We start from the raw sequence: 56,721 nt of genomic DNA, 5'->3' as shown, positions 1-56,721 counted from the left end.
CGTTGACCGGCTTGAGCTTGCTCAGGGTTTCCAGACGGGTGTCGGCACGCGGGTGCTCATCCTTGTCGACCACGGTTTCGCCTTTCTTGTGCGCTACACGCACCGGTACGATCTCTTCCTCGAAAAAGCCCGCAGCCTGGGCAACGGCGGTGCGTTGCTGGCTGCGCAGGGCGAAAGCGTCCTGATCGGCTCGAGAAATAGAGAAGTCGGCGGCCACGTTGTCGCCTGTCTCCGGCATGGAGTCCACGCCGTAGAGGGCTTTCATGGCCGGGTTGATGAAGCGCCAGCCGATGGTGGTGTCTTCCAGTTTCAGGTTGCGCGAGAACGCCGCGTCGGCCTTGCCCATGACGAAGGGCGCACGCGACATCGACTCGACGCCGCCTGCAATCGCCAACTCCATCTCACCGGTTGCAATGGCGCGGAATGCCGTACCGATGGCATCCATGCCCGAAGCGCACAGACGATTGAGCGTCACGCCTGGCACGGTCGTAGGCAGACCGGCCAGCAGCGCGGCCATGCGCGCCACGTTACGGTTGTCTTCACCGGCCTGGTTGGCGCAACCGAGGAACACTTCGTCGACTTCGGCCCAGTTGACGGTCGGGTTACGCTCCATCAGCGCTTTGATCGGGATGGCCGCCAGGTCGTCGGCTCGCACCGAGGACAGCCCGCCACCAAAGCGACCGATGGGGGTGCGAATCGCGTCGCAGATAAATACGTCACGCATCACGCTTCTCCTGCGACCTGACCGTGGGCGGCAGCGGTCCGGGCTTCCAGATCCCGCAAAGCGGTCAGTTCGACATCGGTTGGTTCTTCGGAATAGACCACGTTGTCAGCGAACCGTACTTCCCAGCCGGTCGCGGCGATGACTTGCTCGCGGGTAACGCCGGGGTGCAGCGTGGTCACCACGAATTCGTTGCTGCCCTCTTCCGGCTCCATGATGCACAGGTCGGTGATGATGCCCACCGGACCCGCGCCGGGCAGGCCCAGACGCTTGCGTGAATCGCCGCCTTCGCCATGACCGACCGAGGTGATGAAGTCGAGCTTGTTGACGAACGAACGTGCCGACTGCTTCAAGATGATCAGCACCGATTTGGCCGACCCGGCAATCTCCGGCGCGCCACCGGCACCCGGCAGGCGTACCTTCGGGTTGTGATAGTCACCCACGACTGTGGTGTTGATATTGCCGAAACGGTCGACTTGCGCGGCGCCGAGAAAGCCGACATCCACGCGTCCGCCCTGCAGCCAGTAGCGGAAAATCTCGCTGGTGGCGACCACGGTATCCGCCGTTTCAGCCAGCTCGCCATCGCCGATGGACAGTGGCAACACCGTCGGTTTGGCGCCGATCGGGCCGGACTCGTAAATCAGCACCACATCCGGCGCCGACGTCAGACGTGCCAGATTCGCCGCCTTGGAAGGCAAGCCGATCCCGACAAAGCAGACCGCTCCGTTACGCAGACGGCGGGCGGCGGCAACGGTCATCATTTCACTGGTGGTGTACGTCATTATTTTGCCTCCGAAGCGCGAGCCAGCTTGCTCTGGAATTCGCTGAAGTCCGCTGTGCCGTGGATGTATTCGTCGATCCAGGCCTTGAAGGTTTCTCGGTCTCGGGCAATCGGGTCCCAAGCCTGATAAAAGGGATTGTCACGCTCGTAGTAGCCGTGGGCGTAGGAAGGATGTGCGCCGCCCGGTACCAGACATACCGCGCTCAACGCCCAAGTGGGCAGTACGCAGGAGTTCATCGGCGCCTTGAGGTCATCGACAATCTCCTCGACCGTGACGATGCAACGCCTGGCCGCCAGTGCGGCTTCCTTCTGCGCCCCAAGAATGCCCCAGAGCAGCACGTTGCCCTTGCGATCGGCTTTCTGGGCGTGAATCACGGTCACGTCGGGGCGCACGGACGGCACGGCCGCCAGCACTTCACCAGTAAACGGACAGGTCACAGTCTTGATCAGCGGGTTGACCTTCGGCAGATCCGAACCGGCATAAGCGCGCAGTACGGCGAACGGCAAACCCGAGGCGCCGGCAACATACGCGTTGGCCAGATCGGCATGGCTGTGCTCTTCGATTTCCATCGCACGCGGCCACTGCTTTTCGACCGCATCCCGCAGGCGGTGCAGCGAGCCGACGCCAGGGTTGCCGCCCCACGAGAAAATCAGACGCTTGGCGCAACCGGCACCGATCAACTGGTCGTAGATCAGGTCGGGAGTCATGCGCACCAGCGTCAGGTCTTTTTTGCCCTGACGAATGATTTCATGGCCGGCGGCCGTAGGGATCAGGTGGGTGAAGCCTTCCAGCGCAACGGTGTCGCCATCGTTGATCAGTTGCTTCACCGCTTCGCGTAGAGAAAGAATGTCTGCCATGAGGTGCTCCGAACCCAACATCATGTTCAATGATCAGCGCGAAGACCTGCGCCGGAATGAAAATGAGGTTATGCCTGAGCCCTGCCGCAAACAATCCGATAATCGACTAACTGTTCGGTAATCGAACCCATTCGCTGATTATCAATAACCCGTGTCTCAGGTGAACAACTGGGTGCTCAGATCACGGCTGGCGTCGAGCATGATCGGCAGAAAGCGCTGCTCCAGCTCACTGCGGGCCACCCGTCCGGCACTGGTGCTGACATTGAGCGCAGCCAGTACCTGGCCTGATGCATCATAGACTGGCACGGCAATGGAACGAAGCCCCTGTTCCAGTTCCTGGTCGACAATGCACCACCCTTGCTGACGAACCTGTTGCAGACACTCGAGCAAGGCTTCTGGTGTACGAATGGTGCGACTGGTCTTGGGCTGCAGGTCCACGTGATCCAGATATTCCTGCAACGAGACGTCATCCAGCGCAGCCAGCAGGATGCGTCCCATCGACGTGCAATACGCCGGCAGTCGACCGCCCACCGAGAGATCCACCGATATCAGCCGCTGGGTCGTGGCCGACCGGGCTATATATAAGATGTCGTCGCCTTCAAGGGTGGCCATGTTGCACGCCTCGTGCAACTGATCGCTCATGCGGTCCAGATAAGGCTGTGAAGAAATCGCCAGCGGCGTGGACGACAAATAGGCATGGCCCAACGTCAGAACCTTGGGCAGCAAAGAATAGGTGCGGCCATCCGTGGTGGCGTACCCCAGTTTGATCAAGGTGTGCAGACAACGACGCACAGCCGCCCTGGGAATTTCCGTACGGTGGCTGATCTGCGCGATGGTCAGGTGCCGTTTGCGCTCCTGAAAGGCGTGAATCACTGCAAGCCCCCGCGCCAGCGAGGTCATGAAATCAGGATCGCCGGTCAACGCTTGAATGCGCTTGGCAGGCGAAGCCACGATCGGCGGAGCCAGTGAGGAAAAAGAATTACGCAGTTCGTCGTTCATTGCCGCAACCTCTGTACACCCTTTCAGGCCTTGTGAACCGGCGGTTTCAGACCCATGCAGCGCATCGATCCGCCTCGGCTTGTGCGATTATCGAACCAATGGCCGATAATCGCAATTGACCCGTAGGAAATATGCTTATACCTTTAGGTCTGCCACGAAGTGACTTCTTGGAAATTACTGGTCAGGTACCCACTGAGAAGTCCATGGCAGCGGCCTTGCCCTTTAAGCAAGGCCGTTTTCATTACAGCTCATCCTGTGTGGCGCCCACGCGGAAGCCGGAATATTTCCTGACCACACTCCCCTCGCCTCTAATCAAACAGTCGAACCATCTGACTTGCTGAATTCCGACGCCATTGTTTTGTCCTGACCTGTCAATTCTTCTTTATGAAAGTTCCGTCATAAACATGACTCACCTATACTTCGGAACATTCGTACAAAATGAGTAGGCTCTCTCATTATTCAAACCGCTATAGTTGACGCAGCCTAACTTCTTGGCGATAGTACCTTTCCATTGACGGGCTAAATCTTCAGCAGTGACTCGCGTTCTCCCGAGCCTTCGAGCTGCAGCCGCGTCAAAGCACCGGACCTGTACAACGTTGTAACGGGCCCTGTGCAACCGGCGGTCAACCCTGACCTCCGGCGTTTCAACCCTGAACCACATGTCGCTACGACAGTTGTTTTTCTCCGGTGCCCGTAGCCGCGAGGCGCAGCAAGGTGTTCAGACTTTTCCAGTCAATGTGCTGATGCATGATTCCCTGTCCTGTTTTTCGGGCAGCCACTGGAACGAACATGTTTGCCGTGCATTGCGTTTTCGCCGGAACTCATTTGACTCGATCAGGTAATAAAGTGACTAAAGAAGAACTGCGCGCAGAACTGGAGCGCCAGGAGCAACGTTTCAAGGATGTCTACGGTGGCGAAATCACCACTTACGCCGCGCAACCGGAGCCGGAACGCAAACCCTGGCGCAAACGGGCCAGCCTTCGGGATCAGGCTTTCAAAGAGGAATTGCAAAAAATGGAACAGGACCTGAAACAAGAGTCCTGATGATCAGGCTGGAACAGCCACGATGATCTGATCCGCATTACCGCGACCTGAAATTGAAGTGTCATTGCCTGTCTGCCTCACCATCGGGGCGGCGCTCATGCGTCTTTTTTTTGGTTTCAGGCGACACCGGTCGAGGCCGACAAGTCGATACGTATTTTTTCTGTCATAATCGCGCCCCCTTCAGACCGGGTCAGAAAATCTACATGATCGAATTATTCAGCGGGCTAGATGCTTGGGTGCTTGTGAGCCTGTTGCTTGCCCTGGCCTTTGTTCTTGCCTTCGAGTTCATCAATGGCTTTCATGACACTGCGAACGCGGTGGCGACAGTCATTTACACGAAAGCCATGCCGCCGCATCTGGCTGTGATCCTTTCCGGTGTGTTCAACTTTCTCGGCGTACTGCTGGGCGGCGTGGGCGTTGCGTACGCCATCGTTCACCTGCTGCCGGTCGAATTGCTGATCAACGTCAATACCGGCCACGGCCTGGCCATGGTGTTCTCGCTGCTGGCAGCGGCGATCACCTGGAACCTGGGCACCTGGTACTTCGGTATTCCGGCATCCAGCTCCCACACGTTGATCGGTTCGATCCTGGGTGTCGGTCTGGCCAACGCCCTGATCAACGACATACCGCTGGCCGATGGCGTCAACTGGCAGAAGGCAATCGATATCGGTGCCTCTCTGGTGTTCTCGCCACTGGCAGGCTTTCTGATCGCGGGTCTGGTCCTGATCGCACTGAAATGGTGGCGACCACTGTCCAAGATGCACAAGACCCCGGAACAGCGTCGCAAGCTGGATGACAAGAAGCATCCGCCATTCTGGAACCGTCTGGTACTGGTGATCTCCGCCATGGCCGTCAGCTTCGTGCATGGCTCCAACGATGGCCAGAAAGGCATCGGCCTGATCATGCTGGTGCTGATCGGTATCGTGCCGAGCCAGTTCGTACTGGACCTCAACAGCACGACCTATCAGATCGAGCGTACCCGCGACGCCACCCAGCACCTCAGCCAGTTCTACCAGCGCAACAGCAGCACGCTGGGCGAGTACCTGGCGATGGGCAAGGCGGAAAAAGGTGACCTGCCGTCCAGTTCCGCGTGCAACCCGGAACAGACCGAGCCGACCATCGACGCCCTACTGGATCGCTTGAAAGGTGTCTCCGACTACCATTCGATGCCGTCCGAAAGCCGTATCGAAGTACGTCGTTATCTGTTGTGCCTGGATGACACCGCCCGCAAGGTCGGCAAATTGCCGGGCCTGGAAGCACGTGAAAAATCCGATCTCGAGAAGCTGCGCAAGGACCTGACCGGCACCACTGAATACGCGCCGTTCTGGGTGATTCTGGCCGTTGCACTGGCGCTTGGTATCGGCACCATGGTCGGCTGGAAGCGTGTGGTGCTGACCATCGGCGAGAAGATCGGCAAGCAGGGCATGACCTACGCACAGGGCATGTCGGCACAGATCACCACCGCCTGTGCCATCGGCATGGCCAACGTGTTCAGCCTGCCGGTTTCTACCACGCACATTCTGTCTTCGGGCGTAGCCGGTACCATGGTTGCGAACAAGAGCGGACTGCAGGGTGGTACAGTTCGTACCATTCTTCTGGCTTGGGTGCTGACCCTGCCAGCAACAGTGGCGCTGTCTGCCGCCCTGTTCTGGGTTGCCTCCAAAGCGCTGTCCTGATCTGAAGTCGTTCGGGCGGTGCAAGCCCTGCACCGCCCGAGCGAGTCAGCTTTACCTGCGTTTCTTCGTTCCCAGCAACGACCCCATCAGCCCCCGCACCAACTCTCGGCCCAACTGGCTGGCCGCCTGACGCATGGCGTTCTTCATGGCCTGCCCGGCCATCCCGCCCAGAAAATCCCCCGCCTTGTCACTGAAGCTTGCTTCAGGTTTTTCATCGGTTTTCACAGCATCGGCCGTTTCAGGTTCGGACACCTTGCGCGCGGCCAGCATCTCATAGGCGGATTCACGGTCGACCGGCTTGTTGTAACGCCTGCCAAGGGATGAGATGGCAATCAGGTCCGCCCGCTCTTCTGCCGTCAACGGACCGATACGCGATTGAGGCACAGCGATGAGCACGCGCTGCACCATGGCGGGCGTGCCCTTGTCCTGCAACGTTCCGACCAGCGCCTCGCCGATACCCAATTCGGTCAATACACTCAAAGCATCGAAGTCAGGGTTGGGCCTGAAACCCTCGGCCACGGCTCGCAACGATTTCTGCTCCTTGGCCGTGAAAGCGCGCAGGCCGTGTTGAATCCGCAACCCCAACTGGGCCAGCACATCATCAGGCAGGTCGCCGGGTGACTGAGTAACGAAATACACGCCCACGCCTTTGGAACGAATCAGGCGCACAACTTGTTCAAGCCGTTCCTGCAAGGCTTTGGGTGTGTCCGCAAACAGCAGGTGCGCTTCATCAAAGAAAAGCGCCAGCAGCGGTTTTTCGGCATCGCCTCGCTCGGGCAACTGCTCGAAAAGCTCGGCCAGCAGCCACAACAGAAAGGTTGCGTAGACTTTGGGCGCTTCATGCACCAGTCTGCTGGCGTCCAGCAGATGGATGCGCCCTCGCCCATCGTTGTCAGGCTGAAGAATGTCTTCCAGTTGCAAGGCCGGCTCGCCGAACAGCGCCTCGGCACCCTGCTGCTCGAGGACCGCCAACCGTCGCTGCAACGCCTGACTGGAGCCGGACGTCATCAATGCGCTGTCCTCGCCCAGCAACTGCGGGTTTTCACGCAGGTGATTGAGCAGCGCCTTGAGGTCCTTTATGTCAAGCAACAACAGTCCTTCTCGATCAGCCACCTTAAAGGCTGCATATAACGCTGACTGCTGGCTGTCCGTCAGCTCCAGCAGGTTACCCAGCAAAAGCGGCCCCATTTCGCTCAGGGTCGTACGCAGCGGATGGCCGGATTTCCCATCGATATCCCATAAAGTGACCGGATAAGCCCGAGGCGTGTGTTCAAGCCAGGGCATACCGGCAATTCGCTCGGCAATTTTGCCCCGAGGGTCGCCTGCAGCACCCAGCCCGCACAGATCGCCCTTGATGTCAGCGGCAAAAACCGCGACCCCGGCGTCACTGAACGCCTCTGCCAGGCGTTGCAAGGTCACCGTTTTGCCTGTCCCGGTCGCACCAGCCACCAGTCCGTGACGATTGGCCAGGCGAAGCGCCTGGGAGATCGGCTGTCCGTCAGGAGCGGCGCCCAGAATCATTTCTCGATAATCGTGCATGTTTTATTTTCTCCGCAACATGAGACACGCTGGCATTGAGCCTGGTCATTGCCCCTGCGTTTTGTTCAGGCCCGATGACACATCATCCTCTCAACGGAACATTGCGTCTGCCGCCTGCTTGCCAAACGGTGAATCCCGGCCGAACAACTATCCTTCAAGGAGGTCAAGAAAGGACGACCTCAGATCGGAGGAATGTTGCCGTGCACATTGCCGACATGACGATGTTCTACGCCCCGGCCAGTGGCGGCGTACGCACCTATCTCGATGCCAAACACCCACGCCTGGGGCGCCGCCCCGGCGTGCGCCACAGCCTGCTTGTGCCAGGCGCGCGTGCGGATCACAAGGATGGCATCTACAGTGTTCCGGCCCCCGCCCTGCCGTTCAGCAACGGCTATCGGTTTCCGCTGCGGGTCGCGCCATGGCGCAAGATGCTGCACAACCTGCAACCCGACCTGATCGAAGCAGGCGACCCTTACCTGACCGCCTGGGCCGCACTTGACGCCAGACGGTATCTGGACGCGCCGGTAATCGGCTTCTACCACTCCGACCTTCCGCTGCTGGTGAGCAATCGCATGGGCAACTGGATGGGCATGAGCGCTCAGGCTTATATCGGCAAGCTGTACACCAACTTCGACAGGGTGCTTGCGCCCAGCCAGGTCATGGCCGACAAGCTGATCGGCATGGGGGTGGAAAACGTGCATGTGCAACCTCTTGGCGTGGACCTGCAGGTCTTCAACCCGCACCACAGGGACGAAAACCTGAAAACCGAACTGGGTCTGTGCGAGGACACCCACCTGCTGATCTTCGCCGGGCGCGGTTCCAGGGAGAAAAACCTGCCGGTGTTGCTTGAGTGCATGAAACAGCTGGGCCCGCGTTACCACCTTCTGCTGGTAGGCTCGCACATGCCTTTGAACGTGCCGGATAACGTGACGGTGATCAATCGTTTCTGCAAGGCCACCCATCTGGCACGCCTGCTGGCAAGCGCCGATGCACTGGTTCACGCGGGCGATCAGGAAACATTCGGGCTGGTCGTGCTTGAAGCCATGGCATGCGGCATTCCGGTTGTGGCGGTCGCCGCCGGAGCATTCACTGAAATCGTTCCCGGCCACTGTGGATTGCTATGCGAAGCAAACGACGCCAAGGCCATGACCGCCGCGGTGAAAGAGCTGTTCTGCAATGAGGTGCATGCAAAAGGTCGGGCTTCCAGACGCTACGTGGAAGAGCACTACAGCTGGGACGTGGTGGTGAATGGCCTGCTCGATCATTATCAGGCGGTACTGGGAACTCGCCTTTCAGGCGTTGCCCATGTTTGAGCGGCCCGGCACTGCGTCTGAGCGTAGCGTGCTGCTGGTGCTGCATGACGTCGCCCCTCACAGTTGGCCGATGTACGAACCCTTCGTGGCAGCTGTGGATCAACTGGGCGCTGTCAGAATGACCTGGCTGGTGGTACCGGATTTTCACCGACGCAGCCCGCTGGGCGACGACACCGTTTTTCAGCACCGGATGGGTAGACGCCTGGAACGCGGCGATGAGCTGGCGTTGCACGGTTATTACCATTGCGACGACAGCCCCGCGCCACGAAGCCTGCGCGACTACTTCATGCGACGTATTTACACTTGGGAAGGCGAGTTCTATGGCTTGAACTCCCGGCAGGCGCTGGCACGTCTGGAAGCGGGCATTGAAGTATTTCGCCGCCAGAACTGGCCGCTTCACGGTTTTGTCGCGCCCGCCTGGTTGATGAGTCAGGGCACGCGCGACGCGTTGCGCCAGCTGCCGCTCAGTTACACCAGCGATTCGCAGCACCTGTTCAGATTGCCCGACTTCACACCGATACAGGCGCCAGGCATTGTCTGGAGCGCACGCAGTGCGTGGCGCCGAACAGCGTCGAGGCTCTGCAGTGATTTCAGGGAAAACAGGCTGCGCGAGGCCTCGACCCTGCGCCTTGGCCTGCACCCTGTGGACATGCTGCACACATCTTCTCGCACCTATTGGTTTGAACTGCTCACGCGCCTGCTGGAAGACGGCAGGCAGCCCATGACCAAGGTCGGATGGCTGGAAAGCCTGGGCACGGCAGATGACGTGGCGCGCTAGGCTCTGTACGAAAAGTGGCTGCGCTCGGTGATGCTGCGTTAAAAACAGGCTCGTGCGCGAGTCCGATCGGAATGCTCATTTACAACACGTAGACTCCGCTTCCTCGCCTGTTTTTGCCTTGCCTGACCTTCGCTCGCCGACTTTTCGTACAAAACCTAGGGCGGGGTCGGCTTTTCGGCGTCTTGCTGCAATTCACGCCACAGCTCGGCCGCGCCTTCGAACTCAGTACCGTTTTCGGGCGTCAACGCATCGGGGTCGTAACGACTCAGACAGCCTTCGCCCAGAGTGGCCGGCGCTTTTGATGTGGCTTTGTCGCGGGGGTCGGTCATGAAGATGTCCGCCTTGAAGGTCGGCAGGATCGCCGCATGGGCGATCCTGCCACAACGAATCAGTCGAAGACGACTGTCTTGTTGTCGTGAACCAGTACACGGTCCTCGAGGTGCGCGCGCAGACCACGCGCCAGCACCATTTTTTCCACATCACGACCAAAGCGCACCATGTTTTCGATGCTGTCGCGGTGGCTGACGCGCACCACGTCCTGCTCGATAATAGGACCTGCATCCAGCTCTTCTGTCACGTAGTGACACGTCGCGCCTATCAACTTGACGCCGCGCAGCGAGGCCTGGTGATAAGGCTTGGCACCGACGAACGACGGCAGGAAGCTGTGATGAATGTTGATCACCTGATGGGCGTATTCGCGGCACAGCTGAGGCGGCAGGATTTGCATGTAGCGCGCCAGAACCACAACGTCGGCCTGATGCTGGCCAACCAGACGGGAGACTTCAGCGAACGCCGGCTCCTTGTCCTTGGGATCGACAGGCACGTGGTAATAAGGAATATCGTGCCACTCGACCATGCTGCGCAGGTCCTGGTGGTTGGAGATCACACACGCGATGTCGCAGTCGAGCTCATCGCTGTGCCAGCGGTGCAACAGGTCAGCCAGGCAGTGCGATTCGCGACTGGCCATGAGCACCACGCGCTTCTTCTGAGCCGAGTCGGTGATGCGCCAGTCCATCTCGAACTCTTGTGCGATCGGTGTGAACGCCTCGCGAAAACCATCCAGATCGAATGGCAATGTATCGGCACGAATCTCGTGACGCATGAAGAACCAGCCGCTGAGATTATCCGAATGATGGCTCGCTTCGGTGATCCAGCCGTTATGGGACGCCAGAAAGTTACTGACTTTGGCAACGATGCCGACGCGGTCCGGGCAAGCAATCACCAGACGAAAAGTGCGCATTAGGGGAAACTCCAGAACTTCGCAAAGGCGCTATTCTAGCGACTGCGCAGGAAAACTGCAGTATCTCTGTTGCCTGAATTCAGGTGCCGGTGCAGGCCGACGAAGGAAAAAGATTGCACCGTGCCAGTACCGGATTTCAACGGACGCCGCTATAAAAATCCGGTACTTAATGAGCGCGTTATAGCGGCCCTGTTTAGTCGGGTCCAGCGCACCGATCTAGTTCCCGCGTCTGTAGGACGTGTGTATATTTCTAAATAATTCAAATAAAACTTTTATTTAATGTTTACTTGCTCAGTGCCTCTGACTATTATTGCGTCACTGTATCCCTGCCACCCTTCACAACATAAGGTCCCCCTCATGTCCCTGATCAACGAATACCGTGCCACAGAAGAAGCAATCAAAGAACTGCAAGCCCGTTTGAACAACCTGTCGCAAGACGGCAAACTGCAAACCGAGCTGGAATTCGAAGGCAAACTGCGCACCCTGATGGGCGAATATCAAAAATCGCTGCGTGACATCATTGCTCTGCTGGATCCGGACTCCAAGGTCAACAAGGCACCTCGTGGCGGCGCAGTGAAAACTACCGGCACCAAGCGTGCTCGCAAGGTCAAGCAGTACAAGAACCCGCACAACGGTGAAGTCATCGAAACCAAAGGTGGCAATCACAAAACGCTGAAAGAGTGGAAAGCCAAGTGGGGCGGTGACGAGGTTGAAAGCTGGGCCACTCTGCTGGGCTAAGCGTCAACGGTCGTTTTATCCGCGACTTGAAAACGCCAGCTTGCTGGCGTTTTTTTATAGTTCACCGTCTACATTTTCTGCTCATATTTCCAGCCTGCCGCGCAGCAACTCGATGTGGTCCTGCCATTGCCTCAGTATCGCCAACTGCTCTGGCGTGGCACTAAGCGACAACTCCACCAGCGCCTTCGTAAAACCCTGCAAAGTATTGGGAGCCCCGTATTCCGGGCGGCTCAGGCGCGCCTGACAGAATTGATGCCAGCGCTGTTGTTCTTCGGCGGTGAGCGTTTCCGGAAAGTTACGGGCCCGGTAGCGAAATAACAGTTCAGGCAGGCGTGCGTCATCAAACGGCCAGGCATCACGTGCCAGTTGCTCTGGCTCGGAAACGCGTACTTGTTCACATAATCGGCGATCACGGTCACCGATAAATCCGTCATACAATTGCTGCTCAGGGTCTTCACTTGCGATGAAATGATCCTTGCCATAAAGAGCACGCAGTTTGTCCTGCCAAACTTCAAGGCTTTCTGTCACGGTCGCCACTTTCGCCTGATAACCCGTCATGTCGAGCTGCAAGCGTTCCTGATCCTGTCGGCGCAACACGCTCATGGGGGCAACCACCGGGCAGCGATTTATATGCAATAGTTTGAGCGGCACCGGCAGCTCGCCTTCGCCTAGCGCATCGTGGCGGGTATATAACCGCTGCTTGAGTGTTTCAACGTCCATCTCCAGTAACGGCGAAGGATCCTGATGCAGATCGTACACAATCAGTGCATTGCGATTATGAGGGTGCCAGGCCAGCGGTAAAACGACACCGAGATAATGACGGGCCGCTGAGAAGCGCCCTGAAATATGCACCAGCGGTTGCATCAGACGAATCTGATCCTGAACCTTTTGCTTACTGCGCAGTGCAAAAAGATAATCGTACAGCCGAGGCTGTTTCTCACGAATCAGACGCGCCAGTGCAATAGTCGCACGCACATCGGATAAGGCATCGTGGGCCTGACCGTGTTCAATACCGTTGGCAGCCGTCAGGCGCTCGAGTTTGAGTGTGACGCGACCTTCTTCTTCGGGCCATTCGATGCCGTCCGGGCGCAACGCGTAGGCCGCGCGTACTACATCGATCAGGTCCCAGCGACTGTTGCCCCCCTGCCATTCGCGGGCATAAGGGTCGAAAAAGTTGCGATACAGGCTGTAGCGAGTCACCTCGTCGTCAAAACGCAGCGTGTTATAGCCTGCGCCACAGGTGCCGGGAGCGGAAAGTTGCGCGTGCACACGGGTCATGAAATCCGCTTCGCACAGCCCTTTCTCGGCCAGCGTGGCCGGGGTGATTCCGGTAATCACGCACGCTGCCGGATGCGGCAGGATGTCGTCACTGGGCTGGCAGTAGAGGTTGACCGGCGGCTCGATTTCATTGAGTTCGGCATCGGTACGAATACCTGCCATCTGCAGTGCACGATCATTGCGCGGGTTGATACCGGTGGTTTCGTAGTCGTACCAGAAGATGCTGGAAGTCACGGGCTGATCCTGAACAAGAGACCCTGGAAGTGTAGGGTGCGAAGCGGACGATTGGCTAATCGGAACACGCTGCAAGCCTGCAACACTTTTTCTTACAGGCTCTGTTTAGAGACGCCGGTTGCTTAGCGCCGCGGTGGTAGCTAGCATCAGTTCTCGCCTTCAGGTAACGCCTCCCCATCATGCTATCTCCTCCCGCTTCGCAAGGGATTGCAGCGCAGCAGACGCCGCTGGATACCCGCATCGCCATCGAGACCCCGGAAGGCATCGACATGATCCTTCGGCCTGCGGGGCTGGTTGTGCGTGCGCTGGCGTTCAGTATCGACCTGGGCATTCGAGCCGTGGCCATCGGAGTACTGTTTCTCGTCCTTCAGTTATTCGACAAGTTCGGCATGGGGCTGGCTGCCATCGCGCTGTTTCTGGTCAACTGGGGGTACATGGTGCTGTTCGAGGTGCTCGATCAGGGGCGGACACCCGGCAAGCGCGCCATGGGCCTGCGCGTGGTCAATGATGACGGAACGCCGATCGGCTGGGCCTCCTCACTCACCCGCAACCTGCTGCGTTTCGTCGACATGCTGCCTCTGGCCTATAGCGTGGGCGCCATCAGTTGCCTGAATCATCCCCGGTTCAAACGCCTCGGTGATCTTGCAGCCGGAACCCTGGTGATTCATACCGATCTGCCCGTGAAGCGGCCGGTCCTGCCCTCGGTCGAACCTTACAGGGTGCCGGTCGCTCTGCACCTGGAAGAACAACGCGCATTGCTGAGTCTGGCCGAGCGCCAAGGTGACCTGTCCGAAGCGCGTAGGCAGGAACTGGCCGCGATTCTGGTCGAGCCGCTGCACCTGTCGGCCGACAAGGCCGTCATTCAGGTCAACGGCATCGCGCGCAGCCTGACGGGGGCGACATGAAACAGGCTCAGTTCGAAATCCGTCATCAATCCGAGTGGAAACACTTCGAGCAATGCCTGGAGGCACTGGAACGCGGCAAGCCCGACCCCAAGGCCAGCGAGTGCTTTCCTGCCGACTATCGACGCCTCTGCCATCAACTGGCGTTGGCTCAGGAACGCGGCTACAGCAGTCACCTCATCGATCCGCTTCATCAACTGGCCATGCGCGGGCACCAGCAGCTTTACCGACATCGCAGTGCTTTGGGTGCTCAATTCCTGACCTTCATCCTTGCGGGTTTCCCGAGAGCGGTTCGTGCCGAATGGCGTTTCGTGCTGGTCGCCAGCCTGCTGTTCTTCGGCAGCCTCGTGGGCATGGGGCTTCTGGTCTACGGCTTTCCCGACCTGATCTACAGCATCGTCAGCCCCGCCCGCCTCAGCGACATGCAAAGCATGTACGACCCGCAGGCCAGCCGCATCGGGCAGGCACTGGAACGTGCTTCGGACGATGACTGGATGATGTTCGGCTACTACATCATGAACAACATAGGCATTGCCTTTCAGACCTATGCCAGCGGTTTGTTGTTCGGGCTGGGCAGTCTGTTCTTTCTGCTCTTCAACGGCCTGATGATCGGTGCAGTGGCAGGCCATCTCACCGATATCGGCTATGGTCAGACCTTCTGGTCGTTCGTGGTCGGCCACGGAGCCTTCGAACTGACCGCCATTGCCCTGGCCGGGGCCGCCGGTCTGAAACTGGGCTGGGCATTGCTCGCCCCCGGTCGGCTCACACGCGGCGAAGCGTTGCGACAGGCTGCGCAAGGCAGCGTGCAATTGATTGGCGGCGTGATGCTGTTTCTGCTGATTGCCGCCTTCATCGAAGCCTACTGGTCGTCAATGACCTGGCCGACGCCGCTCATCAAGTACCTGGTGGGCGCAGCGCTCTGGATGCTGGTGGGTGCCTACCTGATATTCGCCGGGCGGGCTTCTCATGCGCCTGACTGAATCGAACGTCGCCATTCGCCCTCGCACCTCCTGGGAAGCCATTGATCTGGGTGTCCTGATGGTCCGAGAACATCGCCTGCTGCTGATGAGCAGTTGGGCGATTGTCACGTTGCCGCTGTTCGCCTTGCTCAGCTTGTTGCTCTGGGACTACCCTTCGATCGCACTGTTTCTGTTCTGGTGGCTCAAACCGGCCTTCGACCGTCTGCCGCTGATGATCCTGTCACAGGCATTGTTCGGGAACACGCCCACGCTCAAACAGGCGCTCAGAGCCTGGCCCGCCACGCTGAAAAACCAGTTGCTCCCCAGCCTGTTCTGGCGCCGCCTGAGCCTGACCCGCAGCTTTCAACTACCGGTGCAGCAACTGGAAAACCTCGACGGAGACGAGCGAGCACGTCGCCTCAGCCTGCTCAATCAGAACGGCCAGGGCGCCGCACGTCTGCTGACACTCGTAGGCGTCCACCTGGAATACTCGCTGTGGATCGGCCTGATGGTCCTGTTCTACCTGTTCATCCCGCAACAGATCGAAATCGACTGGCAATGGCTGAGTCTGGTCGACACCCAGAATGACTGGACCTGGCTGGAACACCTGACCAACCTGTTTTACGTGCTGGCGCTCGTGCTGTGGGAGCCCGTTTATGTCGCTTGCGGTTTTACCCTCTACCTCAATCGCCGAACCGTGCTTGAAGCGTGGGACATCGAGCTGATCTTCCGGCGACTGCGCCAGCGCCTGATGGGCACAGCCTATGTGTTGCTGATCGCTGCCGGACTGGCGTTTTCGGCGGTACCGCAGTCCGCCATGGCCGATTCAAGCCAATACAGTTGCCCGTCGCCTGAGGCCACGCAGAGGGAGCCGGTCATTGTCAGCGCAGCACCTGATACGCCACGCCTGACTCACCAGGAACTGACCAGCGAAGCTGCCCGCAACGAAATCAAAAGCGTCCTGCAGGCACCGCCGTTCAAGAATCCCAAAACCGTAAACGGCTGGCGCTTTCCCGAGCGGGACGAACAGGCAACCCACGCCGACGGGCGACCCGACGGCAGCGCGCTGGCCAAGTGGTTCAACCGTCTGTTGTCGGCTGCAAGCGCGCTGGCCAGGCTGCTGGAGGTTCTGCTCTGGGCTGTCGTCTTGACTCTGCTCGGCGTGTTGATCTGGCATTACCGCGCCTGGCTGGGCACATTCGTCGCTCGCACGCCGCACCAGACATCGCAACCCCGGGAAACGCCAGAACAGCTGTTCGGCCTGCAGGTCAATGCAGAAAGCCTGCCTGACGATGTGGCCGCCAGTGCAGAGCGGCTTTGGACCGACTCGCCACGCGAGGCATTGGGTCTGCTGTATCGCGCCCTGCTCAACCGTCTGCTTACCGACTACCGCCTGCCCTTGAAAAATGCCGACACCGAGGGCCAGGTGCTGGAGCGCGTCGCACTACTCGATCAACCCCAACTGGATGAATTCAGCCGGACGCTGACCCTTCATTGGCAGAACCTTGCTTACGGCCATCGGCTGCCGCCTGCGCGGTCGCAACAGGAATTGTGCGATGGCTGGCGTCGCCTGTTCGGTTCAGGAGCAAGAACGTGAGCCGTCGTCATCGGTGGTTCGCAGGGCTCGCATTGCTCCTGCTGCTCACTGTCGGCGTCTACGCGGCCAGTCATCTGCAGCGTTACGAAAAAACCGTCGATCAGGGTCCATCTCCGGAAGCCCGGGCCAACCCCTATCTGGCCGCCGCCGCGTTTCTCAGGCAACGTTCGGTGCCCGTCAACATGACCCGCGCGCTCACCGACCTGCCAGACACGCAACAGCGACCACAGACGCTGCTGTTGCTCGATGATCGGGAAAACATGACCCCGGCACAGGCCGAGCGCCTGCTGGACTGGGCGGAATCCGGAGGCCATCTGTTGTTTGTCGCCGAGCAGTTGTGGGACGAACAGAAAGGCCGTAGCGGCGATCTGCTGCTCGACAGGATCGGGATTCGCCAATACCTCTCGAGAGATCTCAGGGCACAGGATGAGCCAGACGAGACCCGGCCCGCGCTTCCCATACCGCTGATGGCGTCACCCCCTGCCACCAGGCGAACCAAGTGGCCGGAGCTCACGCGGTTGTACCTGGAAAATGAAGAAGCTCCAGCCTACATGAGCTTCGATCCGGCGTTCCATCTGGAAGACCCCGAAGACCATGCCGACTCATGGGCCAACAGCGCCGACGCCACGCACCTGATGCAACTGAGTCACGGCAAGGGCCTGATTACTGTACTCACCGACGCCGAGCTCTGGAAAACCCGCTCGATCGGCAAATACGACAACGCCTGGCTACTGTGGTACCTGACCCAGGACAGTGACGTGACCCTCCTGATGCAAACCGAACATGACAACCTGTTGAGCCTGATACTGCGTCACTTCGCTCTCGCGCTGACCGCGTTCGCGATATTGATCGGCTTGACCCTGTGGCATGTGGGTCTGCGCGAAGGCCCTGTCCGTTTGCCTGCCTCGCAGGCCCGACGTCAACTGACCGAGCACCTGCGCGCCAGCGCCGAGTTCCTGCGCAGACGCAGCGGACAGGACGTGCTCCTGAAAAGCCTGCAGCAGGACATCCTGCGACGCGCGCGTCAGCTTCACCCGGGTTTTGAATCACTGGCCGTCGCCGATCAGTGGCAGGTACTGTCCCGCCTCACTCGCCAGCCCACCAGCGCCATCAGCGATGCGTTGCGCCCAAGACCCAGGCAACGCCTTTCCCACAGCGACTTCACCCGTCAGGTGGCCCACCTGCAAACCCTCAGGAATGCCTTATGAGCGATCAAGCGCCCGAACAGTCAGGCAGCATCGAACCCGTCGTTGCGGCGAGCCCCGAACCCGCCGCCAGCACCGCAGCCAGCACGCAGGCCCAGCAGCGCCAGCGCGCCAGTCATCTGGCCCAGGTATTGCGCACCGAACTGCGCAAGGCGGTGATTGGCCAGGACGCCGTCATCGATGATGTGCTGACGGCGCTGATAGGCGGCGGTCATGTGCTGCTTGAAGGTGTTCCAGGGTTGGGCAAGACGCTGCTGGTACGTGCCTTGGCCAGTTGCCTGGGTTGCGAGTTCGCCCGCATTCAGTTCACCCCCGACCTGATGCCCAGCGACGTGACCGGCCATGCGGTCTACGACCTGCCGACCGAACAGTTCAAGCTGCGCAAAGGTCCGATTTTCACCAATCTGCTGCTGGCCGACGAAATCAACCGCGCGCCGGCCAAGACCCAGGCTGCACTGCTCGAAGCGATGCAGGAGCGGCAGGTCACGCTGGAAGGTCGCGCATTGCCCATTGCCCAACCGTTCATGGTGCTGGCCACCCAGAACCCTATCGAACAGGAAGGCACGTACCCACTGCCCGAGGCCGAGCTGGATCGCTTCATGCTCAAGCTGCGCATGGATTACCCGCAGGCGCAGGAAGAGTTGGACATGGTGCGTCAGGTCACGCGCTCGACCCGGGCCGACATGCTCGACGTCCGTCCGCTCAAGGTGATCATGCAGGCCCGCGAAGTCCAGGCGCTGCAACGCATTGCCAGCGATCTGCCGCTGGACGAACAGGTACTGGATTACGCCGTGAGACTGGCCCGCAGTACGCGCACCTGGCCGGGGCTGAGCCTGGGCGCAGGTCCAAGGGCCTCCATTGCGCTGGTGCGTGGCGGTCGCGCAAGGGCGTTGTTGCGCGGCGGCGAGTTCGTCATCCCGGATGACATAAAAGGGTGTGCGCTGGCGGTGCTGCGTCATCGTGTGAGGCTGTCGCCGGAGCTGGACATCGAAGGGCTTTCGGTGGATCAGGTGCTCCGGCAGATCCTCGATCAGGTTCCGGCGCCGCGCCTTTGAAACAGGTATTGAGGCCGTCGACCCTGCTGCTGGGCTGGCTGGGTGCGCTTGCAGGCGCAGCCGTGCTGCTCGGCATGCTCCATGCGCTTGGGATCGATTATCCGAAGCAGCTCGACACCCTTTATTGGGGCGCATTGCTGGCGCTTGCGGGCGTGAGCGTTTTCGACGGATTTCGCCTGACACACCAGCCCTCCCCGCGCCTGCACCGTCACCTGCCGGGCAGCCTGGCATTGAACCGCTGGAACGACATAAGACTGGACATCGAACACGATGGCGGCGCTGTACTGACACTACGCGTCATGGATCACCTGCCCCCAGGAATGGAATCCGTGGACCTGCCGCAGTCCATCGAAGTGGCTCGACACGCAAAGGCCACGCTGGGCTATCGGATACGGCCCACCAAGCGAGGCCATTTCACCTTTGAACGTTGCGAACTGGCGCTGCGCAGCGGCTTGCATCTGTGGTCCGCCCGACGTCGCCTTGCTCTGCCGGGCAGTACTCGTGTTTACCCGGACTTTGCCCGTCTGTACGACGGTCAACTGCTCGCAGTGGACAACTGGCTCAGCCAGATCGGTGTGCGTCAGTCGCAGCGCCGTGGCCTGGGGCTGGAATTCAACCAACTGCGCGAATTTCGCGAAGGCGACAGCCTCCGGCAGATCGACTGGAAAGCCACTGCTCGCCAGCGCTCACCGATTGCGCGGGAGTACCAGGACGAGCGAGACCAGCAGATCGTGTTCATGCTCGACTGCGGACGACGCATGCGCAGCCAGGACGGCGACCTGTCCCATTTCGATCACGCACTCAATGCCTGCCTGCTGCTCGGCTACGTGGCTTTGCGTCAGGGCGACGCCATCGGCCTGATGACCTTTGCCGGCGACAAGGATCGCTATCTATCGCCGGTCAAAGGCCACGGTCAATTGAATCTGTTGCTCAATACCGTCTATGACCTGCAGACCACACAGCGACCCGCCGATTACAGCGCCGCCGCTCGCCATTTGCTGGCCCGACAGAAGCGACGCTCTCTGGTGGTTGTGATTACCAATCTGCGCGATGAAGACGACGATGAACTGCTGGCGGCGGTCAATCAGTTGGCGCGCAGGCATCGTGTGCTGGTTGCAAGTCTGCGGGAAGAGGTGCTCGACAGCCTGCGTCACGCTCCGGTGCAGACCCACGATGAGGCGCTGAGCTACTGCGGAGCGGTCAGCTTTCTGAACGCGCGTACGACACTGCACGATCGGATGGTCGCGCATGGCATCAATGTGGTGGACGTACGCCCAGGGGAATTGGGCGCAGAATTGGTCACTCGCTATCTTGGCTGGAAGAAAGCGGGAACGCTCTGACCCGCTTTTCCGACTGCTGACCTGTCAGGCCGAAGCCTCAAGGGTCGGGTAGAAACAGAAATACTGCCGCAGGATATGAACCAACTCGAGATAATCCGTGGACATCTCGAAGAGTTCAAAACCGGAGTCGTAGCAGCCGGGTGTCTCATCTTCATGACACCACAGGCACGTCGCGCTGACGTCGATGGTCTTCATCCCCTCACCACGGGGCATCTTCACACACAAATCAAACCTGGCACCAACCAGCAGAGGGATGCTGCTGATCAGCATCAGCCCCTCTTCCGAGACATTGCCCAGACAACCGAGTGGTCGGTCAGTGTGCCTATTGAAAACCTGAAGATATTCCTGCAATTGGTGTCGTTCGATTTTTCGCTCTTTTAACATGGCAGGCCGCCTTCAGAGACCAGTGAGCATGGTCACGTAGAACTTAGATCCTGCGGCGTTAACAATGGCAGTGCCGCAGGAACTCCTTAAGACCAGAGCCTTGAGGCTCTTTCATTCCCTTGACAGTCAGCCTAGCGCAAATCTTTCCAACATCCACCCGTAAACGACACCAATCATCCAATCGGGTGTAATTATTTTGAGGCAGGAATCGCTCTCGCGGGCTGGGCCGGCGGGTAGTGACCCAATTGTGCGAGGGTGTCGAGCCGGGCCTTCGCACGGTATGCGTATTCACTGGCCGGATACTGATTCATCAGAAACTGGTAAGTCTGTGCCGCATCAACGTAAAGCTTCTGTCGCTCCAGGCACTGCCCGCGCAACATCGAGACCTCAGGTTGGACATAACGCCGTTCGCGACTCTGACGTTCAACCTTGGACAGGTCGAGCATCACGCGATCGCAGTCGCCTTCCTGATAAGCACGATAGGCATGATCCAGATTGGAGTTCATTGCCCAACGGGTGCAACCGCTGACCGCAGCCAGTAATACAACAATCGTTACAATACGCATGGGACTCTCCTGTTCTCTGCCATTTATCGGCTCGATATCCAATTTCTTCAGGCCGATCGAGCACCGGCCGTCAGCCGATTGCCCTGCCTGCCAGCAGCAAGGTAGTGCAAAGGAACAATGACTAAAGACCCAGACAGGAGTAGCCTCTCGCTGCGCTTCAATTAAGGAGTTTGTGCATGACCGTTCGCCGCACCAAAATCGTCGCCACACTTGGCCCTGCCAGCAACTCGCCGGAAGTCATCGAACAACTGATCCTCTCGGGTCTTGATGTTGCTCGTCTGAACTTCTCCCACGGCACCCCGGATGAGCATAAGGCTCGCGCCAAACTGATCCGTGACATCGCCGCCAGACACGGGCGCTTCGTCGCTCTGCTGGGCGACCTGCAAGGTCCCAAGATCCGTATCGCCAAGTTCACCGACAAGCGGATAGAGCTGAAAGTGGGTGACAAGTTCACCTTCTCCACCGCTCACCCGTTGACCGGTGGCAACCAGCAGATCGTGGGTATCGACTACCCGGATCTGGTCAAGGATTGCGGCGTGGGCGACGAGCTGTTGCTCGACGACGGTCGCGTGGTCATGCGCGTCGACACTCAGACCGCTGACGAATTGCACTGCACCGTCCTGATCGGTGGCCCGCTGTCGGACCACAAAGGCATCAACCGTCGCGGCGGTGGCCTGACAGCGCCTGCGCTGACTGAGAAAGACAAGCAGGACATCAAACTCGCTGCGGAAATGGACCTGGACTATCTGGCCGTTTCTTTCCCGCGCGACGCTGCCGACATGGAATACGCTCGCAAGCTGCGTGACGAATCCGGCGGCACTGCCTGGCTGGTCGCCAAGATCGAACGCGCCGAAGCGGTTGCCAACGACGAAGTGCTCGACGAACTGATCCGCGCCAGTGACGCCGTCATGGTTGCCCGTGGCGACCTGGGTGTGGAAATCGGCGATGCCGAACTGGTCGGCGTTCAGAAACGCATCATTCTGCACGCCCGTCGCCACAACAAGGCGGTGATCGTGGCTACGCAGATGATGGAGTCGATGATCTCCAGCCCCATGCCGACCCGCGCCGAAGTGTCCGACGTGGCCAACGCCGTGCTCGACTACACCGACGCCGTCATGCTGTCGGCTGAAAGTGCGGCAGGTTCCTACCCGATCGAAGCGGTTCAGGCCATGGCGCGCATCTGCGTCGGCGCTGAAAAGCACCCGACCGGCAAGACCTCCAGCCACCGCATCGGCCACTCGTTCACCCGTTGTGACGAAAGCATCGCCCTGGCGGCCATGTACACCGCCAACCACTTCCCCGGCGTGAAAGCGATCATCGCATTGACTGAAAGCGGCTACACCCCGCTGATCATGTCGCGCATTCGCTCTTCGGTACCGATCTACGCGTTCTCCCCGCACCGTGGCACTCAAGCCCGCGCGGCGATGTTCCGTGGCGTCTACACCGTACCGTTCGACCCGGCAGCCCTGCCACCAGGTCAGGTCAGTCAGGCAGCCGTTGACGAGCTGCTCAAGCGCGGTCTGGTCGAGCAAGGTGACTGGGTCATCCTGACCAAAGGCGACAGCTACCACACCATCGGTGGCACCAACGGCATGAAGATCCTGCACGTCGGCGATCCATTGGTCTGACGTTCAGCGCAACACGCAAAAGCCCCGACTCGCGAGAGCCGGGGCTTTTTTTGTGGACACCTTGAGAGCGGATGCAGAGCGTCCCGAGAGGCGTTAACCCGCTGGACTGGAACGATCAGGGCACTCAGCCCGCGACGCTCCGCGTCACCTCACTCCCGTCGGACAAAAACATCCGCCAGCAATTGATTACGCGGCAGCCCGGCCAGGTAAAGCCGTTTGGCAAACACCTCGACACTCTCGGGACTGCCGCACACCAGCGCCATGGCATGCCGCGACAGCATGCGCAGCCCGGCCAGCGCGTCCTGAAGTGTTTCTTGAGTGATCAACTGAACCTGCACGTTCGGACATCGGACAGCCAACGCCTGCAACTCGGCCTTCAGATAATGCGCCTGCTCGTCATGCGCCAGATGGATCAACCGAATCGCGCCCTGATGTTCCTGACGCAACGCCTCACGCAGGATTCCCCACAACGGTCCAAGGCCGGTGCCCGCCGCCAACAGCAGCAAAGGCTTGTCCTGCCAGTCCGGGTCGTAACGCAACGCCCCGCCACGCAGTTCGCCGAGTCTCAGCTCATCGCCGACCTGCAGCTGACGCGCATGGTCACAGAAGGCGCCGGGTTGTCGACAATCCAGATGAAACTCCAGAAAGGCATCGTCACCCGGCAGGCTCGCCAGCGAGTAAGGCCGCGCCACGCCCCTCTCCGTCCACAGCACCTGATGCTGCCCTGCGCGATAACGCAGCGGCTTGCCCGGTTCCAGTCGCAAACGCATCACTGTCGGGCTGAGCCAGTCGCAGCCCTGGACAGTTGCTGGCAAACCGTCCAGCAATGGGTCGAACACTTCGACCGTGAGGTCTTGGACCACCTTGCACTGGCACGCCAGACGCCAGCCTTGCTGACGCTTTTCGACAGGCAACGCCTCAGGCAATGCGTCGAGCGGATCACCCTTCACGCAGCGCACCAGACACGCGTGGCAACTGCCAGCCCGACAACTGTAAGGCACAGACACACCGGCCTGATTCAGGGCATCGAGCAGATTACTGGCTTCGCTGACCGCCCAGCTGCGGTCACCGACGTGCAAATGCGGCATCAAGGCGCCCCGTGCAGAAAATAACGGCGATTGTACAGACTGCCCTGTCGGGCAGGTTATACTGCCGCGCCTTTTTGCGCCCGCTACGGCTACCCTGACAGCTCTGGTTCAAGCCGCAGTCCCCGACTGTCGCCGATAGCGTAATTGAATGTTCCCGTCCTTACAGAGGAGCGCGCCGCATGACCGTGATCAAGCAAGACGACCTGATTCAGAGCGTTGCAGACGCCCTGCAATTCATTTCCTACTACCACCCCGTGGATTTCATCCAGGCCATGCACGAGGCGTATCTGCGTGAAGAATCGCCCGCCGCCCGCGACTCCATCGCCCAGATTCTGATCAACTCGCGCATGTGCGCGACCGGTCATCGCCCTATCTGCCAGGACACCGGCATCGTCACCGTGTTCGTACGTGTCGGCATGGACGTACGCTGGGACGGCGCCACCATGGGCCTGGACGACATGATCAACGAAGGCGTGCGTCGCGCCTACAACCTGCCTGAAAACGTGCTGCGCGCTTCGATCCTGGCCGACCCGGCCGGTGCTCGCAAGAACACCAAGGACAATACCCCTGCGGTCATTCACTACTCCATCGTTCCGGGCAACACCGTGGAAGTGGACGTGGCGGCCAAGGGCGGCGGTTCGGAAAACAAATCGAAGATGGCGATGCTCAACCCGTCCGACTCGATCGTCGACTGGGTGCTGAAAACCGTACCGACCATGGGCGCGGGCTGGTGCCCACCGGGCATGCTCGGCATCGGCATCGGCGGCACTGCCGAGAAGGCAGCGGTCATGGCCAAGGAAGTGTTGATGGAATCCATCGACATTCACGAGCTCAAGGCCCGCGGCCCGCAGAACCGTATCGAAGAGATGCGTCTGGAGCTGTTCGAGAAGGTCAACCAACTGGGCATCGGCGCTCAGGGTCTGGGCGGTCTGACCACCGTGCTTGACGTCAAGATCATGGACTACCCGACACACGCTGCCTCGCTGCCGGTGTGCATGATCCCCAACTGCGCCGCCACCCGCCACGCCCACTTCGTGCTCGACGGCACAGGTCCGGCCTCGCTTGAAGCGCCATCGCTGGATGCCTACCCGGAAATCGTCTGGGAAGCCGGCCCATCGGCCCGCCGCGTCAACCTCGACACCCTGACCCCGGAAGAAGTGCAGAGCTGGAAGCCGGGCGAAACCGTCCTGCTCAACGGCAAGATGCTCACCGGCCGCGACGCTGCGCACAAGCGCATGGTCGAGATGCTCAACAAGGGCGAGACCCTGCCGGTCGACCTCAAGGGTCGCTTCATCTACTACGTCGGCCCGGTTGATCCGGTGCGCGAAGAAGTCGTCGGCCCGGCTGGTCCGACCACTGCCACGCGCATGGACAAATTCACCCGTCAGATCCTCGACCAGACCGGCCTGCTGGGCATGATCGGCAAATCCGAGCGCGGCCCGACTGCCATCGAAGCCATTCGTGACCACAAAGCCGTCTACCTGATGGCCGTCGGCGGCGCCGCCTACCTCGTCGCCCAGGCGATCAAGAAATCCAAGGTCGTTGCCTTTGCCGAACTGGGCATGGAAGCGATCTACGAGTTCGAGGTCAAGGACATGCCGGTGACCGTTGCCGTCGACAGCAACGGCGAGTCCGTCCACATCACCGGCCCCGCGATCTGGCAGAAGAAGATCAGCGACAGTCTGGCAGTGGAAGTGCAGTAAGTCATACCGTGCATAGCAAGACATGGAAAACCCGGCGAACGCCGGGTTTTTCATTTCATCCTCAAACACCCTGTTGGAACGATCTATTTCTTCTCATCAAACCGAACAGACCGAATGATCGAGTCAATCGTGGAAAAGTCTTGGTAGTGGCCCACCGTATTGAACAGCAACCGAGTGCTCGCGTTATAAACAACTGCCATCAGACAAGTACCGCTTCTGGAATCGAAACGCAGCCAGAGGACGCGCAACAGCCGATGCGAGACTTCAGGCATTACGAGAGTAAGGTGTGTCCATGCATTCAAAGCGGCGTCTATCAAGGTCTGTAAGGCTGATCTCAGGACGATCACGTCCAGTTAAGCGTGATCGCCCTGCTATCAACCTGTACTCACCAACGATCAATACGCTCTTTCCTGCCATCTGATCGTTGCTAAAACAGGCGCTCCAATTCAGCCAAACACATCCAGAGGCTTCGTCGGATCGACCCCGATGATATGAATGGGCGACTCATCCAGGTACAGCCCGTCGAACAGGAAAGGGATGTTCTGATGATTGCCACTGAGCGCCACCTGGAACTGCTGGCCCTTGGCGTTGCTTTCGAAGGAACGCAGGTAAGTACGATCCTGCTCCTGGTTGTATTCAACCTTCAGCGTACCGTTGTAACCATTACCGTCACGCTCCAAACCTATATCGAGGATATAAAAGGCGTCGCCATCTTCGAAGTCGGTAATCAGGTCTGAATAACCGCCATCTGCCGTCCGGTAACTGTCCTCGACGTTGTAGTAGAGGAAAATATCCCGACCTGCCCCACCACTGATGGTGTCCTTTCCATAACCGCCCACTATCACGTCGTCGCCAGCACCGGCGTTGATCCGGTCGTTGCCTTGAAACCCGACCAGTTGATCATCGTAGTCACCGCCATTGAGCGTGTCGTTCCCGGCGGTCCCGACGACATCCAGATTGTCCTGCGTCAGGCTGTTGACCACTTTCTGCCCGGTGGGATTACCTAGGTTTTGTACGAAAAGTCGGCGAGCGAAGGTCAGGCAAGGCAAAAACAGGCGAGGAAGCGGAGTCTACGTGTTGTAAATGAGCATTCCGAGCCTGTTTTTAACGCAGCATCACCGAGCGCAGCCACTTTTCGTACAGAGCCTAAGTCGAAGGCATTGCGGTTCAGATCCAAGGTAAGGTCACCGTTGAACAACACTTCGAATCGATTGCCAGCGGCATCGGTTTCCATTGATTTCAGAATCGTCTGAGTGCCAGCGGCATTGAGTTCGACTTTCAAGGTGCCGTTGTAACCGTTACCCAGCCCCGTGAAGTTCAGACCGGCCAGGTCGATGATGTCACCCTGAGCCGCACTGAAATCAGTGATCAGGTCTCGCGTCTGGATGCCTGAAGTAGCGTGAACGCTGTCCGTGATCGCGCTGAAAACAAAATCATCAGCCCCGTCCCCGCCCGTCAATGTGTCGCCACCCGCGCCGCCCACCAGACGGTCGTCTCCAGCCAGGCCCGACAGCGTGTCCCTGCCTGCATAGCCCATCAGCGTCTCGGCGCCTGCCGATGTTCCAGAAACCGTGTCAGCCGTCTCGCTGCCGCCGATCAGACGCTGGAAGTTAGCGGCGTTGAAGTCCACAGGATCAAAGAACTCCAGCACAAACGTATTGCCGTCTGCATCGGCCTCGTAGCTTCTCAGGAACGTGTGATCATAATCACCTTCGGTGCTGACCTTAAGCGTGCCGTTTGTGCCGTCACCCAACCCCGTGAAACCCAGCGCAGTGAGATCAAGCCGGTCCCTGTTCGAATTGAAGCCCGAGACCCAGTCGACATTTTCATCGCTGCCAGCAGCACTCAGGTAACTGTCCTTCAGCGAAAGATACCGGAAGACGGTAGTGCCGTTGGCGACTAGATCATCGCGCCCGGCTCCGCCAATAATCACATTGTTGCCACCCCGATCCGGGGCAATGTAGTCATAGCCCGCCCCACCGTAGATGACGTCATTGCCGCCGGAAAAGCTCTCGATAACGTTATCGCCCGCCGTGCCGTACCAGAACATCTTTCGCTTATCGGCCATGGGAATTGCTCCAGAAAAGTCGTGCCCGTCAGTACCTGACAAGTGCGTGATACGCGGAGGACGTGATGGTTCGAAGGCAATCATTGGCCAGTATGAGAAGGATTATGATGATTTAAAGTATTGAGGGTCGTGCACGCCTCGCATTTGATTTATGCGTTGGGTGAGGCTCAAACAAGCATCTCAAAAAGAGCAAACCGAATGAGAGCGGGCCAAAACCCACCAGCTACCTCAGCATGCGACTGATTAGCGGCGGTTGACCTATCACTCGCTCAAATTAATCACCGGCTTCTTAATAAAAATCTTATTGCTGGGTATCTATCCAAAACCTATTTCAATAATCCATAGAACTTCGATCCGCTCATACGACAGAAAAGAACGCTCCGTAGGACAATTCACACACAATACAAAGACAAGTCTGTACGGTGACAACATATTTATCGCCGCAAGCAAGTCTCAGCTTTATTTAGTCTACTGCAACGTTGACAAACCGGCCTTAATCGAAAAAGACAAGCCATCTGCTCAAAACAAGTCACAACCAGCTATTACAATCGCTCTACTTATCGACACCCCATGGAGACCGCAATGGCTTTTGACGCTTACATTAAAATCGAAGGAATACCTGGCGAAGCGCTTGATGATCGTTACAAGGACTGCATCGAGATAACCGGGTACGTTTTTGGAATGAACCAAAGCACGTCAGCGACTGCCAGCTCTTCAGGCGGGGCATCTTCTGGCCGCACGTCGCTCAGCGACTTCACGTTCACCAAGACTTTGGATAAATCGAGCTGCAAGCTCATCGAAACGTTGTGCGCAGGAAAACATTTGAAAGAAGTGGTTCTTACCTTGCATAGGGCAGGTGGAGAGAAGATCAAATATTTTGAGGTATTACTAGAGGAAGTTATTATCTCTAATTACACGCAGAGCGCCGATGACGGTATCCCCACGGAAACCATAAGCCTGAATTATGGAAAAATAAAAACCACGTACACACTCCAGAAAAGATCTGACGGTGCCAGCGGCGGAAATATTTCTGGCGGATGGAACCGCATCACCAATCAGGTTTACGCCTGATCTTGATACTTGACTGCTTGACTCAGCACTAGGAAATATATGACACGACCTGCTTTTTCTGCTGCCTGGGCTGCCTGGGCTGCCTCGCAGCATATCTACGACCCGATTGCACCGGAAAAAAGAGTGGCTGAATTGATCGGAGGGTATGTGGCTAAAAACATAAACAACGCTGAGCCATCGCAAAGATGGAGTAATACCTGCGCCGTGAGAATGAGCTATATCTTGAATTACACAGGACTGGCCATACCGAAGACACACAACAAAACCGTGTCCGGAAATGATCGAAAGCAGTATTTTTTTCGTATAAATGATGTGCAAGAATTTTTGACAAGCACGTGGGGTAAACCCGACACCATCACATACCCGTCCTCTGGAGGTGGGACACTATCACACAAGAAAGGCATTATTATATTTGAAGTATCAGGATGGTTTGATGCACGTGGACACGCGAAATTATTCGATGGCAGCACGTGTTACGATCATTGTTACTTTAACGAACCGGAGGTAAATTACCGAACCGACAAAGCAAGTTTCTGGAGCCTTTCTTAATGGCGCATCTACGCAAAACCATCGTAGTCCTCTCTGCAGCTGCGATGACCAGCGCATCTGCCCTTTCGGCTACCTCATCGCCAGAGGGAATGTATCGGACGTTTGAAGCCAACTACAAGGACATGGCGCTTGCGACATGCATAGACACTGCTTATGCCAACAACGCAGACGTGAGCAAGGACGCGGGAAGTAGTGTCACCGCAATGCGTGAATGGACATACTATGATTTGGAAAAAAGTCCAGAGCTGATAACCGCACTGGTGGCCAAGTACCTTGCAAGGGATTACACGCACCCCTTGGTTGAATCAGAAATAAAAGGTGTGAAGTTTGATTTTTTGAAATGTCTGGATCTTTATCACAGCCAGGAGCTGGAAGCATTAACAAAAAAACTCGTGGATCACCCAACACGCACCTATATGAAAAACGTCAAACCGCATTGATACTCATCGCTGCATATCGAATGGCCAGAGCGGCAAGGAGTTAAAAGCGCTTAGCAAACTCCTACCGCTCATGGATGGCGGCTCCTGTCCAAATAAGGTCCTGGTTCAAGAGCAGATCGAGGCAGTCAAGTTGCAACCCATGTCCCGCGAGGACGAACTTCTAAGCTAACCAGTGAGCGTCAAGGCGACGGCGTGGCATTCAGGGTTTGCCAGCCAAAGAGCGTATTGGCACAAATCTGTGGACTCAGTGATTTTTCAACCGTCGCGTTTGCCTGAGCGGAGAGTTCGCGAACAGCAAGCACACATCCGGCCTTGAACGTGCTGAATTTTATGATCTGAAATTCCATCTCATAGTCTTTGCCGGGATCAGGGATGAGCGTGACAGGCGCGGGAACGCAGGACATTTGCGACCCTCCCATATATATCTGTGCGATAAGGGGTTTGCCAGCTGGAACAACATGCTCGTCAAACACCTTGGACGAATTGTTGATCGCTTTACTCGCCTCGCTGGCAGGCATGCCGATCACGCTGTTCTGAGTGTCTGTTGCACGAAAAGGGTAAAGACCTGATGAGTTAACGTGCGCAGCTTGCCAGCCAGCTTCCTCAGGCTTTTTGGTCAGCAAGGAGTTGAAGAACGTCGCGCAGGTCTGCCCACTCACGTAGCCTCCACTGATAGTGTGCTCCGTAATCAATCGGACGCGAGCCATGGTTGCCGGATCGTATTGGCTGATCCTTGCTTCATTGCGAATATCGGTTTTAGTCGTAGCGCAGCCGATAAGGGTCAGGCTTACGGCCAGTGGAAGAAAAAGACGCATGGAAAACCTTCATATCCTGTGAGAGTTGGTGAGCGCAAATATACTACGACGAATGTGTAATCGTTTACTCACTATTTACTATGGCTGTGCGTTTTTTGCTTTGACGACTGACCTCTTTTGTTCGAAATTTGCCTCAGAATAAATCGAGCCACGTCGCCTCCCCTACTGAACCACGTAATAACCTTCGTGGACGTCAAGTACGCTGTGGCTCATAGGGCATTGGCACGTAACGAGAAACCTTTAACCCACTGATATCTAAAAATCGCCTTCCTTGTAATCAGTCGACCGTGCGGCCGCACGTAAGAATTTATTTTCTGGCGAGAAATAGAGCTTATGAGTACTTTTTTCTCAGACTCCTTTAAATTTTTAACGGCTGAGGCATTGGGTAAATTTACAAACAGCCAAATGCCACCATCCATACAGACTGAGTAACCCAAACTATAAGTTTCCGATAAAAAAACTTATTTTTATAAGGCGCAACCGTAGCGCTCCACGCGGTAACTGCCTTCACTCAAGGAGCGAGAACGATGCTTTCCACGGCATCTCTTTGGATCGGATGCTTCGGTAGGCGTCTCGGTATGCCTGGCAGGTTCCGCCAGGCCGAACACCCGCCGATGTCACCTACACCGAGCGCTCACTCAGCACCATCGTGTGCGTGGCATGCTCATCATCCGATCGTGTGAAACCGCAGCGCAGATAGAACGCGTCGCCTGCAACGGTATCCGTGGAAAGCCGTACGATTCGAAAGTGCCGGGCAGCATGTGCAACAAGCGCTTCGATTAATGTTTGTCCGACGTACTGCCCTCTTGATGAGGCTGCGACGTATACTCGCCGAAGCCTCGCGGTGTGGCCTTTAGCGTACGGATCGACAGAAAGACCACCGACGCCAATTAGCCGCCGATCCAGATACGCAACCATCAGACATTCGCCGGGAGCATCGAAGCGATTGTCTCCGGAGTTCCATTGCGTAATCAATCGGGTAAGAAACCGGAAGCCTTCTTCAACCGCCTCTTTTTCCAGAGTCAGTAACTGGGACGGAAGATGATTGATCTGGTGGATCTCAATCTTTTCAGTCATCTTCAACACCTTGATATCAACCTGCTTGAATGAGAGGCAATGTTCGTCGACCTGTTGCCACGGTGGCAAGCGTGCGCGTTCGACAGAAGGACTGGCAAGTTGCGAGTGACGCAAGTTCATGCTTCATTGAAGCCCCGAAGGGCGTCGGATACTCTTCATGTCCGATGACAGTTTTCGACAAGGATGTAGACCGTGACCCAGACGCCGTATCACCCAGATCTCAATGACTGCCCACTGCAGTGCAAAATCATCGCTGATGCTATTCAGGGGTATGCGCTGGCCGACCCCGGCGACCGCGATGATCTTTTCGATCCTGTTTTTCTGGATTGGGGTTTTGGCCCTTATTGGGCGATTGCCAAACAGCTGATCAAAGCACCGCTATGTGATCAGTTCGCTGACATCCTTAATCACACTAACGATAAAAAGGCGAGAGCTCATCGAATCGTCTATTTCTTCTGGAATGGCGGCCAGAGTATTGACGCTGATTCATTGAAGGTTGCCGAAATGGTCACCTACTGAGCCAAATCACTCACTCTCAATAAGCACGAGAAAAATGCACTGAAAAAGCATTTTCAGCGGGCGTTGTAAGACTTAATAGCGGGATGCCTCCCTATCCTTTGAGTGAAATTTCCGAGAGAATCCCAACCCCTTGCGCCTGCTTACTCCGGTCTCTAGGCTTCCCCGGTCGCTGCAAAATCAGCGATCGGGTTTGGTAGACCTGTCTTTGCTGGCGCAACGCGTCACCTCTGCGAGGGGAGCTTTTTCGTCTCGCTATTATGGTGGCCGTGCGCATGGCATCTTCGGATGCACCGGGTGCCAGCAGCCGGTCTACCAACTTGCACACGGCCGCCACCTTATCGTTTGGTAGCGATAACTGACGGCTCCTTCATCATCTGCTGGAGTTAATACATGCTACAAAAACTCGTCCCCGACCCACCAAACACCCTGTACACCATCAACCAATCCGTCTCTCAGGAAGAAGCGCTCAACTACGCGTCTGACCTGTTGCGCTGCATCATCACCACGGCTTACGAATCAGGCGATAACGCCGAGGGCACGAGCCGGGATCTGGTGTTTGCGGTGTTGCACATGGCGGAACTGGCCAAGGCCATGGTGGATCGCTCGCTCGACAGTATTGTCCAGCCAGCTTGATACGCACTCGGGGCCGTTGCTGGCCCCTTCCCTTCAGTTGCGCTGGTCCAGCAGGTTGACCACCAGCCGGTCGATCCAGCCCCAGAGGCGCTGCTTGACGCGTCGCCACAGCGGCCGGGCTTTCCAGTCGGCCAGGGTGGTTTCGGCACTCAGGGCGAAGTCTTTTTCGAAGCTGGCGACCACATCTCTCGTCAGGGTGGGATCGAGGGCTTCGACGTTGGCTTCCAGGTTGAAGCGCAGGTTCCAGTGGTCGAAGTTGCACGAGCCGATGCTGACCCAGTCGTCGATCAGGACCATTTTCAAGTGCAGGAAGCACGGCTGGTATTCGAAGATTTTCACGCCAGCGCGTAACAGGCGCGGGTAGTAACGATGGCCTGCGTAGCGCACGGACGGGTGATCGGTGCGTGGTCCGGTGAGCAGCAAACGCACATCGACGCCACGCGCTGCGGCTCTGCGCAGCGAGCGGCGGACTTTCCAGGTGGGCAGGAAGTACGGCGTCGCCAGCCAGATGCGTTTCTGGCCGGTGTTCAGGGCGCGCACCAGTGATTGCAGGATGTCGCGGTGCTGACGTGAGTCGGCGTAGGCCACGCGGCCCAGCCCTTCTCCGGAAACCGGAACGCTGGGCAGGTGCGTCAGGCCGAAGTTCTCCTTCGGTCGCCATGCGGTGCGGCGCGGGTTGACGTGAAACTGTCGGTTGAACAGCGCCTGCCAATCCATCACCAGCGGACCGGTGATTTCCACCATCACCTCGTGCCACTGGCTGACTTCCTTGTCCGGCTCCCAGAATTCATCGGTCACGCCTGTGCCGCCGACCACGGCCAGGGCCTTGTCCACCACCAGAATTTTGCGGTGGTCACGATAGAAATTACGCAGGCCGCGCCGCCAATGGATCGCGTTGTAGAAACGCAGGATCACACCGGCATCGGTCAGTTGTTTGCGCAGGCCTGCGTCGAAGGCTTTGGAGCCGAAATCATCGAACAGGCAGCGCACAATGACGCCGCGTCGGGCTGCGTCTACCAGTGCCCGCACCATCGCGTCGGCACAGGCGCCCGCCTCGACCAGATACAACTCCAGATCGACCTGCTGCTCGGCGCGGTCGATGGCAGCAATCATGCGCGGGAAGAACGCCGGACCGTCGATGAGCAGTTTGAACTGGTTGTTTTCACGCCACGGAAAGATCGCACTGCTCATGTCAGCGCGCCGTGAAGATCAGGACGGCGCCGACGGGCACCGACAGGCTGATCGCCGACAGACTTGCGTGAGTGCGCAATGCGTTGAAATCCGGCACGAGATCGAAGTCCTGAGCGTGCACCACCAAAGGCTCAAGCGTCACGACCTGAAAGCGTCGATCATCCAGACGCGTGGCCAGTAATTCGGCGTTGTAGGTATGGGTCTTGCCACGCAGGCTGACTGACAGCGGCAGGCGCAACTCCAGCTGTGCGCCGGGCGCCAGGGCGTTGATGGGGCGCATGTCGAGCCGGGCGTTGATTCTGGCAGCGGGAAACTGGCGTGTCTGAAACACCTGATCACGCAGTCGCTCGTCACGCTGGGCGATGCCGGTACTGACCGATTCCATCTCGACTTCAACCTCGGCCAGCCCCTTGTCATCAACCTTGCCATGAAGCACCAGGAAGCGATGCACTTCGGCGATGTCGGTATTTTTGGTGGAGGTGAACGACAGGCGTGATGACTCGTTATCCAGATACCAGCTGGCGTGGGCGGGAAGCGCCGCTGTGGCCAGAAGGACCAACAGCAGGCGAGGCAGGTTGAGCATGCAGACTCCGGGCGGGCAATTGAGGAGCACCTTATCCGCCTGTCAGACCGCTGGCAAACCGCTCCGTTCGTCCGGCGTCTGTTATGGCGATTTCGACAACAGACGACAACCTTCCAGCGGCCCTTGCCAGGCGGCGATGCTGACACGCCCAAGACCGCTGGCAATCACGCGTTTCTGCTGGGGGTCATCGATCAGTGTGCTGGGCACGTACTGTTTGATATAGGCCCGGCAGTACGCCTCGGGGTTGTTCACCACGTAGCGGCACGAGCAGTATTCCTTGGCGGTATACGCGCTGATGATGGTCGGAAACGCTTGCAGGGCGACGCGGTACTGAAAGATGAGTACAGCCAGCGCCGCGAGCAGCAACAGCAGCAGACTGGTGAGGGGACGGCGCAGGATGAACGCTCGACGATTACTCATTGCCCGCTCTCCTTGCCGAACGCTGCCTGGATGCGTTTGAGCATCTGGTCGTGGTCATAGCTGCCGTCGCGGTCGTCGGCGTAGCGCACGATTACCAGCTTCTGGCTGGGGATGACGTAGAGCGCCTGGCCCCAATGGCCGAGCGCGGCGAAGGTGTCCGCGGGTGCGTCGGGCCAAGGGCCGCTGCCACCGTCGGCAGTGCGGTTGAGCCACCACTGCCCGCCGGGCACTTCGACCCTGGCCTGAACTTGCTCGCCTTTGAAGGGCGTCAGTACGAAGTCCATCCATGCCTTGTTGAGCAACGGTTTGTCCTGCCACTGGCCGCCACGCTGCATCAGCAGGCCGATGCGTGCCAGATCCCGGGCGGTCATGTAGGCGTAGGACGACCCTACGAAAGTACCGCTGGCATCGGTTTCCCAGACGGCGCTGCGAATGCCGAGCGGTTCGAACAGTGCGGTCCAGGGATAACTCGGGTAGGCCTCGGCACCGACCATGCCTTTCAAGGCGGCTGCCAGCACGGTGCTGTCGCCGCTGGAATACAGGTAGCGCGTGCCAGGTGTCGTAGCGGCCTTGTGGCCGGCGGTGAAGCGGGCCATGTCGTCGCGACCGCGGGTGTACAGCATCGCGACCACAGAGGAATTGAGCGGCGCGTATTCGTAATCTTCCTGCCAGTCCAGACCGGACGCCCAGTGCATCAGGTCCTGAACGGTGATGTCGGGATGAGCGCTGAAGGGCTTGTAGAACTTCGCCACCGGGTCTGTCAGTTGAAAGCGGCCTTCCCCGAATGCCACGCCCAGCACCGTTGCGAGGATGCTCTTGCTGGCCGACCAGGTCAGGTGCGGCGTTTCTGCGGTGGTCACTCCGGCGTAGCGTTCATAGACGATCTCGCCATTGCGGATCACCAGCAGCGCATCGGTGCGCACGCCCGTGCGGTTGGCTTCGTCACGGGCCGGGAAGGCATAGGTTTCCAGTATATCGAGTGCGGCGCTGCGGGGGGTCGGTCGAGAAGACCATTGCTCGCCGGGCCAGGTTTCGGCCTGTGCATTCAATGCGTTTGCACCCAGGGCTATCAACAGAAACAAGCGAGCCAATCGAGACAGCATGACGAGTCCTCGCAAAATTATCCGGGCACCGTAGCAGGCGTTTATGACAGGCGTGCGGCGCAATGCGTGTTCGTGCTTCTGCAAGCATTCGCACGCAGCCCGTGACGCTCTGCGTCACTTCAACGGCGGACGCGGAACGTGGGACGGATCACGCGCGCTGCGGCCGTCACACAACCATCACCAAAGCTTCATGGGCATGACATGCCATCTCCCTAGCCTGCAAATACAGCAAAGCGCTTGGACAATTCAGTCGACCGGCCATTTCGCAAGGCTGGCTCATGGAGATTCGTATGACCCAGATCGCACGCATTCGTGAAAACACTTCTGAACGCCGTCTTCAGGCCGAGCGTCTGACGGGGGCGCGAGCCTTGCAGGAAGCACAGGCCTTGCGTTTCAGTGTGTTCAGTGAGGAGTTCAATGCCCGCCTCAACGGCGCTGAACAAGGTCTGGATATCGACGACTACGACGTGCATTGCTCGCACATCGGGGTACGTGACCTGAACACCGGACGACTGGTGGCGACCACGCGTTTGCTCGATCACAAAGCGGCCACCACGCTGGGCCGCTTCTACAGCGAAGAGGAATTCAGTCTGCACGGGCTGGTTCATCTGCAGGGTCCGATTCTGGAGCTGGGCCGCACCTGTGTGGATCCGGCCTACCGCAACGGCGGCACCATCGCCGTATTGTGGAGTGAGCTGGCCGAAGTGCTCAATGAGGGCGGCTACAGCTACCTGATGGGCTGCGCGAGTATCCCGATGCAGGACGGCGGCATTCAGGCCCACGCGATTATGCAGCGCCTGCGCGAACGCTACCTGTGCAACGAGCACCTGCGTGCCGAACCGAAGAACCCGCTGCCGGCCCTCGACATTCCGAGCAACGTGATCTGCGAGATGCCCCCGCTGCTCAAGGCTTACATGCGCCTGGGTGCGAAAATCTGCGGCGAGCCGTGCTGGGACGAAGACTTCCAGGTTGCCGATGTGTTCATCCTGCTCAAGCGCGACGATCTGTGCCCACGCTACGCCCGTCACTTCAAGGCGGCGGTGTGATGAGTCGGGTACGCGGCTATGCCCGCGTGGTCAGAGTGTTGTTGGTGGTTGCATTGGGGCTGACGATTGCAGGGGCCTTTGCGGTACTGGAGCGCTTGAAATTCGGCAATTCCATGGAGCGTCGTCAGCGCTGGAGCCGCTGGTTCATGGCGCGCCTGAGCAATGCCCTGCCGTTTCGCGTGACCGTCACTGGCGAGCTGCCGCGTGAGCCGATGCTGTGGGTCAGCAATCATGTGTCATGGACTGACATTGCTCTGCTGGGCATGCTCGCCCCGCTGTCGTTTCTGTCCAAAGCCGAAGTGCGGACCTGGCCGGTTGCAGGCTGGCTGGCGCTGAAAGCCGGCACGCTGTTCATCCGTCGCGGTTCGGGTGACAGTCGCTTGATACAGAAGCAGATGAGCAGCCATCTCCAACAGGGCAATGCGCTGCTGATCTTCCCGGAAGGCACCACCACCGATGGCAAGAGCCTGCGCACCTTCCATGGTCGCCTGCTGTCGAGCGCCATCGAAGCGGGCGTGGCGATTCAGCCGGTCGCGATTGCCTATTCACGTGACGGCAAGCCTGACCCGATTGCGCCGTTCATTGGAGATGATGATCTGCTGTCGCACTTGCGCCGCCTGTTCGCCAACGAGCAAAGCGATGTGCATATCCACCTGCTCGCCCCCATCCAGACCGCCGATCAGGAACGCGCCGCTCTGGCCTACAAGGCACAACAAGCGGTTCAAGTCGCGTTGTTCGGCGAAAGCGCTCAGCCGAGCGAAGTGGCCTCGCGACCTGCCAAGGCAGCCTGAGCGTAGGCCTGCAACTGCGGATAGAATTCAGTGAAATCCGCACTTAGGGGTTGGTAAAGCGCCTGCAATTCCTGCATGCCGCCTGCCAGCCCTTCCGGCCGTGACAGACGCCGGGATATTCCTCCCAGTACCTGCTCCAACACGCCGAACTCCCGATATGAACCCAGCCAGTCCTGCGCCGCCATTCGCGGTGCGATCAGCGCCAGCCGCTCCGGCAATTGTGGCTCGGCAGCCAATACGCCGTAGACCTTGCGCGTGAAGCTCTCCAGCGGCAGATCCGCATAGCGATGCCAGTCACGCGCCAGGCAATGGTCGAAAAACACGTCGAGCATGATGCCCGCGTAGCGACGTCGCTGCGTCGGAAAGCGGGCGATGGACGCCTTGATCAACGGATGGTTGTCAGTGAATGCGTCGATGCTGCGATGCAACTGGATAGCCGCTTCAAGCTCCGCAGGAAAACGCCCCGGCAGCGGGCCTTTGACAAAGTCGCCGTACAGGCTGCCGAGCAATTGGGCGGGTCGATGACCGCCGAGGTGGAGATGTGCCAGATAGTTCATGGTGGCAAGCGTACGCCGCTTCTCAGGCTCAGGTCCATATATCGATATAACCCGATATACCGATTTCTTCAAAGCTCAGTCCAAAATCATATTTGTATATCGCGAAATACAGATATAAGGTTCGTCCTATCGCGATATATCGCTACACCGCCTGTGAGAACGACATGCCCATCGACCTGGACGACATCATCAAAGCACTGGCCCACCCGGTCCGCCGCGAGATTCTGGCCTGGCTCAAGGATCCGCGCACCGCGTTTCCATCTCAGGAACACTCGATCGAGCACGGCGTCTGCGCCGGGCAGATCGATCAACGTGCCGGGCTTTCCCAGTCCACCGTTTCTGCGCATCTGGCGACCCTGCAACGGGCCGGCCTGATCAGCAGCAAGAAGGTCGGTCAGTGGCATTTCTTCAGGCGCAATGAAGAGACCATTCAAGCGTTCGTGCAGGCCCTGGTGCAAGAGCTGAACAACCCGGCCTGACCTATCCACTTTTCAAGGAGCCGCCCCTGTGCCTCTTTCGCTATTCATTCTGGCCTTGAGCGCTTTCGCCATCGGCACCACCGAATTCGTCATCATGGGCCTGTTGCCCGATGTGGCTGCGGATCTGGGCGTGTCGATTCCCGGTGCCGGCTGGCTGGTGACCGGCTACGCGCTGGGCGTCGCCATCGGTGCACCGTTCATGGCGATGGCCACCGCCAAACTGCCCCGCAAGGCCGCGCTGGTGACGCTGATGGGCATTTTCATCATCGGCAATCTGCTCTGCGCACTGGCCAGCGACTATGACGTGCTGATGTTTGCACGCGTAGTGACGGCGCTGTGTCACGGTGCGTTCTTCGGTATCGGCTCGGTGGTCGCTGCAGGTCTGGTGCCCGCCAATCGTCGCGCCTCTGCCGTGGCCTTGATGTTCACCGGCCTGACGCTGGCCAATGTGCTGGGCGTGCCGCTGGGCACGGCGTTGGGTCAATACGCAGGCTGGCGTTCGACCTTCTGGGCAGTGACGGTTATCGGCGTGATTGCCTTGATCGGCCTGATCCGCTTTCTGCCCGCTAATCGCGACGAAGAGAAGCTCGACATGCGTGCCGAGCTGGCCGCCCTCAAGGGTGCCGGAATCTGGCTGTCGCTGACCATGACCGCACTGTTTTCGGCGTCTATGTTCACGCTGTTCACTTACGTGGCACCGCTGCTGGGTGATGTGACCGGCGTCTCGCCTCAGGGTGTGACCTGGACACTGCTGCTGATCGGCCTGGGCCTGACCGTGGGCAATGTGATCGGTGGCAAGATGGCGGATCGCAAGGTGTCGTCGACGCTGATTGGCGTGTTCATTTCAATGGCCGTGATTTCCACTGCGCTGAGCTGGACCAGCGCTGCGCTGATTCCGACGGAAATCACTCTCTTCCTCTGGGCCGTTGCCGCCTTTGCCGCTGTGCCTGCGCTGCAGATCAACGTGGTGACCTTCGGCAAGGCCGCTCCCAATCTGGTCTCGACCCTTAACATTGGCGCATTCAACGTCGGCAACGCACTGGGTGCCTGGGTTGGCGGCAGTGTCATCGCCCACGGCCTGGGCCTGACCCGCGTGCCGTTGGCCGCTGCGGTCCTGGCAGTGCTCGCTCTGCTCATTACCCTGATTACTTTCCGTCAGACCGGCAATCCCGATCTGGCCCCGGCAACTCATTAATCAATTTAAGAGGATTCGACGCATGACGACTATCTTTGACCCGATCACCATTGGCGATCTGCAACTGCCAAACCGCATCATCATGGCGCCGCTGACACGCTGCCGCGCCGACGAAGGCCGCGTGCCCAACGCGTTGATGGCCGAATATTACGTGCAGCGCGCATCGGCCGGCCTGATCATCAGCGAAGCCACATCCGTGACGCCGATGGGCGTAGGCTACCCCGATACGCCCGGTATCTGGTCCAACGATCAGGTGCGCGGCTGGAGCAATGTCACCAAGGCCGTGCACGGTGCGGGCGGGCGTATTGTCCTGCAACTGTGGCACGTGGGCCGTATCTCTCATCCGCTTTACCTGAACGGTGAAGCACCGGTTGCGCCGAGCGCCATCCAGCCTGAAGGCCATGTGAGTCTGGTGCGTCCTATCACGTCATTCCCTACGCCCCGTGCGCTGGAGCTGGCGGAAATCGGTGACATCGTCGACGCCTACCGTGTCGGCGCGGAAAACGCCAAAGCGGCAGGTTTTGACGGTGTGGAGATTCACGGTGCCAACGGTTACCTGCTCGACCAGTTCCTGCAGACCAGCACCAACCAGCGCACCGACCAGTATGGTGGTTCGCTGGAGAACCGTGCCCGCCTGCTGCTGGAAGTGACAGACGCTGCCATCGAAGTCTGGGGCGCTGGCCGTGTAGGCGTTCACCTTTCGCCTCGCGCCGACCTGCATGACATGGGCGACGATAATCTGGCCGAGACCTTCAGCTATGTCGCCAAAGAGCTGGGCAAGCGCGGTATCGCATTCATCTGTGCACGTGAGCGTGACGCCAGCGACAGCCTCGGCCCACAGTTGAAGAAAGACTTCGGCGGCGTGTACATCGCCAACGAGAAATTCACCAAGAACAGCGCCAATGCCTGGCTGGCAGAAGGCAAGGCCGATGCAGTGGCCTGGGGGGTGCCTTACATCGCCAACCCGGACCTGCCGGAGCGTCTGGCCAGTGATGCCCCCTTGAATGAAGCCCGCCCGGAAACGTTCTACGCCAAGGGCCCTGTCGGCTACATTGACTACCCGCGCATGTAACCGGCGTACGGCACCGAAAAACCTGACGCGTGAGCGTCAGGTTTTTTATTGCCTGATGCCAAGCCGATTACTTCGCAACGACAGGGTCGGTGACACCAATGACGTTACCGTCGGCATCGGTGACGGTGCCGTCCGGCATCTTCCAGCGGCCATCAGGGTAGTTGACCGAACCGTCGGCGAAGACCCAGGTGCCATCCTTATGCAAGACGTTGCCCTCGGCATCTTCCGTGCTGCCATCGGCATGTACCGTGGTGCCATCCAGATTCTGCACCGCGCCATCAGGCCGTGTGACGGTGAGTTTTTTGGTGTCTGCAACACTGCCGTCCGGGTAAGTGACGGTGCCGTCCGGGTTGAACACACTATTGAGCGGGTGAACCAGTTGCAGAACGCCGGTGGCGGTATTGACGATACTCAGCAACTTTTCCAGCTTTGAAGGCCGTGCCGGCTCTTCTGGCATTTTCATGTCTACCGGCGGTTTTTCGGCAGGTTTGACCACAGGCTTGACTGGCGCCTTCGCCACCCCAGATACCGGGGGCTTTACGGGCGTCCCGACAGGCGGTTTGACGGGAGGCTTCACAGGCGTCTGAACAGGTGGCTTTACCGGAGGTTTCACAGGCGTCTGAACAGGTGGCTTTACCGGAGGCTTCACAGGCGTCTGAACAGGCGGCTTTACCGGAGGCTTCGCAGGCGTCTGGACAGGTGGCTTCACCGGCGGCTTGAAAGGCAGCTTGAACGAAGCGCTTAGTAACTCGTCCTCAGGACTCACCTCGCCGTGTTCTTCGTCGCTGGCGTCCAACTTTTCAGCAATAACAGCATCATCGCTGGTGTCTTTGTCATTGGGATACATCGTATTGATTCCTTTCATGAGTGATATTCCATTGGGTAAAACAGCAACGCAAGCATAAGCCGCCGCTTTTTCGGCAGTTCCATATGTATTTAATGGTGAGTGATTTTTTGCGCGGGGCGTCTGACTGCCTCCACCTGCCGCACCTTTTGCGGCAGGTGGCAGGCGGCGTCAACGGCGGGCGTTGAGTTGCTGCGACAGGTTTTGAATCTGACTGGTCAGGGTATTGATGTTGCGCGTCACCTGAGCACGAAAGGCATCAAACTCGGCGGTATTGCCCGCAGCCGCAGGGGCCGGGCGATTTTCCTGCTCGCTCTTGAGCACGATCAGATCCTGTTCCAGCCGCTCGACGGCGGCGGAAGGATTGCCCTGTTTCTTCAAAGTCGCGACATCAGCGGCCAGGCTCTTGAGCTGAGTGTCCAGCTTACCTTGATCGGCCTGGGCGTTTTTCAGGTCAGGCAAGGCCGCCTTCAGCGCGGTCAGCTCGGTGACCACGCCCTTCAGTTGCTCCTGCAACTGAGCGCTCTCGGTCTGCTGCTGCGTGGTTTGCGCGGCCATCTGTTCCAGTCGCTTGTCGAGGCTGCTTTGCTGGCCTTCGACGCCTTCACGCTGCTTGTCCTGATCTTCCAGTTGCGCTTCCAGCAACTTGATCCGTTGCTTGAGCGCCTCGCCGTCGCTGGAAAGAGACTCCGTCGCCACGACCTTGCCGGAAATATCCTGCAGGCGTCCCGCCGCTTCCTCACTGATGCGCGCAAAGCTCTCCTGCGTCGCGACCAGTTGCTGCTCCATCAGCGAAACCTGCTGAAAGCTCCACCAGCCCAGACCGCAAAAAGCGATGAACAACGCCCCGACCAACGCCCAGAGCGGACCGGTGCTCGGCCCTTTGACCTTGACCACTGGGGTGGTGCGCGAGTAGACAGTCGTGCGCTCGCGTGCCCCTTTTTCCGGCACAAAATCATCATCGTCGTCCTTGGCACTGAGGCTTGGGACGTCATCGATGTCGTCATATGGATCGTTACGCATGAGCAACCCTTCAAGAAGCTGTTGAAACCAAAGCTGACGAGTATACCAATGGCACCTGATGATATTTCAATGTGCCACTACTGACTCAGCTCGATTGTTGGGCTTTCCACCAGCCGCAGAACTCGTCCAGCGCAGCCCAGAGACTGACACGTGGCTGATAGTCCAGATAATGCATGGCACGGCTGATATCAAGCGTGAAGTCCTTGTTCATGACCTGCATTCCAAGACGCGACAGCGTGGGTTCAGGTCGACCCGGCCACAGCATGCAGGCCCCTTCATTGATCGCGGCAGCGGTATAGGCCAGCCCGTATGAACGATAACGGGTGACCTGAGGCAACTGCATCTGCCGCATCACGTAATTGATGGCATCCCACAACGGCACCGGCGAACCATTGCTGATGTTGTAGGCCTTGCCCAGCGCAGAACCGGTCGCCAACAGACTGCTTAACATGGCCTCGTTAAGGTTCTGCATGCTGGTGAAGTCCACCTTGTTCAAACCGTTGCCGACGATGGACAGGCGCTTCTTCTGTTGCATGTGCAGCAGGCGAGGAAAAATACTGTTGTCGCCTGCCCCTGTGACAAAGCGAGGACGCAGGGCGATGACTTCCAGCCCGAATTCCTGCGCGCCGAATACTTTCTGCTCGGCCAGATACTTGCTCGCGGCGTAATGGTTGTGGAAACGCTTGGGGACCTGCTCTTCCTTGATGCCCTGGCGCGAGTGACCGTCGAAATAGATCGAAGGCGAAGAAAGATGGACCAGTCTTCGCACCCGTTGTTTCAGGCAGCCTTCGACAATGTTTTCGGTGACTTGCACGTTGCCCAGCATGAACTCCTGACGCCGCCCCCACACACCGACGGAACCTGCGCAGTGCACCACAGCGTCCACGTCATCGCACAACGCCCTCACCAGTTGCGGGTCGGTCAGGTCGCCCTGCACGAATTCGGCACCGCGTCTGACCAGATGTTCGACGCCTTCGGCTCGGCGACCATTGATCCGCACGCTCATACCCTGCTCCAGGGCGAAGCGCGCGAAGCGTCCACCGATGAAGCCGCTTGCGCCGGTAACCAGAATATTCATTTACCGCTCCATTGACGCGTCTGCGGGACAGGACAAACCCTACCCGCATTGTTTTCATATATGAACGTGTTGACGCTCACTTGCCGCCAGGCGGCACCAGCCAGCGCCCCGACTTTTGTGCCAGATGCTCCGTCAGCCGGTTCAGCAACTGGCCGCCGTTGCGCCAGTGATGCCAGTAAAGCGGCACATCGATATAGCGGGCGGGCAGCAGTTCGCGCAATGCACCGCTGCGTAACTGCTCGCTGACCTGCAGCTCAGGCACCAGCCCCCAGCCAAGCCCGGCTTCGATCATGCGCATGAAGCCTTCGGACGAGGGACACAGATGATGCTTGAAACTGTCCTCGACCCCAAGCAACGCCAGATAACGGTGCTGCAGAAAGTCATCGGGGCCGAAGACCAGCGCCGCTGAACGCGCGAGTTTCTCAGGGCTTACGCCATCGGCAAAATGCCGGTCGATGAAAGAAGGGGACGCCAGGGCACGGTAGCGCATGGCGCCCAGTAACTGACTGCGTGCACCCGCCACTGGCCGTTCGCTGCCACAAAGGCACGCAGCTACCTCGCCTGCACGCATGCGCTTGAGACCCACATCCTGGTCCTCCACCACCATATCCAGCAGCAGATGATGTTCGGCGCAGAAATCCCCGATCGCCTGCGCCCACCACGTGGCCAGGCTGTCGGCATTCAGGGCAATGCGCAAACGCTCAGGCATACCCTCTGCGTCCAGCGCAGGCACCTGGCTTTGCAGGTCACGCTCCAGCAACCGAACCTGTTGCACATGATTGAGCAAACGCCGCCCGATATCCGTGGGGCTCGGCGGCGTGGCCCGGACCAGCACCGGCTGACCAATGCGGGCCTCCAGCAATTTGATGCGTTGCGACACTGCCGACTGAGACAGACCCAGCACTTGAGCAGCGCGTTCAAATCCGGCCTGTTCGATGACGGCGGCGAGCGCCGACAGCAGTTTGTAGTCAAACATCAGTTTTCCTAATGAGTTATCAGGATTATTGGTTTTCCTTATACCGCTTCTGACGCCAGAATCGCCACCTGAACCGACTGCCGGAGCGCATCTGATGTGGCAAAGCTATTTAAACGGTCTGCTGGTGGCTGCGGGCCTGATCATGGCCATCGGCACGCAGAACGCATTTGTTCTGGCGCAAGGGCTGCGTCGTGAGCACCATGTTCCGGTGGCATTGCTGTGCATTGTCTGCGACGCGCTGCTGATTGCTGCCGGCGTGTTCGGCCTGGCGAATGTGCTGGCGCAGAATCCGACCTTGCTGGCTGTCGCGCGTTGGGGCGGCGTGGCGTTCCTGAGCTGGTATGGCCTGCAGGCCCTGCAGCGTGCCTGCTCGTCACAAGGACTGGAAAACGAAGCAGCTAGCGGAATCCGGTCGCGGCGCGCGGTGCTGCTCAGCGCATTGGCGGTAACTCTGCTCAATCCGCATGTCTATCTGGACACCGTGCTGCTGATCGGATCGCTCGGCGCACAGCAGGCCGTGCCCGAAGCCTATGTGGTGGGCGCCGCCAGCGCCTCGCTGCTGTGGTTCTCGAGCCTTGCCATCGGAGCGGCATGGCTCGCGCCCTGGCTGGCCCGGCCCGCAACCTGGCGGCTGCTGGACGTGCTGGTTGCGGTGATGATGTTCACTGTCGCTGCGCAATTGATCCGCAGCGCCTGATGATTTTCATGGCCATTGGGTCGACAGCGCTGGAACCTCTTTCCCACACAGTTGTTGCGTGGTTATGCCGCAGGGCCGGTGCTATAGTCCGGGGTCTGCGCCGCAAAAGAGTAAAACTCCCGGTGCATGCTGTATCCGGCCGCCCGTGATCGGCCGTGCGATAACCGCAAATGACCTGAAAGGAGATAAACCATGGCTTTTGAATTGCCGCCACTGCCTTATGCCCACGATGCTCTGCAGCCGCACATTTCCAGGGAAACGCTGGAATATCACCACGACAAGCACCACAACACCTACGTCGTGAACCTGAACAACCTGGTGCCAGGCACCGAGTTCGAAGGCAAGACTCTGGAAGAAATCGTCAAGACCTCATCGGGTGGCATCTTCAACAACGCCGCTCAGGTCTGGAACCACACCTTCTACTGGGAATGCCTCTCGCCTAACGGCGGTGGTGAACCTACCGGCGCACTGGCTGACGCAATCAACACGGCGTTCGGCTCGTTCGACAAGTTCAAGGAAGAGTTCAGCAAGACGTCCATCGGCACCTTCGGCTCAGGCTGGGGCTGGCTGGTGAAGAAAGCTGACGGCTCCCTGGCGCTGGCCAGCACCATTGGCGCGGGCAACCCGATGACCAGCGGTGACAAGCCGTTGCTGACCTGCGACGTCTGGGAACACGCCTACTACATCGACTACCGCAATGTGCGTCCGAAGTACGTAGAAGCGTTCTGGAACCTGGTGAACTGGGACTTCGTGGCCAAGCAATACGCTGCCTGATTTCCAGTGTCATCGAGAACCCGGCCATGTGCCGGGTTTTTTATTGCCTGCATTTCTCATGTGTGTGACAGGAAACACAGCACCCCAATATCGTGAATGCGTCGCAAATGCGTCACTCAAATGCGTGAATATGGCGGTTTTTGATGTACAACTGTAACGTGATGTATTGCCAGAAAACGCTAGCTGACTAATATCACCAAACAGTTCTTTTACAGCGTACGCTCAAGTTACAAGCGCAGCCGCCCGACACACTGGGATGCACGAGTCCGTGGGTCCCGGGCAGCGGCGCAGAAAAAAGAGGGATCAACCGGGCGTGACCACTCGATCATTCGTTTGTCGAGGGTGACAGGGCGAAACGCCTGCGACTTGAATTAAGGAACGGCCATTGAAGCTGGAACTCAAGAACAGCTTGTCGGTGAAGTTGCTGCGCGTGGTGCTGCTGTCGGCGTTTTTTGTCGGCGTGGTGTTGAGCTGCGCGCAGATCGTCTACGACGCCTACAAGACCCGCCAGGCAGTGGTGAGCGACGCCGAACGCATTCTGGACATGTTCAGGGATCCCTCCACTCAGGCGGTTTACAGCCTGGACCGTGAGATGGGTATGCAGGTTATCGAAGGCCTGTTTCAGGACAACGCCGTGCGCATGGCGTCCATCGGGCATCCGAACGAAACCCTGCTGGCCGAAAAAGATCGACCACTGAAAACCTCGTCGACCCGCTGGCTCACGGATCTCATTCTGGGTCAGGAGCGTAGCTTTACCACGCAACTGGTCGGACGCAGCCCGTACAGCGAATACTACGGCGATCTGCGCATCACACTGGACACGGCCAACTACGGCGAAGGCTTCATCATCAATGCCGTGATCATCTTTATTTCAGGCGTGCTGCGTGCGCTGGCAATGGGTCTAGTGCTGTATCTGGTCTATCACTGGCTGCTGACCAAGCCGCTTTCCAGGATCATCGAGCACCTGACCACTATCAATCCCGACCGGCCCAGCGAACATCAGCTACCCCTGCTCAAGGGTCATGAAAAGAACGAGCTGGGTATCTGGGTCAACACTGCCAACCAACTGCTCGCCTCGATCGAACGCAATACCTACCTGCGTCACGAAGCCGAAAATAACCTGCAACGCATGGCCCAGTACGACTTTCTGACCGGCCTCCCCAACCGGGTGCAGTTGCAGGTGAGTCTGGACAACATCCTTGAGAACGCCGGGCGGCAACAGCATCGGGTCGCGGTGCTGTGTGTCGGACTGGATGATTTCAAGGGCATCAATGAGCAGTTCAGTTACCAGGCAGGCGATCAGCTACTGCTGGCTCTCGCAGACCGGCTGCGAGCCCATAGCGGACGACTGGGTGCGCTGGCACGTCTGGGCGGTGACCAGTTTGCGCTGGTCCAGGCGGATATCGAGGAGCCTTACGAGGCTGCCGAGCTGGCGCAGAACGTACTGGATGAACTTGAAGCGCCCTTCATGGTAGACGGCCACTCCATTCGCCTGCGCGCCACCATCGGTATCACGCTGTTCCCGGAGGACGGCGACAGCCCCGAGAAGCTGCTGCAAAAGGCCGAACAGACCATGACCCTGGCCAAGGCCAGGTCGCGCAATCGCTATCAGTTCTACATCGCCAGCGTCGACACCGAGATGCGTCGACGTCGCGAACTGGAAAAGGACCTGCGCGAAGCCCTGCCACGTAATCAGCTGTACATGGTCTACCAGCCACAGATCAGCTATCGCGACAACCAGATCGTCGGTGTGGAAGCGCTGATCCGCTGGCAGCACCCCAAACACGGCCTGGTACCGCCAGACGTGTTCATCCCGCTGGCCGAGCAGAACGGCACCATCATTGCTCTGGGTGAATGGGTGCTGGACCAGGCCTGCCGGCAGTTGCGCGAATGGCACGACCAGGGCTTCACGGACCTGCGCATGGCCGTCAACCTGTCCACCGTACAGTTGCACCACGCCGAGTTGCCCCGCGTGGTGAACAACCTGTTGCAGATCTACCGCCTGCCACCCCGCAGCCTTGAGCTGGAAGTGACCGAAACCGGGCTGATGGAGGACATCACCACAGCTGCCCAGCATCTGCTCAGCCTGCGTCGTTCCGGGGCATTGATTGCCATTGATGACTTCGGTACGGGCTACTCCTCCCTCAGCTACCTGAAAAGCCTGCCGCTGGACAAGATCAAGATCGACAAGAGTTTCGTTCAGGACCTGATCGATGATGATGACGACGCGACCATCGTTCGTGCAATTATCCAACTGGGTAAAAGTCTGGGGATGCAGGTTATTGCCGAAGGCGTCGAAACGGTCGAACAGGAAGCGTATGTGATCTCTGAAGGTTGCCATGAAGGCCAGGGTTATTTCTACAGCAAGCCGCTGCCCGCTCGGGAGTTGCTTGCGTTCCTGAAGCTGGACCAGCGCAATAACGCAGCCATTCTCTGAGCCGGTTACATGCGGTCGCACGGCCCTGTCATGCAGCCCCTGGAACATCTCGAAACCGACTGTTACAAGCTCTCGGATAGCTGATCACGACTCGACAGGCGTTTTGCCTTTACATCGAATGCAAATCTTTCGCATTATGTCGCAGATTTTCTGGGCGCTCTGCGCCTTCACCCTTATGAACGCAGGATTCCGTCATGATTCGTATGCCTTTGGCAACCGCCAGTCTGTTGGCCATCGCTATCTCTCTCGCCGGTTGTGGCGAAGGCAAGGACAAGGCTGCAACTCCACCGTCCGCCGCAGCATCTGCCGCTCCGGCCGCCGCGCCAGCGCCGACTGCACCTGCCACACCAGCCGCAGCCCAGACCGATGACGCCGCCGCCAAGGCTGTAGTCGCCAACTACGCGAACATGGTTTCCGCTGTTTTCAGCGATGCCGAAGCCGGTGCCAAAAAACTGAGCACTGCGGTTGATGCGTTCCTGGCCAAGCCGAACGATGAAACCCTCAAGGCCGCTCGCCAAGCCTGGATTGACGCACGTGTTCCTTACATGCAGAGCGAAGTGTTCCGCTTCGGCAACACCATCATTGACGACTGGGAAGGACAGGTTAACGCATGGCCGCTGGACGAGGGCCTGATCGACTACGTTGCCAAGGACTACCAGCACGCACTGGGCAACCCTGGCGCAACCGCCAATATCATCGCCAACACTGAAATTCAGGTGGGCGAAGACAAGGTCGACGTCAAGCAGATCACCCCCGAGAAGCTCGCCAGCCTGAACGAACTGGGCGGCTCCGAGGCCAACGTTGCCACCGGCTACCATGCCATCGAATTCCTGCTGTGGGGCCAGGACCTGAACGGGACAGGCCCTGGCGCCGGCAACCGTCCAGCCAGCGATTACCTGGAAGGCGCTGGCGCAACCGGCGGCCACAATGACCGTCGTCGTGCTTACCTGAAAGCCGTCACCGACCTGCTGGTCAGCGACCTCGAAGAAATGTCCGGCAACTGGAAAGCCGGCGTCGCCGACAACTACCGCGCCACGCTGGAAGCCGAATCCGGCGTAGACGGTCTGCGCAAGATGCTGTTCGGCATGGGCAGTCTGTCCTTGGGTGAACTGGCGGGCGAGCGCATGAAAGTAGCGCTGGAAGCCAACTCCAGCGAAGACGAACACGACTGCTTCAGCGACAACACGCACAACTCGCACTTCTACAACGGCAAGGGCATTCGCAACGTTTACCTGGGCGAGTACACCCGCACCGACGGCACCAAGGTCAGCGGCCCGAGCCTGTCGTCGCTGGTGGCCAAAGTAGACCCTGCAACCGACGCCACCCTGCGCGCCGACCTGGACGACACCCAGGCCAAGCTGCAGGTCATCGTCGATCACGCCAACAAGGGCGAGCACTTCGATCAACTGATCGCCGCAGGCAACACGGCTGGCAATCAGGTTGTTCGTGACGCTATCGCTGCACTGGTCAAGCAGACCGGCGCCATCGAGCAGGCCGCAGGCAAACTGGGCATCACCGACCTGAATCCGGACAACGCCGACCACGAGTTCTGATTCACGTCGCGGTCTTGATGTCCCCAAATGCCGGTCTTGCTGACCGGCATTTTTTTTGTCTGGATGACGCTGCTTGCGTGACCTGCCAGTGACTTTTCAGCGCTGCCTGTAGGGCCTTTCCCAAACGCCCTTCTGCGTATTGATTGCACTTCTTGCACCACCGACTATCCGCGCCTCATGCCCTCTTCAAGGCGCGCTTATGCCCGAGTTTGAAACCGGTCCCCACGGTCTGCCGTGGTCGAAAAAAGCCTATCTGCTGCTCAATCCCATCAACGTCCCGGACCTGACCAGAAGGATGGCCGAGTGGGAGCTGAGCGGGGTCCGCACGATGCTGTTTTTGCAGACCCGGCTCCGTGAGCGCCTGGACGCCTCACCTGCGCTGATTCAACTGGAGGGCCCGCATGATCCAATGTTCGTGCGCTTTCTCGCCCATGCTCATGAAGAATGGGGGCTATTGCTGTTCAGCCCGGCAGACCGCAAAACCCTCATCGGCCATTTACGCTGGCTGATGTTTGTCGAGATGCCGACAGGCCAGACCTGTTATATGAACCTCTCGGACACGTCACTGGCCAACGCCCTGTTCGGCATGCATCCGGCACACTTCGACAATCGCCTGTTCGGCCCCATCGATCACGTCTATGCACCCGACAGAATGACCGAGCAGTGGGGCTGTCACCCACGCATTGGCGAATCGGCCCCTCATGATCCCGGCGTGCCTTATCGCTTGAGCGCCGAGCAGATCGAAGCCTTCGGCGACGTCATGTTTCGCCTGACCGTCGTCAACCTCGATCAGCATCTGCGCCTCTTCTTTCCGGATTACCTGCCCGACGTGTCGTTGAAGACGCGTTACGAACAGGTGCACAGGCTGGCCAGCACGGCTTACGAACAAGGTTTCAAGAGCGAAGCCGACATCTTCCATTACGCCAATGTTGTCTTCTTTCTCGCCGGTCAGCCTGAGGATTCTCACCCCCCGATCAGAGCACTGCTGCGCGACACCTCTGAGTTGACCCCCTCACAGCGCATCGAGCAGGCCCACTGGCTCGTGGTGCTGCACGCCCGGCAACAGGAAGGAGCCTCGCAATGAACCCGCAAGACAATCCAAGAACGCTGCCTGCCAAGGACAAGGCCTACTGGGAATCCAGGGCCAGAGAACATGTCGATTCGCGCAGCAGACCGAACACCTGCCCTGCCCCCGGCAACAACATCCAGTTGCTTCCACTGCGCTACGGCCGGGTGGAACGGCTTGGCAGCAAACCGGATTCAAACATTTACGCTCGCCTCAAACGCCCTCTGGGTCTGCGTCTGCTCCGGGATGGCTATCTGTATGTGATCGAAGAAAGCAGCGGCTACCTGCATGAATACCGAGTCGAAAACGGCGTCCCGACCAAGCTGGTGTGGAAAGGCTCAGAGGTTGTTCAGGACGTTCGACAGACCAGCACGGGGGAACACGCGCTGGTCTTCGCAAAGGACAGCATTCTGCATGTTGCCTACTCGGAACTGCAATGGACCGCAGCCAAATGTGCCCAGGCGCTGGGCAGCGCAGCGGATCGTTTCTACTTCATGCAAAAAGTGGATCTGGCCGAGGCTGACTGCCTGAAAGGCGGTGTCCATCTGCGGGTCCAGAAGCAGGTCAGCGAACAGCTCGCCGAACTGGCCGAGCAGCCTGCAAAACAATGCGCCACACCCGACATCCCCGAGGCAGAACAGCAGGACTATGTGTGGGAGCATCAGCCTCTGTTTCGCGAAGCCCACATTGGCGAGTTCAGGCATTTGCTCAAGCCGCTGCATGAGAAAAGCCATCTGTACCTGGTGCTCGAAGACAGCATCGGCATTCTGCGCGATCTGGCCGAAGAGCAGGACACCGTAGTCGGCTGGATAGATGAGTGGCGTGAGCGAAACAACAACGAAACCCGCTTTCTCACTGCCACCTACATTGACACGCTCATGACCGTGGGCGACAGCAATGCCCGTCAGGTAAACCCGGAATCAAAGCTGCTGAAAAAGACCACGCCGCAGCAGCGCTCGCGCATCTACGACTTTATCAATGCCCGTAACCAGTGGCGCCGTGAAAAACGTTTGGGGCCAGAGCCCTCCAGGACACCCGACGGCCACTATGCCTACAAGAGAGGTGCCGATTACAACGAGCGCCCTCGGCAAAGGTTTGCCAGGCTGGAGATGGAAAATAAACAGGCGCTGATGAAGTCGGCGCTTGGCGAAAAACTCTACAGGGAACTCGAAGAGGATATCGAAGCGCTGGATGAAAAAAGCCAGGGCACGCTGAACGGTGTGGGGCTGGGTTCACGAGGCATCAACGACCTGATTCGCCATGACGAGATGCAAAGCTACCTGAATCAGGAGCGTTCGCACCTCAGGCGCTGGACCCAGCGACTGGATGACATCACTCATGACCGGATCAGTCTGTTCACCCAGAGCGAACTCTACCGAAGTGCCTGGTATTTCGACCCGGACCATCCTGACCAGTTGAAAAGCGCACTGGCCATGGAGCTCAACTGCACCCGGGACCTGTGCCGCACGGAAGAAAGTCTGCAAAGGGTCAGCGACTACTTTCACGACAACCCGCATTACATCCTGCCAGTGTTTTATGGACGCCTGAATCTGGAGTTCCTGCGCTCCAAATCAAGTGACCTGATCAAATGGCTGGATGACATCCGCAACCTCAGCGGAGGGCTTGTCGATGCTCAGAACCGTATCACCCAGGTCAGCCACGTCATAGGGCACCACTGGACCCTCAGCCTGCATCTGCCTGAAACCGCACGGCCGCTGCATCAGGCAGTCCTCGCCAGCTACATACCGTCCATTGCTCTGCGTATGGAGCAGTGGCTACGGGATATGCACAGCACACTGAACGACACGGAAGTGCGTCAGCATTTGAACAACTTTCCGAAGCAGAACAATCGGGCGCAACGCCTGGGCGCACTGGTCGCCATGCAGCAGGAAGCGGTCACGCTGAGCATTGCCAACGAAACCGATGTGCAGAAGTACCGTGACGCGTTCGTGCGCCTGAACCACCTGATCAAGGCCGAGGACGATCTCATCCGGGAGCGAACCCGTCTGAGCAAACTGAGCAGCAAACACCGGCTGACGCCGACCCAACGCAATGAGCTGATGTACGACAAACAGTACGTCCAGCAGCAGTTGCTGCAAACGCGCAACCAGTTGGCCGCCATACGCCGCGAACTGGAGCACGCCATCACCCCCACTGGCAGACCCATCAATGGGGCTATCGGGGTGAAGCTGAACATCAACGATGCGCAGTTGCGGGTTCTGGAAGACGAGATTGCGCGTTTGCGGGCTGGCCCAATAAGGGGGTATGGGACTCCAGGAGCATTCGGGAGCGCGTTCAAAGGCAGCTTGTTTCCGATGCTGGCGATGACGTTGCAGATTGGGAATTTGGGGGAGGCTTGGGCGGTTTGGGAGAAGTCGGAGGGGGATAGGTCTATCAGAGAGCTGGCGATAGTCTTGGGAACTTTGTTGGCCCCCATAGCAGCAGCGATTTCAGTTTACCAATCAGTTCATATCGCGTTGGTCGACAACGTCTTACAGAGACTGGCACGCAACCCTGCAGGAACATCGGGGGGATTATTTGCGGTCCGGCTGGGGAAACTAGGCCTGGGGTTGGGTGCTTTCATTGCGCCACTCAGCCTGTTGGGTGCCGTAGGCACAACATTGAACAACTGGGAGAAATGGACCACTGCGCTGGACCTTGGCACAGCAGGAGAAAAAACCGGTGCAGGGATGGCTCTAGCGGGCGACATTGGATCGACCGCTGTTAACTTAAGGATGAGTTTCCGGGCTGGCATAGAAATAATCGGACTTCTCAGAGAAGTCAGAGCAGCCAATGCATCGGAGCGAAAACTTGTTGCTAATCTGGCTTGGGCAACACGAGGCACACGCTTCCTGCAATTTACAATGCGCATGACCCCTTGGGGGCTTATCTCCACCGCACTGCAATTGGGCGGTGAATCGCTTTACAACTACTTCAATCTGGATGACCAACAGCGCTGGTTACTCGGTTGTCTTTGGGGCAAAGAACCTGAGGGCTGGGATTGGCCCGGTCACGCGCAAAAGCTCGCTGAAGCCAACTTGCGCCCCACCTTGGTCGACAAGGGCATGACCCATCGCGAGATCGATGGCGAACCTGTGCGCAGCCTGCACATGGTGATGCCCGGCCTGACCCGCACCAGCTTCGACGACACGTCATTACGCTGGTCGGCGCAGTTGCAGAACGTATCCGATACACAGGATGTCAGCGAAGCCCTTTGCCATCGGCTCTCGGTAGTCGCAGCATCTCCCTTGACCCTGGCGCTGGAGATTCCAAACAGTTGGCAAGGGCATCACGCCCTGCTGCTCCTGCGCGTGGCAGTCAAGCCAGCGTTGGTAACGACTTATCTAAAAGCCGATCAGGGCTACCTGACTTACCGCATTCCGCTTGGCATGGACACTGTGAACAAACCTGTCAGCGCATCCGTCGAGAAACCTGCGGAAAATCTACAACTCCCGGCCACACAGATCACAAGAGAACGTTTGAATGACCTCTGACAAATACGAGCGCTTGCCCAAAGCCGGCGACACTGAAAATGAGTCTGGCACTGAGGTGTTCTATCTCGCACCACGACCAGTACCAACCGGTGTTGCAGCCTTCAGTTCGCGCAGCCTTCATCAATACGCCAATGAAGTTTATCTGGACTTCGGACTAAGCTGCGCAACAGTAGAGTTCGCAGTGCGCTGTTACATCGGATCGGTCATGTCCATCGTGATTCTTTTTATACTGCTATCAATAGGTTTGGGGGTTGATGATCATTTCAGATATGGAGCACCTGTTTTTGAAATCTTTGTAACTTTACTCCTGCCAAATTATTATCTCTGGGGGTTCGTGGGTGGCTTGGCGCTTATGTATCTCTATTGTTTCGCTCAGGCCGTTTACCCTCACTCCAGAATTCCACCCACCCGCTTCAACCGCCAGCGCCGCGAAGTCGCCTACGTCGCCAAGCGTGGCGAACCGCCGCGCTTCATCCCATGGGAAAACGTCATTGCCTGCGTCAGCAGCAGCGTAGTCCCCACCCAATACGGCACTCAACAGAAGTTCGCCCTAATGATCGGTTTGCGGGATGCGTCGGACGGGCAGGTCGTCTGGCTGACCGTGCCCAGCTATACACTGGGTATGGCGGTTGGTGAGTGGGAGGCGATTCGCGCCTACATGGAAGAAGGCCCCAGTGCACTGCCGCAGCCGATGATGGGCGAGAACATGGAGGAAGGCACGGTGGAGTTCTTCCACATGTGCCGCAAGGGCTACCGCTACGATCACTGGTACATCCGTTATCTGTTCGGCTTTCTGCTCATCCAGTTCTGCAGCGGCTGGACCCTGCCCTGCCGCATCGCCGCCTGGGTCGAACGCCTGCCGAAAAAAGCCTTTCCCAAAGCCGTGCTCGACTGGTCAAAGCCCTTGCCGCCCGAGCAATGGCAACATCCCAGCACTGAACTGATTGAACAGAGCGAGGCCATGCGCAAGACACTGCGCAGAGGGCTGACGGTGTTCGACCACTTCGACAGGGTCGAAAAAAACAAGGTCAGCGAAAATGCCTGAGAATAAGTACGAACGGCTGCCACAAGCTGGTGATACGGAGAATGAGCCCGGCACCGAAGTGTTTTACCTTGCGCCACGCCCAGTTCCGACCGGGGTTGCAGCGTTCAGTTCTCGCAGCTTGCACCGCTACGCCGATAGCGTTTACCTCGATTTTGGGTTGAGCTCCGCAACGTTGGAATTCGCGGTCCGTTGGTACATAGGATCACTTATGAGCGTTGTCATTATTTTCCAACTAATCGGTTTGGGCTTAAGTATTGATGATCATTTCAGATTCGGAAAACCGCTTTTTGAGCTCTACCTGAATTTGGTTTTGCCCAACCATTTTTTTTGGATGTTTATGGGCGTTTTATTTCTCCTGTATGGGTGTAGCTTTTTCCCAGCAATATATCGTCACTCCACCATCCCACCCACCCGCTTCAACCGCCAGCGCCGCGAAGTCGCCTACGTCGCCAAACGTGGCGAACCGCCGCGCTTCATCCCATGGGAAAACGTCATTGCC

Annotated in this window: 54 protein-coding genes and 1 pseudogene (1 of these 55 only partly in view); 31 read left to right on the top strand and 24 right to left on the bottom strand. The window is 58.5% G+C overall.

Annotation, left to right across the window (positions count from 1 at the left end; genetic code table 11):
* The 4 genes from pcaF to pcaR form a co-directional block, all read right to left on the bottom strand.
* On the bottom strand, positions 1 to 724 hold the 5' portion of the coding sequence (gene pcaF, locus KDX39_RS17570; RefSeq protein WP_184321037.1) for a 3-oxoadipyl-CoA thiolase. It extends 479 nt beyond the left edge of the window; 724 of the gene's 1,203 nt are visible here — the first part of the coding sequence; its start codon is at positions 722 to 724; the stop codon falls past the left edge of the window.
* On the bottom strand, positions 724 to 1,503 hold the full coding sequence (locus KDX39_RS17565; protein WP_099226223.1) for a CoA-transferase subunit beta: 780 nt from the start codon (positions 1,501 to 1,503) through the stop codon (positions 724 to 726). Before KDX39_RS17565 ends, pcaF begins: the two co-directional genes overlap by 1 nt.
* Positions 1,503 to 2,360 carry a CoA transferase subunit A gene (locus tag KDX39_RS17560; protein WP_099226224.1) on the bottom strand — a complete coding sequence of 286 codons (858 nt, stop codon included), beginning with the start codon at positions 2,358 to 2,360 and terminating at the stop codon, positions 1,503 to 1,505. Before KDX39_RS17560 ends, KDX39_RS17565 begins: the two co-directional genes overlap by 1 nt.
* Before the next feature lie 156 nt (positions 2,361 to 2,516).
* Positions 2,517 to 3,359 (bottom strand): pca regulon transcriptional regulator PcaR, encoded by an 843-nt coding sequence (gene pcaR, locus KDX39_RS17555; RefSeq protein WP_004881340.1) that lies wholly within the window; start codon positions 3,357 to 3,359, stop codon positions 2,517 to 2,519.
* 846 nt (positions 3,360 to 4,205) lie between these two features.
* Between pcaR and KDX39_RS17550 the strand changes: the two genes are divergently transcribed.
* A complete protein-coding gene (locus tag KDX39_RS17550; RefSeq protein ID WP_004881345.1) occupies positions 4,206 to 4,403 on the top strand; it encodes a hypothetical protein in 198 nt (65 codons plus the stop codon).
* A gap of 203 nt (positions 4,404 to 4,606) precedes the next feature.
* On the top strand, positions 4,607 to 6,079 hold the full coding sequence (locus tag KDX39_RS17545; RefSeq protein ID WP_099226226.1) for an inorganic phosphate transporter: 1,473 nt from the start codon (positions 4,607 to 4,609) through the stop codon (positions 6,077 to 6,079).
* 51 nt (positions 6,080 to 6,130) lie between these two features.
* Here the strand turns inward: KDX39_RS17545 and KDX39_RS17540 are convergent, their stop codons facing one another.
* Positions 6,131 to 7,618 carry a helicase HerA-like domain-containing protein gene (locus KDX39_RS17540; RefSeq protein WP_231661231.1) on the bottom strand — a complete coding sequence of 496 codons (1,488 nt, stop codon included), beginning with the start codon at positions 7,616 to 7,618 and terminating at the stop codon, positions 6,131 to 6,133.
* 215 nt (positions 7,619 to 7,833) lie between these two features.
* On the opposite strand from KDX39_RS17540, the gene KDX39_RS17535 reads away from it, so the two are divergent.
* Together KDX39_RS17535 and KDX39_RS17530 are read left to right on the top strand one after the other, a co-directional pair.
* Entirely contained in the window at positions 7,834 to 8,931 is a 1,098-nt protein-coding gene (locus KDX39_RS17535; RefSeq protein WP_231661401.1) for a glycosyltransferase family 4 protein, read from the top strand.
* Entirely contained in the window at positions 8,924 to 9,709 is a 786-nt protein-coding gene (locus KDX39_RS17530; protein WP_231661230.1) for a DUF2334 domain-containing protein, read from the top strand. The genes KDX39_RS17535 and KDX39_RS17530 overlap by 8 nt, the downstream gene beginning before the upstream one ends.
* A gap of 155 nt (positions 9,710 to 9,864) precedes the next feature.
* On the opposite strand, the gene KDX39_RS17525 is transcribed toward KDX39_RS17530, so the two are convergent.
* Positions 9,865 to 10,038 (bottom strand): hypothetical protein, encoded by a 174-nt coding sequence (locus KDX39_RS17525; RefSeq protein ID WP_231661229.1) that lies wholly within the window; start codon positions 10,036 to 10,038, stop codon positions 9,865 to 9,867.
* A gap of 59 nt (positions 10,039 to 10,097) precedes the next feature.
* On the bottom strand, positions 10,098 to 10,949 hold the full coding sequence (gene purU / locus KDX39_RS17520) for a formyltetrahydrofolate deformylase (RefSeq protein ID WP_004881355.1): 852 nt from the start codon (positions 10,947 to 10,949) through the stop codon (positions 10,098 to 10,100).
* Positions 10,950 to 11,306: 357 nt separating this feature from the next.
* Here purU and mvaT point away from each other — a divergent pair, with 357 nt between their 5' ends.
* On the top strand, positions 11,307 to 11,687 hold the full coding sequence (mvaT, locus tag KDX39_RS17515; protein WP_004881357.1) for a histone-like nucleoid-structuring protein MvaT: 381 nt from the start codon (positions 11,307 to 11,309) through the stop codon (positions 11,685 to 11,687).
* Between the two features lie 81 nt (positions 11,688 to 11,768).
* Here mvaT and sbcB read toward each other — a convergent pair whose 3' ends face one another.
* On the bottom strand, positions 11,769 to 13,199 hold the full coding sequence (sbcB, locus tag KDX39_RS17510) for an exodeoxyribonuclease I (protein WP_231661228.1): 1,431 nt from the start codon (positions 13,197 to 13,199) through the stop codon (positions 11,769 to 11,771).
* A 179-nt stretch (positions 13,200 to 13,378) separates the two neighbouring features.
* On the opposite strand from sbcB, the gene KDX39_RS17505 reads away from it, so the two are divergent.
* The 6 genes from KDX39_RS17505 to KDX39_RS17480 are packed head-to-tail and all read left to right on the top strand — an operon-like array spanning position 13,379 to position 20,257.
* The gene (locus tag KDX39_RS17505; protein WP_231661227.1) at positions 13,379 to 14,104 is read left to right on the top strand and encodes an RDD family protein; all 726 of its coding nucleotides are present in this window, start codon (positions 13,379 to 13,381) and stop codon (positions 14,102 to 14,104) included.
* On the top strand, positions 14,101 to 15,081 hold the full coding sequence (locus KDX39_RS17500) for a stage II sporulation protein M (RefSeq protein ID WP_231661226.1): 981 nt from the start codon (positions 14,101 to 14,103) through the stop codon (positions 15,079 to 15,081). The genes KDX39_RS17505 and KDX39_RS17500 overlap by 4 nt, the downstream gene beginning before the upstream one ends.
* Entirely contained in the window at positions 15,068 to 16,657 is a 1,590-nt protein-coding gene (locus KDX39_RS17495) for a DUF4129 domain-containing protein (RefSeq protein ID WP_231661225.1), read from the top strand. Before KDX39_RS17500 ends, KDX39_RS17495 begins: the two co-directional genes overlap by 14 nt.
* Positions 16,654 to 17,865 (top strand): DUF4350 domain-containing protein, encoded by a 1,212-nt coding sequence (locus KDX39_RS17490; protein WP_231661224.1) that lies wholly within the window; start codon positions 16,654 to 16,656, stop codon positions 17,863 to 17,865. Before KDX39_RS17495 ends, KDX39_RS17490 begins: the two co-directional genes overlap by 4 nt.
* Positions 17,862 to 18,917, top strand: coding sequence for an AAA family ATPase (locus KDX39_RS17485; protein WP_210042385.1), 1,056 nt, complete (start codon positions 17,862 to 17,864; stop codon positions 18,915 to 18,917). The genes KDX39_RS17490 and KDX39_RS17485 overlap by 4 nt, the downstream gene beginning before the upstream one ends.
* Positions 18,914 to 20,257 carry a DUF58 domain-containing protein gene (locus KDX39_RS17480; protein ID WP_231661223.1) on the top strand — a complete coding sequence of 448 codons (1,344 nt, stop codon included), beginning with the start codon at positions 18,914 to 18,916 and terminating at the stop codon, positions 20,255 to 20,257. The genes KDX39_RS17485 and KDX39_RS17480 overlap by 4 nt, the downstream gene beginning before the upstream one ends.
* Positions 20,258 to 20,281: 24 nt before the next feature.
* Here KDX39_RS17480 and KDX39_RS17475 read toward each other — a convergent pair whose 3' ends face one another.
* Together KDX39_RS17475 and KDX39_RS17470 are read right to left on the bottom strand one after the other, a co-directional pair.
* Entirely contained in the window at positions 20,282 to 20,641 is a 360-nt protein-coding gene (locus tag KDX39_RS17475) for a PilZ domain-containing protein (RefSeq protein WP_231661222.1), read from the bottom strand.
* A 191-nt stretch (positions 20,642 to 20,832) separates the two neighbouring features.
* Positions 20,833 to 21,207: a tetratricopeptide repeat protein gene (locus KDX39_RS17470; RefSeq protein WP_099226237.1), complete on the bottom strand. Its 375-nt coding sequence runs from the start codon at positions 21,205 to 21,207 to the stop codon at positions 20,833 to 20,835.
* A 176-nt stretch (positions 21,208 to 21,383) separates the two neighbouring features.
* On the opposite strand from KDX39_RS17470, the gene pyk reads away from it, so the two are divergent.
* On the top strand, positions 21,384 to 22,835 hold the full coding sequence (gene pyk / locus KDX39_RS17465) for a pyruvate kinase (RefSeq protein WP_099226238.1): 1,452 nt from the start codon (positions 21,384 to 21,386) through the stop codon (positions 22,833 to 22,835).
* Positions 22,836 to 22,984: 149 nt separating this feature from the next.
* On the opposite strand, the gene KDX39_RS17460 is transcribed toward pyk, so the two are convergent.
* Entirely contained in the window at positions 22,985 to 23,923 is a 939-nt protein-coding gene (locus KDX39_RS17460) for an iron-sulfur-binding ferredoxin reductase (protein ID WP_231661221.1), read from the bottom strand.
* Positions 23,924 to 24,102: 179 nt separating this feature from the next.
* Between KDX39_RS17460 and KDX39_RS17455 the strand changes: the two genes are divergently transcribed.
* Complete coding sequence (locus KDX39_RS17455; RefSeq protein WP_099226240.1) at positions 24,103 to 25,626, top strand: fumarate hydratase; 1,524 nt, start codon at positions 24,103 to 24,105, stop codon at positions 25,624 to 25,626.
* A gap of 446 nt (positions 25,627 to 26,072) precedes the next feature.
* Here the strand turns inward: KDX39_RS17455 and KDX39_RS17450 are convergent, their stop codons facing one another.
* Positions 26,073 to 26,609 (bottom strand): M10 family metallopeptidase C-terminal domain-containing protein, encoded by a 537-nt coding sequence (locus KDX39_RS17450; RefSeq protein ID WP_231661220.1) that lies wholly within the window; start codon positions 26,607 to 26,609, stop codon positions 26,073 to 26,075.
* 53 nt (positions 26,610 to 26,662) lie between these two features.
* Positions 26,663 to 27,694, bottom strand: a complete 1,032-nt coding sequence (locus KDX39_RS17445) for a M10 family metallopeptidase C-terminal domain-containing protein (protein WP_231661219.1) — start codon at positions 27,692 to 27,694, stop codon at positions 26,663 to 26,665.
* A 582-nt stretch (positions 27,695 to 28,276) separates the two neighbouring features.
* On the opposite strand from KDX39_RS17445, the gene KDX39_RS17440 reads away from it, so the two are divergent.
* From KDX39_RS17440 to KDX39_RS17430, 3 genes are read left to right on the top strand one after another with little or no spacing between them, the layout of a single operon-like run.
* Complete coding sequence (locus KDX39_RS17440; RefSeq protein WP_231661218.1) at positions 28,277 to 28,765, top strand: Hcp family type VI secretion system effector; 489 nt, start codon at positions 28,277 to 28,279, stop codon at positions 28,763 to 28,765.
* Positions 28,766 to 28,804: 39 nt separating this feature from the next.
* Positions 28,805 to 29,314: a type VI secretion system amidase effector protein Tae4 gene (locus KDX39_RS17435; protein WP_231661217.1), complete on the top strand. Its 510-nt coding sequence runs from the start codon at positions 28,805 to 28,807 to the stop codon at positions 29,312 to 29,314.
* Complete coding sequence (locus KDX39_RS17430) at positions 29,314 to 29,754, top strand: type VI secretion system amidase immunity protein Tai4 (RefSeq protein ID WP_231661216.1); 441 nt, start codon at positions 29,314 to 29,316, stop codon at positions 29,752 to 29,754. Before KDX39_RS17435 ends, KDX39_RS17430 begins: the two co-directional genes overlap by 1 nt.
* A gap of 179 nt (positions 29,755 to 29,933) precedes the next feature.
* Here the strand turns inward: KDX39_RS17430 and KDX39_RS17425 are convergent, their stop codons facing one another.
* A complete protein-coding gene (locus KDX39_RS17425; RefSeq protein WP_231661215.1) occupies positions 29,934 to 30,569 on the bottom strand; it encodes a hypothetical protein in 636 nt (211 codons plus the stop codon).
* A 621-nt stretch (positions 30,570 to 31,190) separates the two neighbouring features.
* Positions 31,191 to 31,646, bottom strand: a complete 456-nt coding sequence (locus tag KDX39_RS17420) for a GNAT family N-acetyltransferase (RefSeq protein ID WP_231661400.1) — start codon at positions 31,644 to 31,646, stop codon at positions 31,191 to 31,193.
* Between the two features lie 192 nt (positions 31,647 to 31,838).
* Here KDX39_RS17420 and KDX39_RS17415 point away from each other — a divergent pair, with 192 nt between their 5' ends.
* Positions 31,839 to 32,165, top strand: coding sequence for a hypothetical protein (locus tag KDX39_RS17415; RefSeq protein ID WP_231661214.1), 327 nt, complete (start codon positions 31,839 to 31,841; stop codon positions 32,163 to 32,165).
* A gap of 390 nt (positions 32,166 to 32,555) precedes the next feature.
* Positions 32,556 to 32,798, top strand: a complete 243-nt coding sequence (locus tag KDX39_RS17410; RefSeq protein ID WP_231661213.1) for a DUF6124 family protein — start codon at positions 32,556 to 32,558, stop codon at positions 32,796 to 32,798.
* Positions 32,799 to 32,831: 33 nt separating this feature from the next.
* Here KDX39_RS17410 and KDX39_RS17405 read toward each other — a convergent pair whose 3' ends face one another.
* The 4 genes from KDX39_RS17405 to KDX39_RS17390 all read right to left on the bottom strand — a co-directional run bounded on the left by KDX39_RS17405 (position 32,832) and on the right by KDX39_RS17390 (position 36,095).
* Positions 32,832 to 33,989, bottom strand: a complete 1,158-nt coding sequence (locus tag KDX39_RS17405; protein ID WP_231661212.1) for a phospholipase D-like domain-containing protein — start codon at positions 33,987 to 33,989, stop codon at positions 32,832 to 32,834.
* Between the two features lies 1 nt (position 33,990).
* Positions 33,991 to 34,572 carry a YceI family protein gene (locus KDX39_RS17400; protein WP_231661211.1) on the bottom strand — a complete coding sequence of 194 codons (582 nt, stop codon included), beginning with the start codon at positions 34,570 to 34,572 and terminating at the stop codon, positions 33,991 to 33,993.
* A gap of 81 nt (positions 34,573 to 34,653) precedes the next feature.
* Positions 34,654 to 34,992: an amidase gene (locus KDX39_RS17395; protein ID WP_231661210.1), complete on the bottom strand. Its 339-nt coding sequence runs from the start codon at positions 34,990 to 34,992 to the stop codon at positions 34,654 to 34,656.
* Positions 34,989 to 36,095, bottom strand: a complete 1,107-nt coding sequence (locus tag KDX39_RS17390) for a serine hydrolase domain-containing protein (protein ID WP_231661209.1) — start codon at positions 36,093 to 36,095, stop codon at positions 34,989 to 34,991. Before KDX39_RS17390 ends, KDX39_RS17395 begins: the two co-directional genes overlap by 4 nt.
* 290 nt (positions 36,096 to 36,385) lie before the next feature.
* On the opposite strand from KDX39_RS17390, the gene olsB reads away from it, so the two are divergent.
* On the top strand, positions 36,386 to 37,141 hold the full coding sequence (gene olsB, locus KDX39_RS17385) for an L-ornithine N(alpha)-acyltransferase (protein ID WP_004881433.1): 756 nt from the start codon (positions 36,386 to 36,388) through the stop codon (positions 37,139 to 37,141).
* On the top strand, positions 37,141 to 37,932 hold the full coding sequence (locus KDX39_RS17380; RefSeq protein ID WP_231661208.1) for a lysophospholipid acyltransferase family protein: 792 nt from the start codon (positions 37,141 to 37,143) through the stop codon (positions 37,930 to 37,932). The genes olsB and KDX39_RS17380 overlap by 1 nt, the downstream gene beginning before the upstream one ends.
* On the opposite strand, the gene KDX39_RS17375 is transcribed toward KDX39_RS17380, so the two are convergent.
* A complete protein-coding gene (locus KDX39_RS17375) occupies positions 37,890 to 38,489 on the bottom strand; it encodes an acyl carrier protein phosphodiesterase (RefSeq protein ID WP_231661207.1) in 600 nt (199 codons plus the stop codon). The genes KDX39_RS17380 and KDX39_RS17375 overlap by 43 nt on opposite strands.
* Positions 38,490 to 38,653: 164 nt before the next feature.
* Here KDX39_RS17375 and KDX39_RS17370 point away from each other — a divergent pair, with 164 nt between their 5' ends.
* Genes KDX39_RS17370 through KDX39_RS17360 form a run of 3 tightly spaced genes read left to right on the top strand, consistent with a single transcriptional unit; the run spans position 38,654 to position 41,235 of the window.
* Positions 38,654 to 38,968 carry an ArsR/SmtB family transcription factor gene (locus KDX39_RS17370; RefSeq protein WP_099226252.1) on the top strand — a complete coding sequence of 105 codons (315 nt, stop codon included), beginning with the start codon at positions 38,654 to 38,656 and terminating at the stop codon, positions 38,966 to 38,968.
* Between the two features lie 28 nt (positions 38,969 to 38,996).
* On the top strand, positions 38,997 to 40,163 hold the full coding sequence (locus KDX39_RS17365; protein ID WP_210042369.1) for an MFS transporter: 1,167 nt from the start codon (positions 38,997 to 38,999) through the stop codon (positions 40,161 to 40,163).
* Between the two features lie 22 nt (positions 40,164 to 40,185).
* A complete protein-coding gene (locus KDX39_RS17360) occupies positions 40,186 to 41,235 on the top strand; it encodes an alkene reductase (protein ID WP_231661206.1) in 1,050 nt (349 codons plus the stop codon).
* Between the two features lie 67 nt (positions 41,236 to 41,302).
* Here the strand turns inward: KDX39_RS17360 and KDX39_RS17355 are convergent, their stop codons facing one another.
* From KDX39_RS17355 to KDX39_RS17340, 4 genes are all read right to left on the bottom strand, one after another.
* Positions 41,303 to 42,100: a hypothetical protein gene (locus tag KDX39_RS17355; RefSeq protein ID WP_231661205.1), complete on the bottom strand. Its 798-nt coding sequence runs from the start codon at positions 42,098 to 42,100 to the stop codon at positions 41,303 to 41,305.
* Positions 42,101 to 42,250: 150 nt separating this feature from the next.
* Entirely contained in the window at positions 42,251 to 43,102 is an 852-nt protein-coding gene (locus tag KDX39_RS17350; protein ID WP_231661204.1) for an ATPase, read from the bottom strand.
* An 85-nt stretch (positions 43,103 to 43,187) separates the two neighbouring features.
* The gene (locus KDX39_RS17345) at positions 43,188 to 44,180 is read right to left on the bottom strand and encodes an NAD-dependent epimerase/dehydratase family protein (RefSeq protein ID WP_231661203.1); all 993 of its coding nucleotides are present in this window, start codon (positions 44,178 to 44,180) and stop codon (positions 43,188 to 43,190) included.
* Positions 44,181 to 44,256: 76 nt separating this feature from the next.
* Positions 44,257 to 45,156: a LysR family transcriptional regulator ArgP gene (locus tag KDX39_RS17340; RefSeq protein ID WP_231661202.1), complete on the bottom strand. Its 900-nt coding sequence runs from the start codon at positions 45,154 to 45,156 to the stop codon at positions 44,257 to 44,259.
* 94 nt (positions 45,157 to 45,250) lie between these two features.
* Here KDX39_RS17340 and KDX39_RS17335 point away from each other — a divergent pair, with 94 nt between their 5' ends.
* From KDX39_RS17335 to KDX39_RS17300, 8 genes and pseudogenes are all read left to right on the top strand, one after another.
* A complete protein-coding gene (locus KDX39_RS17335; RefSeq protein WP_231661201.1) occupies positions 45,251 to 45,853 on the top strand; it encodes a LysE/ArgO family amino acid transporter in 603 nt (200 codons plus the stop codon).
* 192 nt (positions 45,854 to 46,045) lie between these two features.
* A complete protein-coding gene (locus tag KDX39_RS17330; RefSeq protein ID WP_099226260.1) occupies positions 46,046 to 46,627 on the top strand; it encodes a superoxide dismutase in 582 nt (193 codons plus the stop codon).
* Between the two features lie 385 nt (positions 46,628 to 47,012).
* A complete protein-coding gene (locus tag KDX39_RS17325; RefSeq protein ID WP_231661200.1) occupies positions 47,013 to 49,064 on the top strand; it encodes a putative bifunctional diguanylate cyclase/phosphodiesterase in 2,052 nt (683 codons plus the stop codon).
* A gap of 194 nt (positions 49,065 to 49,258) precedes the next feature.
* Positions 49,259 to 50,617 carry an imelysin family protein gene (locus tag KDX39_RS17320; protein WP_231661199.1) on the top strand — a complete coding sequence of 453 codons (1,359 nt, stop codon included), beginning with the start codon at positions 49,259 to 49,261 and terminating at the stop codon, positions 50,615 to 50,617.
* 199 nt (positions 50,618 to 50,816) lie between these two features.
* Positions 50,817 to 51,701, top strand: coding sequence for a DUF4123 domain-containing protein (locus KDX39_RS17315; RefSeq protein ID WP_231661198.1), 885 nt, complete (start codon positions 50,817 to 50,819; stop codon positions 51,699 to 51,701).
* Entirely contained in the window at positions 51,698 to 55,177 is a 3,480-nt protein-coding gene (locus KDX39_RS17310; protein WP_231661197.1) for a toxin VasX, read from the top strand. Before KDX39_RS17315 ends, KDX39_RS17310 begins: the two co-directional genes overlap by 4 nt.
* Positions 55,167 to 56,222, top strand: a complete 1,056-nt coding sequence (locus tag KDX39_RS17305; protein WP_231661196.1) for a hypothetical protein — start codon at positions 55,167 to 55,169, stop codon at positions 56,220 to 56,222. The genes KDX39_RS17310 and KDX39_RS17305 overlap by 11 nt, the downstream gene beginning before the upstream one ends.
* Positions 56,215 to 56,721 (top strand): annotated as a pseudogene (locus KDX39_RS17300) (DUF6708 domain-containing protein); the annotation flags it as partial. The gene KDX39_RS17305 and the pseudogene KDX39_RS17300, both read left to right, overlap by 8 nt.

It is taken from the genome of Pseudomonas sp. CDFA 610, assembly GCF_021147865.1.
GTDB classification, from domain to species: Bacteria; Pseudomonadota; Gammaproteobacteria; order Pseudomonadales; family Pseudomonadaceae; genus Aquipseudomonas; species Aquipseudomonas alliivorans.
This window is presented reverse-complemented; position numbering and strand designations above follow the sequence as displayed.

Coding starts and splice junctions, on each gene's coding strand:
- KDX39_RS17565 (WP_099226223.1), bottom strand. CDS start 1,503: ATGACGTACACCACCAGTGAAATGATGACCGTTGCCGCCGCCCGCCGT.
- KDX39_RS17560 (WP_099226224.1), bottom strand. CDS start 2,360: ATGGCAGACATTCTTTCTCTACGCGAAGCGGTGAAGCAACTGATCAAC.
- pcaR (WP_004881340.1), bottom strand. CDS start 3,359: ATGAACGACGAACTGCGTAATTCTTTTTCCTCACTGGCTCCGCCGATC.
- KDX39_RS17545 (WP_099226226.1), top strand. CDS start 4,607: ATGATCGAATTATTCAGCGGGCTAGATGCTTGGGTGCTTGTGAGCCTG.
- KDX39_RS17540 (WP_231661231.1), bottom strand. CDS start 7,618: ATGCACGATTATCGAGAAATGATTCTGGGCGCCGCTCCTGACGGACAG.
- KDX39_RS17535 (WP_231661401.1), top strand. CDS start 7,834: ATGACGATGTTCTACGCCCCGGCCAGTGGCGGCGTACGCACCTATCTC.
- KDX39_RS17530 (WP_231661230.1), top strand. CDS start 8,924: ATGTTTGAGCGGCCCGGCACTGCGTCTGAGCGTAGCGTGCTGCTGGTG.
- KDX39_RS17525 (WP_231661229.1), bottom strand. CDS start 10,038: ATGACCGACCCCCGCGACAAAGCCACATCAAAAGCGCCGGCCACTCTG.
- purU (WP_004881355.1), bottom strand. CDS start 10,949: ATGCGCACTTTTCGTCTGGTGATTGCTTGCCCGGACCGCGTCGGCATC.
- mvaT (WP_004881357.1), top strand. CDS start 11,307: ATGTCCCTGATCAACGAATACCGTGCCACAGAAGAAGCAATCAAAGAA.
- KDX39_RS17505 (WP_231661227.1), top strand. CDS start 13,379: ATGCTATCTCCTCCCGCTTCGCAAGGGATTGCAGCGCAGCAGACGCCG.
- KDX39_RS17500 (WP_231661226.1), top strand. CDS start 14,101: ATGAAACAGGCTCAGTTCGAAATCCGTCATCAATCCGAGTGGAAACAC.
- KDX39_RS17495 (WP_231661225.1), top strand. CDS start 15,068: ATGCGCCTGACTGAATCGAACGTCGCCATTCGCCCTCGCACCTCCTGG.
- KDX39_RS17485 (WP_210042385.1), top strand. CDS start 17,862: ATGAGCGATCAAGCGCCCGAACAGTCAGGCAGCATCGAACCCGTCGTT.
- KDX39_RS17475 (WP_231661222.1), bottom strand. CDS start 20,641: ATGTTAAAAGAGCGAAAAATCGAACGACACCAATTGCAGGAATATCTT.
- KDX39_RS17470 (WP_099226237.1), bottom strand. CDS start 21,207: ATGCGTATTGTAACGATTGTTGTATTACTGGCTGCGGTCAGCGGTTGC.
- pyk (WP_099226238.1), top strand. CDS start 21,384: ATGACCGTTCGCCGCACCAAAATCGTCGCCACACTTGGCCCTGCCAGC.
- KDX39_RS17460 (WP_231661221.1), bottom strand. CDS start 23,923: ATGCCGCATTTGCACGTCGGTGACCGCAGCTGGGCGGTCAGCGAAGCC.
- KDX39_RS17455 (WP_099226240.1), top strand. CDS start 24,103: ATGACCGTGATCAAGCAAGACGACCTGATTCAGAGCGTTGCAGACGCC.
- KDX39_RS17445 (WP_231661219.1), bottom strand. CDS start 27,694: ATGGCCGATAAGCGAAAGATGTTCTGGTACGGCACGGCGGGCGATAAC.
- KDX39_RS17440 (WP_231661218.1), top strand. CDS start 28,277: ATGGCTTTTGACGCTTACATTAAAATCGAAGGAATACCTGGCGAAGCG.
- KDX39_RS17435 (WP_231661217.1), top strand. CDS start 28,805: ATGACACGACCTGCTTTTTCTGCTGCCTGGGCTGCCTGGGCTGCCTCG.
- KDX39_RS17430 (WP_231661216.1), top strand. CDS start 29,314: ATGGCGCATCTACGCAAAACCATCGTAGTCCTCTCTGCAGCTGCGATG.
- KDX39_RS17425 (WP_231661215.1), bottom strand. CDS start 30,569: ATGCGTCTTTTTCTTCCACTGGCCGTAAGCCTGACCCTTATCGGCTGC.
- KDX39_RS17420 (WP_231661400.1), bottom strand. CDS start 31,646: ATGACTGAAAAGATTGAGATCCACCAGATCAATCATCTTCCGTCCCAG.
- KDX39_RS17410 (WP_231661213.1), top strand. CDS start 32,556: ATGCTACAAAAACTCGTCCCCGACCCACCAAACACCCTGTACACCATC.
- KDX39_RS17405 (WP_231661212.1), bottom strand. CDS start 33,989: ATGAGCAGTGCGATCTTTCCGTGGCGTGAAAACAACCAGTTCAAACTG.
- KDX39_RS17400 (WP_231661211.1), bottom strand. CDS start 34,572: ATGCTCAACCTGCCTCGCCTGCTGTTGGTCCTTCTGGCCACAGCGGCG.
- KDX39_RS17395 (WP_231661210.1), bottom strand. CDS start 34,992: ATGAGTAATCGTCGAGCGTTCATCCTGCGCCGTCCCCTCACCAGTCTG.
- KDX39_RS17390 (WP_231661209.1), bottom strand. CDS start 36,095: ATGCTGTCTCGATTGGCTCGCTTGTTTCTGTTGATAGCCCTGGGTGCA.
- olsB (WP_004881433.1), top strand. CDS start 36,386: ATGACCCAGATCGCACGCATTCGTGAAAACACTTCTGAACGCCGTCTT.
- KDX39_RS17380 (WP_231661208.1), top strand. CDS start 37,141: ATGAGTCGGGTACGCGGCTATGCCCGCGTGGTCAGAGTGTTGTTGGTG.
- KDX39_RS17375 (WP_231661207.1), bottom strand. CDS start 38,489: ATGAACTATCTGGCACATCTCCACCTCGGCGGTCATCGACCCGCCCAA.
- KDX39_RS17370 (WP_099226252.1), top strand. CDS start 38,654: ATGCCCATCGACCTGGACGACATCATCAAAGCACTGGCCCACCCGGTC.
- KDX39_RS17360 (WP_231661206.1), top strand. CDS start 40,186: ATGACGACTATCTTTGACCCGATCACCATTGGCGATCTGCAACTGCCA.
- KDX39_RS17355 (WP_231661205.1), bottom strand. CDS start 42,100: ATGAAAGGAATCAATACGATGTATCCCAATGACAAAGACACCAGCGAT.
- KDX39_RS17350 (WP_231661204.1), bottom strand. CDS start 43,102: ATGCGTAACGATCCATATGACGACATCGATGACGTCCCAAGCCTCAGT.
- KDX39_RS17345 (WP_231661203.1), bottom strand. CDS start 44,180: ATGAATATTCTGGTTACCGGCGCAAGCGGCTTCATCGGTGGACGCTTC.
- KDX39_RS17340 (WP_231661202.1), bottom strand. CDS start 45,156: ATGTTTGACTACAAACTGCTGTCGGCGCTCGCCGCCGTCATCGAACAG.
- KDX39_RS17335 (WP_231661201.1), top strand. CDS start 45,251: ATGTGGCAAAGCTATTTAAACGGTCTGCTGGTGGCTGCGGGCCTGATC.
- KDX39_RS17330 (WP_099226260.1), top strand. CDS start 46,046: ATGGCTTTTGAATTGCCGCCACTGCCTTATGCCCACGATGCTCTGCAG.
- KDX39_RS17320 (WP_231661199.1), top strand. CDS start 49,259: ATGATTCGTATGCCTTTGGCAACCGCCAGTCTGTTGGCCATCGCTATC.
- KDX39_RS17315 (WP_231661198.1), top strand. CDS start 50,817: ATGCCCGAGTTTGAAACCGGTCCCCACGGTCTGCCGTGGTCGAAAAAA.
- KDX39_RS17310 (WP_231661197.1), top strand. CDS start 51,698: ATGAACCCGCAAGACAATCCAAGAACGCTGCCTGCCAAGGACAAGGCC.
- KDX39_RS17305 (WP_231661196.1), top strand. CDS start 55,167: ATGACCTCTGACAAATACGAGCGCTTGCCCAAAGCCGGCGACACTGAA.